Origin of the sequence: Neoaquamicrobium microcysteis (assembly GCF_008180155.1) — a bacterium.
GTDB lineage: Bacteria > Pseudomonadota > Alphaproteobacteria > Rhizobiales > Rhizobiaceae > Aerobium > Aerobium microcysteis.
In genome coordinates this window covers 282,522-337,695 of record NZ_VSZS01000065.1, presented here as the reverse complement: position 1 = coordinate 337,695, position 55,174 = coordinate 282,522, and the positions used below count along the sequence as shown (strand labels likewise).

General features: G+C 63.1%; 61 protein-coding genes and 2 tRNA genes (2 of these 63 only partly in view). 27 read left to right on the top strand and 36 right to left on the bottom strand.

The window, feature by feature from the left end:
* Positions 1-79, bottom strand: the 5' end (the start) of a protein-coding gene (gene mazG, locus FY036_RS17010; protein ID WP_148915926.1) for a nucleoside triphosphate pyrophosphohydrolase. The gene continues 746 nt to the left of window position 1, outside the view; only the first 79 of its 825 coding nucleotides appear in the window; it begins with the start codon at positions 77-79; its stop codon lies beyond the left edge, outside the window.
* 151 nt (positions 80-230) lie between these two features.
* Between mazG and metH the strand changes: the two genes are divergently transcribed.
* Together metH and FY036_RS17000 are read left to right on the top strand one after the other, a co-directional pair.
* Positions 231-4,019 (top strand): methionine synthase, encoded by a 3,789-nt coding sequence (gene metH, locus FY036_RS17005; RefSeq protein ID WP_201744789.1) that lies wholly within the window; start codon positions 231-233, stop codon positions 4,017-4,019.
* A gap of 14 nt (positions 4,020-4,033) precedes the next feature.
* The gene (locus tag FY036_RS17000; protein ID WP_148915924.1) at positions 4,034-4,639 is read left to right on the top strand and encodes an HD domain-containing protein; all 606 of its coding nucleotides are present in this window, start codon (positions 4,034-4,036) and stop codon (positions 4,637-4,639) included.
* 122 nt (positions 4,640-4,761) lie between these two features.
* Here FY036_RS17000 and FY036_RS16995 read toward each other — a convergent pair whose 3' ends face one another.
* The 7 genes from FY036_RS16995 to FY036_RS16965 form a co-directional block, all read right to left on the bottom strand.
* Positions 4,762-5,580, bottom strand: a complete 819-nt coding sequence (locus FY036_RS16995) for an MBL fold metallo-hydrolase (protein WP_148915923.1) — start codon at positions 5,578-5,580, stop codon at positions 4,762-4,764.
* Between the two features lie 4 nt (positions 5,581-5,584).
* Positions 5,585-6,364 (bottom strand): TatD family hydrolase, encoded by a 780-nt coding sequence (locus FY036_RS16990; protein WP_148915922.1) that lies wholly within the window; start codon positions 6,362-6,364, stop codon positions 5,585-5,587.
* 10 nt (positions 6,365-6,374) lie between these two features.
* On the bottom strand, positions 6,375-7,925 hold the full coding sequence (gene metG, locus FY036_RS16985) for a methionine--tRNA ligase (protein WP_148915921.1): 1,551 nt from the start codon (positions 7,923-7,925) through the stop codon (positions 6,375-6,377).
* A 72-nt stretch (positions 7,926-7,997) separates the two neighbouring features.
* Complete coding sequence (locus tag FY036_RS16980) at positions 7,998-9,053, bottom strand: DNA polymerase III subunit delta' (RefSeq protein WP_148915920.1); 1,056 nt, start codon at positions 9,051-9,053, stop codon at positions 7,998-8,000.
* Positions 9,050-9,718, bottom strand: coding sequence for a dTMP kinase (tmk, locus tag FY036_RS16975; protein ID WP_148915919.1), 669 nt, complete (start codon positions 9,716-9,718; stop codon positions 9,050-9,052). Before tmk ends, FY036_RS16980 begins: the two co-directional genes overlap by 4 nt.
* A gap of 98 nt (positions 9,719-9,816) precedes the next feature.
* The gene (locus FY036_RS16970) at positions 9,817-10,980 is read right to left on the bottom strand and encodes a D-alanyl-D-alanine carboxypeptidase family protein (protein WP_148915918.1); all 1,164 of its coding nucleotides are present in this window, start codon (positions 10,978-10,980) and stop codon (positions 9,817-9,819) included.
* 90 nt (positions 10,981-11,070) lie between these two features.
* Positions 11,071-12,297: a septal ring lytic transglycosylase RlpA family protein gene (locus FY036_RS16965; protein ID WP_148915917.1), complete on the bottom strand. Its 1,227-nt coding sequence runs from the start codon at positions 12,295-12,297 to the stop codon at positions 11,071-11,073.
* A gap of 272 nt (positions 12,298-12,569) precedes the next feature.
* On the opposite strand from FY036_RS16965, the gene FY036_RS16960 reads away from it, so the two are divergent.
* Positions 12,570-12,659, top strand: a tRNA-Ser gene (locus FY036_RS16960).
* A 162-nt stretch (positions 12,660-12,821) separates the two neighbouring features.
* Here FY036_RS16960 and FY036_RS16955 read toward each other — a convergent pair.
* Positions 12,822-12,906, bottom strand: a tRNA-Leu gene (locus tag FY036_RS16955).
* A 176-nt stretch (positions 12,907-13,082) separates the two neighbouring features.
* Between FY036_RS16955 and lipB the strand changes: the two genes are divergently transcribed.
* Entirely contained in the window at positions 13,083-13,874 is a 792-nt protein-coding gene (gene lipB, locus FY036_RS16950) for a lipoyl(octanoyl) transferase LipB (RefSeq protein ID WP_148915916.1), read from the top strand.
* 149 nt (positions 13,875-14,023) lie between these two features.
* On the opposite strand, the gene FY036_RS16945 is transcribed toward lipB, so the two are convergent.
* Positions 14,024-14,551, bottom strand: a complete 528-nt coding sequence (locus tag FY036_RS16945; protein ID WP_148915915.1) for a gamma carbonic anhydrase family protein — start codon at positions 14,549-14,551, stop codon at positions 14,024-14,026.
* Between the two features lie 33 nt (positions 14,552-14,584).
* The gene (locus FY036_RS16940; protein WP_148915914.1) at positions 14,585-14,911 is read right to left on the bottom strand and encodes a DUF6949 family protein; all 327 of its coding nucleotides are present in this window, start codon (positions 14,909-14,911) and stop codon (positions 14,585-14,587) included.
* Between the two features lie 188 nt (positions 14,912-15,099).
* Here FY036_RS16940 and FY036_RS16935 point away from each other — a divergent pair, with 188 nt between their 5' ends.
* Positions 15,100-15,774: a hypothetical protein gene (locus FY036_RS16935; protein WP_235897698.1), complete on the top strand. Its 675-nt coding sequence runs from the start codon at positions 15,100-15,102 to the stop codon at positions 15,772-15,774.
* 5 nt (positions 15,775-15,779) lie between these two features.
* Here the strand turns inward: FY036_RS16935 and FY036_RS16930 are convergent, their stop codons facing one another.
* Both FY036_RS16930 and cysE read right to left on the bottom strand, forming a co-directional pair.
* Positions 15,780-15,989, bottom strand: coding sequence for a DUF3126 family protein (locus FY036_RS16930; protein WP_148915912.1), 210 nt, complete (start codon positions 15,987-15,989; stop codon positions 15,780-15,782).
* A 108-nt stretch (positions 15,990-16,097) separates the two neighbouring features.
* Positions 16,098-16,916: a serine O-acetyltransferase gene (cysE, locus tag FY036_RS16925; RefSeq protein ID WP_148915911.1), complete on the bottom strand. Its 819-nt coding sequence runs from the start codon at positions 16,914-16,916 to the stop codon at positions 16,098-16,100.
* 110 nt (positions 16,917-17,026) lie between these two features.
* On the opposite strand from cysE, the gene FY036_RS16920 reads away from it, so the two are divergent.
* Both FY036_RS16920 and FY036_RS16915 read left to right on the top strand, forming a co-directional pair.
* Positions 17,027-17,827, top strand: coding sequence for an enoyl-CoA hydratase/isomerase family protein (locus FY036_RS16920; RefSeq protein ID WP_148915910.1), 801 nt, complete (start codon positions 17,027-17,029; stop codon positions 17,825-17,827).
* Between the two features lie 97 nt (positions 17,828-17,924).
* Positions 17,925-19,118: a winged helix-turn-helix domain-containing protein gene (locus tag FY036_RS16915; protein WP_148915909.1), complete on the top strand. Its 1,194-nt coding sequence runs from the start codon at positions 17,925-17,927 to the stop codon at positions 19,116-19,118.
* Here the strand turns inward: FY036_RS16915 and FY036_RS16910 are convergent.
* From FY036_RS16910 to FY036_RS16895, 4 genes are read right to left on the bottom strand one after another with little or no spacing between them, the layout of a single operon-like run.
* Positions 19,115-19,981 carry an alpha/beta fold hydrolase gene (locus FY036_RS16910; RefSeq protein ID WP_148915908.1) on the bottom strand — a complete coding sequence of 289 codons (867 nt, stop codon included), beginning with the start codon at positions 19,979-19,981 and terminating at the stop codon, positions 19,115-19,117. The two genes, FY036_RS16915 and FY036_RS16910, sit on opposite strands and share 4 nt — an antisense overlap.
* Positions 19,978-20,748: an alpha/beta fold hydrolase gene (locus FY036_RS16905; protein ID WP_148915907.1), complete on the bottom strand. Its 771-nt coding sequence runs from the start codon at positions 20,746-20,748 to the stop codon at positions 19,978-19,980. Before FY036_RS16905 ends, FY036_RS16910 begins: the two co-directional genes overlap by 4 nt.
* 26 nt (positions 20,749-20,774) lie before the next feature.
* Positions 20,775-21,281, bottom strand: coding sequence for a DUF192 domain-containing protein (locus FY036_RS16900; RefSeq protein WP_148915906.1), 507 nt, complete (start codon positions 21,279-21,281; stop codon positions 20,775-20,777).
* 38 nt (positions 21,282-21,319) lie between these two features.
* Complete coding sequence (locus tag FY036_RS16895; RefSeq protein ID WP_148915905.1) at positions 21,320-21,913, bottom strand: cold-shock protein; 594 nt, start codon at positions 21,911-21,913, stop codon at positions 21,320-21,322.
* Between the two features lie 222 nt (positions 21,914-22,135).
* On the opposite strand from FY036_RS16895, the gene FY036_RS16890 reads away from it, so the two are divergent.
* Complete coding sequence (locus FY036_RS16890; protein ID WP_148915904.1) at positions 22,136-22,576, top strand: VOC family protein; 441 nt, start codon at positions 22,136-22,138, stop codon at positions 22,574-22,576.
* Between the two features lie 35 nt (positions 22,577-22,611).
* Here FY036_RS16890 and FY036_RS16885 read toward each other — a convergent pair whose 3' ends face one another.
* Together FY036_RS16885 and FY036_RS16880 are read right to left on the bottom strand one after the other, a co-directional pair.
* Positions 22,612-23,130 (bottom strand): hypothetical protein, encoded by a 519-nt coding sequence (locus FY036_RS16885; protein WP_148915903.1) that lies wholly within the window; start codon positions 23,128-23,130, stop codon positions 22,612-22,614.
* A 146-nt stretch (positions 23,131-23,276) separates the two neighbouring features.
* Positions 23,277-23,753 carry a hypothetical protein gene (locus tag FY036_RS16880; protein WP_148915902.1) on the bottom strand — a complete coding sequence of 159 codons (477 nt, stop codon included), beginning with the start codon at positions 23,751-23,753 and terminating at the stop codon, positions 23,277-23,279.
* A 219-nt stretch (positions 23,754-23,972) separates the two neighbouring features.
* On the opposite strand from FY036_RS16880, the gene FY036_RS23960 reads away from it, so the two are divergent.
* Together FY036_RS23960 and FY036_RS16875 are read left to right on the top strand one after the other, a co-directional pair.
* Entirely contained in the window at positions 23,973-24,146 is a 174-nt protein-coding gene (locus FY036_RS23960; RefSeq protein ID WP_201744788.1) for a hypothetical protein, read from the top strand.
* Positions 24,147-24,208: 62 nt separating this feature from the next.
* A complete protein-coding gene (locus FY036_RS16875; protein WP_148915901.1) occupies positions 24,209-25,237 on the top strand; it encodes a DUF1176 domain-containing protein in 1,029 nt (342 codons plus the stop codon).
* A 4-nt stretch (positions 25,238-25,241) separates the two neighbouring features.
* Here the strand turns inward: FY036_RS16875 and FY036_RS16870 are convergent, their stop codons facing one another.
* The 7 genes from FY036_RS16870 to FY036_RS16840 form a co-directional block, all read right to left on the bottom strand.
* On the bottom strand, positions 25,242-26,048 hold the full coding sequence (locus FY036_RS16870; protein WP_235897697.1) for an alpha/beta hydrolase: 807 nt from the start codon (positions 26,046-26,048) through the stop codon (positions 25,242-25,244).
* Between the two features lie 142 nt (positions 26,049-26,190).
* Complete coding sequence (locus FY036_RS16865; protein ID WP_148915899.1) at positions 26,191-27,798, bottom strand: NTP transferase domain-containing protein; 1,608 nt, start codon at positions 27,796-27,798, stop codon at positions 26,191-26,193.
* Complete coding sequence (locus FY036_RS16860; RefSeq protein ID WP_148915898.1) at positions 27,795-28,502, bottom strand: XdhC family protein; 708 nt, start codon at positions 28,500-28,502, stop codon at positions 27,795-27,797. The genes FY036_RS16865 and FY036_RS16860 overlap by 4 nt, the downstream gene beginning before the upstream one ends.
* Before the next feature lie 2 nt (positions 28,503-28,504).
* Positions 28,505-28,834 carry an XdhC family protein gene (locus tag FY036_RS16855; protein WP_148915897.1) on the bottom strand — a complete coding sequence of 110 codons (330 nt, stop codon included), beginning with the start codon at positions 28,832-28,834 and terminating at the stop codon, positions 28,505-28,507.
* Between the two features lie 42 nt (positions 28,835-28,876).
* Positions 28,877-30,127, bottom strand: coding sequence for a vWA domain-containing protein (locus FY036_RS16850; RefSeq protein ID WP_148915896.1), 1,251 nt, complete (start codon positions 30,125-30,127; stop codon positions 28,877-28,879).
* Between the two features lie 4 nt (positions 30,128-30,131).
* A complete protein-coding gene (locus FY036_RS16845) occupies positions 30,132-31,061 on the bottom strand; it encodes an AAA family ATPase (protein WP_148915895.1) in 930 nt (309 codons plus the stop codon).
* 18 nt (positions 31,062-31,079) lie between these two features.
* Positions 31,080-31,577, bottom strand: a complete 498-nt coding sequence (locus tag FY036_RS16840) for a flavin reductase (RefSeq protein WP_148915894.1) — start codon at positions 31,575-31,577, stop codon at positions 31,080-31,082.
* Positions 31,578-31,735: 158 nt separating this feature from the next.
* On the opposite strand from FY036_RS16840, the gene FY036_RS16835 reads away from it, so the two are divergent.
* The 4 genes from FY036_RS16835 to purB all read left to right on the top strand — a co-directional run bounded on the left by FY036_RS16835 (position 31,736) and on the right by purB (position 36,012).
* Positions 31,736-32,797: a branched-chain amino acid ABC transporter substrate-binding protein gene (locus FY036_RS16835; protein ID WP_148915893.1), complete on the top strand. Its 1,062-nt coding sequence runs from the start codon at positions 31,736-31,738 to the stop codon at positions 32,795-32,797.
* Positions 32,798-32,805: 8 nt separating this feature from the next.
* On the top strand, positions 32,806-33,825 hold the full coding sequence (locus FY036_RS16830) for a P1 family peptidase (protein WP_148915892.1): 1,020 nt from the start codon (positions 32,806-32,808) through the stop codon (positions 33,823-33,825).
* Positions 33,826-33,895: 70 nt separating this feature from the next.
* Positions 33,896-34,621, top strand: coding sequence for a DUF2259 domain-containing protein (locus tag FY036_RS16825; RefSeq protein WP_148915891.1), 726 nt, complete (start codon positions 33,896-33,898; stop codon positions 34,619-34,621).
* 83 nt (positions 34,622-34,704) lie between these two features.
* Entirely contained in the window at positions 34,705-36,012 is a 1,308-nt protein-coding gene (gene purB / locus FY036_RS16820) for an adenylosuccinate lyase (RefSeq protein ID WP_148915890.1), read from the top strand.
* 18 nt (positions 36,013-36,030) lie between these two features.
* Here the strand turns inward: purB and FY036_RS16815 are convergent, their stop codons facing one another.
* On the bottom strand, positions 36,031-36,840 hold the full coding sequence (locus FY036_RS16815) for a VOC family protein (protein ID WP_148915970.1): 810 nt from the start codon (positions 36,838-36,840) through the stop codon (positions 36,031-36,033).
* Positions 36,841-37,071: 231 nt separating this feature from the next.
* Between FY036_RS16815 and FY036_RS16810 the strand changes: the two genes are divergently transcribed.
* Entirely contained in the window at positions 37,072-37,641 is a 570-nt protein-coding gene (locus FY036_RS16810; protein WP_148915889.1) for an RBBP9/YdeN family alpha/beta hydrolase, read from the top strand.
* Here FY036_RS16810 and FY036_RS16805 read toward each other — a convergent pair.
* Positions 37,617-38,396 carry an HpcH/HpaI aldolase family protein gene (locus FY036_RS16805; RefSeq protein WP_148915969.1) on the bottom strand — a complete coding sequence of 260 codons (780 nt, stop codon included), beginning with the start codon at positions 38,394-38,396 and terminating at the stop codon, positions 37,617-37,619. The genes FY036_RS16810 and FY036_RS16805 overlap by 25 nt on opposite strands.
* A gap of 113 nt (positions 38,397-38,509) precedes the next feature.
* Positions 38,510-38,830: a DUF1476 domain-containing protein gene (locus tag FY036_RS16800; protein ID WP_148915888.1), complete on the bottom strand. Its 321-nt coding sequence runs from the start codon at positions 38,828-38,830 to the stop codon at positions 38,510-38,512.
* 258 nt (positions 38,831-39,088) lie between these two features.
* Here FY036_RS16800 and purC point away from each other — a divergent pair, with 258 nt between their 5' ends.
* From purC to FY036_RS16760, 8 genes are all read left to right on the top strand, one after another.
* On the top strand, positions 39,089-39,880 hold the full coding sequence (gene purC / locus FY036_RS16795) for a phosphoribosylaminoimidazolesuccinocarboxamide synthase (protein WP_148915887.1): 792 nt from the start codon (positions 39,089-39,091) through the stop codon (positions 39,878-39,880).
* Between the two features lie 18 nt (positions 39,881-39,898).
* Positions 39,899-40,141: a phosphoribosylformylglycinamidine synthase subunit PurS gene (gene purS, locus FY036_RS16790; RefSeq protein ID WP_148915886.1), complete on the top strand. Its 243-nt coding sequence runs from the start codon at positions 39,899-39,901 to the stop codon at positions 40,139-40,141.
* A gap of 1 nt (position 40,142) precedes the next feature.
* Positions 40,143-40,811: a phosphoribosylformylglycinamidine synthase subunit PurQ gene (gene purQ / locus FY036_RS16785; RefSeq protein ID WP_148915885.1), complete on the top strand. Its 669-nt coding sequence runs from the start codon at positions 40,143-40,145 to the stop codon at positions 40,809-40,811.
* Positions 40,808-41,215 carry a hypothetical protein gene (locus FY036_RS16780; protein WP_148915884.1) on the top strand — a complete coding sequence of 136 codons (408 nt, stop codon included), beginning with the start codon at positions 40,808-40,810 and terminating at the stop codon, positions 41,213-41,215. Before purQ ends, FY036_RS16780 begins: the two co-directional genes overlap by 4 nt.
* Positions 41,216-41,231: 16 nt before the next feature.
* Positions 41,232-43,427, top strand: a complete 2,196-nt coding sequence (purL, locus tag FY036_RS16775; protein ID WP_148915883.1) for a phosphoribosylformylglycinamidine synthase subunit PurL — start codon at positions 41,232-41,234, stop codon at positions 43,425-43,427.
* 17 nt (positions 43,428-43,444) lie between these two features.
* Complete coding sequence (locus FY036_RS16770; RefSeq protein ID WP_148915882.1) at positions 43,445-43,678, top strand: BolA/IbaG family iron-sulfur metabolism protein; 234 nt, start codon at positions 43,445-43,447, stop codon at positions 43,676-43,678.
* Positions 43,679-43,766: 88 nt separating this feature from the next.
* Entirely contained in the window at positions 43,767-44,102 is a 336-nt protein-coding gene (gene grxD / locus FY036_RS16765; RefSeq protein WP_148915881.1) for a Grx4 family monothiol glutaredoxin, read from the top strand.
* 98 nt (positions 44,103-44,200) lie between these two features.
* Positions 44,201-45,442 (top strand): multidrug effflux MFS transporter, encoded by a 1,242-nt coding sequence (locus FY036_RS16760; RefSeq protein WP_148915880.1) that lies wholly within the window; start codon positions 44,201-44,203, stop codon positions 45,440-45,442.
* Here the strand turns inward: FY036_RS16760 and ttcA are convergent.
* On the bottom strand, positions 45,417-46,292 hold the full coding sequence (ttcA, locus tag FY036_RS16755) for a tRNA 2-thiocytidine(32) synthetase TtcA (protein ID WP_148915879.1): 876 nt from the start codon (positions 46,290-46,292) through the stop codon (positions 45,417-45,419). The two genes, FY036_RS16760 and ttcA, sit on opposite strands and share 26 nt — an antisense overlap.
* 125 nt (positions 46,293-46,417) lie before the next feature.
* Here ttcA and FY036_RS16750 point away from each other — a divergent pair, with 125 nt between their 5' ends.
* Complete coding sequence (locus FY036_RS16750; protein WP_148915878.1) at positions 46,418-47,452, top strand: glycosyltransferase family 2 protein; 1,035 nt, start codon at positions 46,418-46,420, stop codon at positions 47,450-47,452.
* Between the two features lie 8 nt (positions 47,453-47,460).
* Here the strand turns inward: FY036_RS16750 and FY036_RS16745 are convergent, their stop codons facing one another.
* The 6 genes from FY036_RS16745 to FY036_RS16720 all read right to left on the bottom strand — a co-directional run bounded on the left by FY036_RS16745 (position 47,461) and on the right by FY036_RS16720 (position 52,954).
* Positions 47,461-49,029 carry a glycosyltransferase family 39 protein gene (locus FY036_RS16745; RefSeq protein ID WP_148915877.1) on the bottom strand — a complete coding sequence of 523 codons (1,569 nt, stop codon included), beginning with the start codon at positions 49,027-49,029 and terminating at the stop codon, positions 47,461-47,463.
* Positions 49,030-49,053: 24 nt separating this feature from the next.
* On the bottom strand, positions 49,054-49,671 hold the full coding sequence (gene rpsD / locus FY036_RS16740) for a 30S ribosomal protein S4 (protein ID WP_148915876.1): 618 nt from the start codon (positions 49,669-49,671) through the stop codon (positions 49,054-49,056).
* 228 nt (positions 49,672-49,899) lie between these two features.
* Positions 49,900-50,205 carry a flagellin gene (locus FY036_RS16735; RefSeq protein ID WP_148915875.1) on the bottom strand — a complete coding sequence of 102 codons (306 nt, stop codon included), beginning with the start codon at positions 50,203-50,205 and terminating at the stop codon, positions 49,900-49,902.
* Between the two features lie 149 nt (positions 50,206-50,354).
* Positions 50,355-51,164, bottom strand: a complete 810-nt coding sequence (murI, locus tag FY036_RS16730; protein WP_148915874.1) for a glutamate racemase — start codon at positions 51,162-51,164, stop codon at positions 50,355-50,357.
* Positions 51,157-52,002 (bottom strand): RNA methyltransferase, encoded by an 846-nt coding sequence (locus FY036_RS16725; protein WP_148915873.1) that lies wholly within the window; start codon positions 52,000-52,002, stop codon positions 51,157-51,159. Before FY036_RS16725 ends, murI begins: the two co-directional genes overlap by 8 nt.
* Positions 52,003-52,060: 58 nt before the next feature.
* Entirely contained in the window at positions 52,061-52,954 is an 894-nt protein-coding gene (locus FY036_RS16720; RefSeq protein WP_148915872.1) for an alpha/beta fold hydrolase, read from the bottom strand.
* A 141-nt stretch (positions 52,955-53,095) separates the two neighbouring features.
* Between FY036_RS16720 and FY036_RS16715 the strand changes: the two genes are divergently transcribed.
* From FY036_RS16715 to FY036_RS16705, 3 genes are all read left to right on the top strand, one after another.
* A complete protein-coding gene (locus FY036_RS16715) occupies positions 53,096-54,310 on the top strand; it encodes an NADP-dependent isocitrate dehydrogenase (protein WP_148915871.1) in 1,215 nt (404 codons plus the stop codon).
* Positions 54,311-54,315: 5 nt separating this feature from the next.
* Positions 54,316-54,957 carry a glutathione S-transferase family protein gene (locus FY036_RS16710; RefSeq protein ID WP_148915870.1) on the top strand — a complete coding sequence of 214 codons (642 nt, stop codon included), beginning with the start codon at positions 54,316-54,318 and terminating at the stop codon, positions 54,955-54,957.
* Between the two features lie 101 nt (positions 54,958-55,058).
* Positions 55,059-55,174: the start of a PRC-barrel domain-containing protein gene (locus FY036_RS16705; protein ID WP_161601156.1), read on the top strand. 250 nt of this gene lie beyond the right edge of the window; only the first 116 of its 366 coding nucleotides appear in the window; the start codon lies at positions 55,059-55,061; its stop codon lies beyond the right edge, outside the window.

The following is a 55,174-nucleotide window of genomic DNA, read 5'->3' as shown; positions in this document are numbered from 1 at the left end:
CCCAAGGGCAGCCTGTTTCGCGATGGCGCAAGGCCGCCATGATCTCGATCAAGCGGGCGATATCTTTCGAAGGTTCCATGATGATTCCGGCGACGACAGGCAAGCTGCGTCGAGAGTTAGACCGGCGGGGCAGGGTTGTCCATCGCACACACATGCCAGGCTGCATGTTGACATAAAGATGTCTTTATGTGATTTGTGGCGTGTCGTGCCAAGAATGAGAAGTGTCGCATATGTCCTCACCGCTTGACGCCCTGCTCGGACCTGTAGGCCGCAAGCCGGACGGTTCGGAGATTTTCCAGGCTCTCGCGCAAGCAGCGCGCGAGCGCATTCTGGTGCTCGATGGCGCGATGGGCACCCAGATCCAGGAACTGGGGTTTCATGAAGACCACTTTCGCGGCGACCGTTTCGGCGGCTGCGCCTGCCATCAGCAGGGCAACAACGATCTCCTGATCCTGACGCAGCCCTGGGCGATCGAGGAAATTCACTACCGCTACGCCAAGGCGGGCGCCGACATCGTCGAGACCAACACCTTCTCCTCCACAACCATCGCGCAGGCCGATTACGGCATGGAGGACATGGTCTACGAGCTGAACCGCGATGGAGCGCGTCTTGCCAAACGGGCGCTGCTCCGTGCGCAGCAAGAGGATGGGAAGCGCCGCTTCGTCGCCGGCGCGCTAGGGCCTACCAACCGCACAGCCTCGATCTCACCGGATGTGAACAACCCCGGCTATCGCGCTGTAACATTTGATGATTTGCGGGTCGCGTATGGCGAACAGCTGCGCGGACTGATCGATGGCGGCTCGGATATCATCCTTATCGAGACGATCTTCGATACGCTGAACGCGAAGGCGGCAATCTTTGCGGTGGAGGAAGTGTTTGCCGAAAAGGGCGTCCACCTCCCGGTGATGATCTCGGGTACGATCACCGACCTCTCGGGCCGTACACTTTCCGGCCAGACGCCCACCGCTTTCTGGCACTCGATCCGCCATGCGAGGCCGTTTACAGTGGGTCTGAACTGCGCGCTTGGTGCCGCAGCCATGCGCCCACATCTGGCGGAATTGTCGGGTGTCGCTGACACCTTTACCTGCGCCTATCCCAATGCCGGCCTGCCCAACGCCTTCGGAAAATATGACGAGAGCCCGGAGTTCATGGCCGGGCAGGTCGAGGAGTTCGCGCGGGAGGGGCTTGTCAACGTGGTCGGCGGCTGCTGCGGCTCGACGCCTGAGCATATTGCGGCCATCGCGGATGCCGTCGCGCGTCATACGCCGCGGGCGGTGCACAAGATGAAGCCGCAGATGCGGCTTTCAGGGCTAGAGCCGTTCACGCTAACCGACGACATACCTTTCGTGAATGTCGGCGAGCGTACAAATGTCACGGGTTCAGCCAAGTTCAGGAAGCTGATTACCGCCGGCGACTATGCATCGGCGCTGGATGTTGCCCGCGACCAGGTGGAAAACGGCGCACAGATCATCGATGTCAATATGGATGAAGGCCTCATCGACTCGACGAAGGCAATGCAGGAGTATCTGAACCTCATCGCTGCCGAACCCGACATCGCCCGCGTGCCTGTGATGATCGACTCCTCCAAATGGGAGGTGATCGAGGCCGGTCTCAAATGCGTTCAGGGCAAACCGGTCGTGAACTCCATATCCATGAAGGAGGGTGAGGAGGCTTTCCTCCATCATGCGCGGCTGTGCCGAATGTATGGCGCGGCAGTGGTGGTCATGGCGTTCGACGAGGTCGGGCAGGCAGACACCATGGCGCGTAAGGTCGAGATTTGCACGCGCGCCTACAAGCTTTTGACCGAGCAGGCGGGATTCGCTCCGGAAGACATCATCTTCGACCCGAACATCTTCGCCGTCGCAACCGGCATCGAGGAGCACGACAATTACGGGGTCGATTTCATCGAGGCGACCCGCAAGATTATCGAAACGCTGCCGCATGTGCATGTGTCGGGTGGCGTGTCGAACCTGTCGTTCTCCTTCCGCGGCAACGAGCCGGTGCGCGAGGCGATGCACGCCGTGTTCCTCTACCACGCCATTCAGGCCGGCATGGATATGGGCATCGTCAATGCCGGACAGTTGGCGGTCTACGAAACGATCGACGCCGAGCTTCGCGAGGCCTGCGAAGACGTGGTGCTTAACCGCGCGCCCGCCAGTGGTGGAACAGCCACCGAGCGCATGCTGGAGATTGCCGAACGCTTCAAGGGAGCAGGGGGCAAGGAAGCCCGGGAAAAGGACCTCGCGTGGCGCGACTGGCCTGTCGAAAAACGGCTGGAGCATGCGCTCGTCAACGGCATCACCGAGTTCATCGACGCGGATACGGAAGAAGCGAGGCAGAATGCCGAACGTCCGCTACACGTGATCGAGGGGCCGCTGATGGCCGGCATGAACGTGGTGGGCGACCTTTTCGGTGCCGGCAAGATGTTCCTTCCGCAGGTAGTGAAGTCTGCCCGCGTGATGAAGCAGGCCGTCGCCGTGCTGCTCCCATACATGGAAGCCGAGAAGCTGGCGAACGGCGGCAGCGGAGAGCGCCAGAGTGCCGGCAAAGTGCTCATGGCGACGGTGAAGGGGGATGTTCACGACATCGGCAAGAACATCGTCGGCGTCGTGCTGGCCTGCAACAATTACGAGATTATCGACCTCGGCGTCATGGTGCCGGCCACGAAAATCCTCGAGACGGCGCGCAAGGAGAAGGTCGACATCATCGGTCTATCCGGCCTGATCACGCCTTCGTTGGACGAAATGGCGCATGTGGCGGCCGAGATGGAGCGCGAGGGCTTCGATATACCGCTGCTCATAGGCGGCGCCACCACTAGCCGCGTCCACACCGCGGTGAAGATCCATCCGCGTTATGAACGCGGGCAGGCGGTGTATGTGACCGATGCCAGCCGCGCGGTTGGCGTCGTCTCCAGCCTGCTGTCCGCCGAGCAGAAGCCCGGCTACGTCGAGACGCTGCGGGCCGAATACCGCAAGGTCTCGGATGCGCATCATCGCTCGGAGGCGGAAAAACAGCGGCTGCCGCTCGCGCGCGCTCGTGCGAACGCTCATCGGATCGACTGGGCCAACTACCAGCCCCCGCACCCGTCCTTTACCGGCACGCGCACTTTCGAGACGTGGGATCTCGCCGAACTGGCCCGCTACATCGACTGGACGCCGTTCTTCCAGACCTGGGAGCTGAAGGGTCGCTATCCGAAGATACTCGAAGACGAGAAGCAGGGTGCTGCGGCACGCCAGCTTTTCGATGATGCGCAGGCAATGCTTGCGAAGATCATCGACGAGAAATGGTTCGCGCCGCGCGCGGTGATCGGCTTTTGGCCTGCAAGCGCGGTGGGAGACGACATCAGGCTTTATGCGGATGAGGGCAGGGAGCGCGAACTGGCCACGTTCTTCACGCTTCGCCAGCAGCTCGCAAAACGCGACGGCAAATCCAACGTGGCCTTGTCCGACTTTGTCGCGCCGGCAGACAGCGGCAAGCCTGATTGGCTCGGCGGCTTCGTTGTGACGGCAGGCATCGAGGAGGTGGCTATTGCCGAGCGCTTCGAACGTGCCAACGACGATTATTCCTCGATCATGGTCAAGGCGCTGGCCGACCGCTTCGCTGAAGCCTTCGCCGAGCGCATGCATGAGAAGGTGCGCAAGGAATTCTGGGGCTACGCCGGCGATGAAACGTTCGCACCCGACGACCTCATCGGCGAGCCTTACCAGGGCATCAGGCCGGCACCTGGCTATCCGGCCCAGCCGGACCACACCGAAAAGGCAACGCTGTTCCGGCTTCTCGATGCCGAGAACCAGGCCGGTGTGAGCCTTACCGAGAGCTACGCGATGTGGCCGGGCTCGTCCGTGTCGGGCATCTACCTCTCGCATCCGGAGAGCTACTATTTTGGCGTCGCCAAAGTCGAGCGCGACCAGGTGGAGGACTATGCGAGGCGCAAGCGCATGGCAGTCGGGGAGGTCGAACGCTGGCTCGGACCGATCCTCAACTACACGCCCGGCGCGTTCAAGGAAGCTGCGGAGTAGGGGGCAAAGCGGTCATGTTCGCCCGCCTCGCTACGATCGAAACCGAGCTTCGGCGCAGGTTGGCCGAACCTCACCGTCACTACCATACCCAGCAGCACATCGACACGCTGCTGGCGATGTTGGAGGCGAAGCTACCCGATCTCCATCACCCCGAAGCCAGCGAATTGGCAATCTGGTTTCATGACGCGGTGTACGACCCAGCCGCGCGGGACAATGAGCGAAAGAGCGCGTCACTGATGCGCGAGATGTTAAGCGGCATCATAGACCCGGAATTGATCGATATTGCGGAGATCATGATCCTCGCAACCGAAACACATAGGGTGCCGCCGGCGCTTCCGATCGACATAGCCACAGACACAGCTCTGTTCCTCGACCTCGACATGGCGATCTTGGCGGCAGCGGCATCAACGTACGACGTCTACGCCGATGGCGTACGTCGCGAGTTTGTTCCAGTTGTCGGCGAAACGGCTTACGTGACCGGACGGCTAGATTTCCTCACCAAGACGCTCGGCTCGGGAAGGCCGCTGTTTTGCACGGAGTGGGGGCGTTCGATGGAGGCTGCAGCAAGAGAGAATGTGGAGCGCGAACGAGCCGCGCTTTCCAGCGAATTGTCCCCGTAGGTTGCCTGCATCGCCATACGTCAGAAAGTCGCATAAGATGGATTATGGAACTTATACGGGTGCCCGATAGTGCAAGCAATTGCGGATGCGCCGTGCCCTACGCACTGCAAAATATCCCCAAATCAACGGCTTGGCGCAGATATCTCCACTACCATGCCATCATAGGCCGGCTCCACGTGTTGCGGTGTCTCCGCCAGCACCGTCTCGTAATCCAGCGGTATGTGCATGTGCGTCAGCACCGCGCGCCGCGGCTTAAGACGAGTAATCCAATCCAGCGCTTGCCCAAGCGAAAGATGGCTTGGATGCGGCCGATACTGCAAGGCATCGACGACGAGCACTTCGAGGCCCTGCAACTGGGCGACCGTATCCTGCGGGAAATCGCTGACGTCGGAACAATAAGCCATGTCGCCGACCCGGAAGCCAAGCGAAAGAATGTCGCCATGCACCAGTGTCAATGGCGTCAAGGTTATGGGACCGCCGGGGCCGTCGATCGTGAATGGTATGTCGTGGGCGATCAGGCGCGGTGTCACGATCGGCGGATAGGAGCTTCCTGGCGGGGTTTCGAAGCAATAGGCGAATGCGCTGCGAAGCCGGTCCATCGTCGGGCGGTCGGCATAGACGTCGATCCGCTTGCGATCAGCGAGATAATAGCCGCGCAGATCATCCACGCCATGGATGTGATCTGCATGCGCGTGCGTGTAGACGACGGCATCCAGACGAGTGATGCCGGCATCCAGCATCTGCTCGCGAAAATCCGGGCCGGTGTCTATTGCCACTCGCGTTATTTCACCAGTTCCTGAAATACGCTCGATCACGGCTGCGGTTCGCCGGCGACGGTTCTTCGGGTTGTTCGGGTCGCAATTGCCCCAGTCGCCGATGACACGCGGCACACCCGGCGACGAGCCGCAGCCGGTAATGATGAGGCGCAGTCGGTCAGCCATGCGGCTAAGGCCTTGGCATCTTGGCGAATAGCCGGAAGAAATTCGCCGTCGTGATTTCTGCGATTTCGCCCTCGGAAACGCCAACAGTGTCGGCGAGCACCTTCGCGGTTTCCTTCACGTAGGCCGGCTCGTTGCGCTTGCCGCGAAACGGCTGTGGCGCCAGAAACGGTGCGTCCGTCTCTACCAGCAGGCGATCTAGCGGAACATCCCTTGCGATATCCCGCAATTCGTCCGACCGCCGGAAGGTCAGGATGCCGGAAAACGACACATAGCCACCCAAGGATACACCGACTTCCGCCAGCGATCGGCCGGACGAAAAACAGTGCAAAATGAAGGGGAAGGCCCCCTTCCCTGTCTCGTCTTCGAGGATGGCAGCCATGTCGGCGTCGGCGTCACGCGCATGGATCACCAAAGGCAGGCCCGTAATCCGTGCCGCCGCAATGTGCGTGCGAAGCCCTTGTGCCTGCGCCTCGCGCGGAGCGCGGTCGTAGAAATAGTCGAGCCCGGCTTCGCCGATGGCTACGACCTTGGGATGTTGCGCCAGATTGACCAGTTCGTCGGTGGTGACGTCGAGTTCCTCCGCAGCGTTGTGCGGATGGGTGCCGACCGAGCAGTAAACTTCCGGATACGCCTCGGCGATGGCAAGAATCTCCGCGAAACGCCTCACGCGCGTGGATATGGTCACCATGCGCGAGACGCCGCCAGCAATCGCTCGCGCCACGATGGCGTCACGCTCATCGGCGAAGTCCGGAAAATCCAGATGGCAATGACTGTCGACGAGCATGTCGGTTCCGTTAGCTGGCCGCTTCCTGCTCGACATAGCGCGGGAACACCGCCTGCGGGGCAGGCAGCGCGTCGCCGGATGTCAGCGCGAACGCATCGGCCACGTGGATAAACTCGCGCCTGTCGGCCGGCACTGCCAGCAGGTCGAGCAGCTTGCCGGACGAAACCGGCACATATGGCTGGCACAGGATCGCTACCCGCCGGACGGTCTCGGCCGTCGTCCACAGCACCGTTTCCATGCGGGCTGGGTCGGTCTTGCGCAGCGCCCATGGCTCCTGCCCGGCGAAATACCGGTTTGCCTCGGCGACCACAGCGAAGACGGCCGCCAGCGCCTGATGGATAGCCTGGACGCCAATCGCCTTGCGGGCCGTCGCGAGTGCATCTTCAGCCATGGCGAGGATCGCCCTATCGACCTCCTGCAGTTCCCCCTTCGCAGGCACCAGGCCGCCGCAGTTCTTCGCGATCATCGACAGCGAACGCTGAGCCAAATTGCCGAGGTCGTTGGCAAGGTCTGCGTTGGTGCGATTGACGATCGCGTCGTGGCTGTAGTTTCCATCCTGGCCAAAGGGCACTTCGCGCAGCAGGAAGTAGCGAACCTGATCCAGCCCATAGTGATCGACCAGGGCGAACGGATCAATCACGTTGCCAACCGATTTCGACATCTTCTCCCCGCGATTGAAGACGAAACCGTGGCCGAATACGCGCTTCGGCAGGGCGATGCCCGCCGACATCAGGAAGGCTGGCCAATAGACCGTGTGAAAGCGTGTAATGTCCTTGCCGATAACGTGAAGGTCGGCCGGCCAGAAAGGCCAAAGCTGTGCATTTTCATCTGGATACCCGACAGCTGTGATGTAGTTTGTGAGCGCGTCTACCCAGACATACATCACGTGCTTTTCGTCACCGGGCACCGGAATACCCCAGTCGAAGGTGGTGCGGGAGATCGACAGATCCTTCAGGCCTGATTTCACGAAGCTGACGATCTCGTTGCGTCGCTCGGCCGGCCCGATGAAGTCGGGCTGCTCTTCGTAGAGCTTCAGCAGGCGATCTCCATAGGCCGACAGGCGGAAGAAATAGCTCTCCTCCTCCACCCACTCGACCGGCGTGCCCTGGGGGCCATAGCGCACGCCGTCATCACGCAGCTCGGTCTCCTCTTCGTCGTAATAGGCCTCGTCGCGCACCGAATACCAGCCGGCATAGCCGCCCTTGTAGATGTCGCCATTGTCGGCCATCGCGCGCCAGATCGCCTGCGAGGAACGGTAGTGCCGCTCCTCGGTCGTACGGATAAAATCGTCGTTGGAGGCGCCGAGCGCTTCCGCCATACGCTTGAACTCGGCCGCGTTGCGGTCGGCCAGTTCGCGTGGGCTCACACCTTCCTTGCGCGCGGTCTGATACATCTTGATGCCGTGCTCATCCGTGCCGGTCAGAAAGAATACCTGCTTTCCGTCGTGCCGCTGAAAGCGCGCCAGCGCGTCCGTGGCGATCAGTTCGTAGGCATGGCCGATATGCGGCTTGCCGTTCGGATAGGAAATGGCAGTGGTGATGTAATAGCGTTCGCTTGGCATGGGGGAGGCTGTCCGGAGGTCGGTTTCTGGCGGTCAGATAGCGCATCGGGCCAGCAATGGCTATCCCGGTGTTTAGTCGCGCAGCGCCTGCCACATTCGTCGCAAGAGGCTGGTGACATGCTGCTTCTTGTCGAGATTATAGGTCTCGGTCTCCGCGATGGTGCGTTCGGTGCCTTGCCAGAGGTCGGAGAGGCGTGCCGCCGTTGCGACGTCGCCAGAGGCCGCCGCGTTGCGGGCATGATCGGAAATCATGTCCAGCGCGGTCTGGTTGAATATCGCGAACTGGACGGCTGCATCGCGCCCGCTGACGGCTTCGGCCACCCGCCACGCATCGCCGAAGACGAAGGACTGCCCGCGCAGCACGTTTTCCATGGCCTGCGTTATGTCGAGCCCGCCATACTGGGTCAGCAGCAACGCGTCACGCACGCTGCCCCCCGCCCTATCGGCCAAAGCCGCGCTCGCGTCCTCGTCTTCCGGCACGGGGGCCTCGAGTGCGCGCAATACGCCCAGCAGCGCCGAAGGCTCGAGCGGCTTCAGCTTGATGGTCTGGCAGCGCGAGCGGATCGTTGGCAGCAGGCTCCCCAGCGAATGGGCTACGAGCACGAACAGCGTCCTTGGAGGCGGTTCTTCCAGGTTCTTCAAAAGCGCATTCGCGGCGTTTGTGTTCATGTCGTCAGCCGGATCGACGATGACCACCCGCCAGCCGCCGTCGTGCGATGTCATGGAAAGGAACCGGTTGATGCGGCGTATCTCGTCGACCGTCACCACCGATTTGAACGCTTTCGTCTTCTCGTTCATCGGCCGGGTCAGATGCAGAACCGCTGGATGCGAACCCTGCGCAATCTGCCTGAACAGCGCAGACGACGGATCGCGAGGCGTGAACGTGCCCGGCGCATCCTCCGCAACCGGATTGGCCAGCAGATGCTGCGCCAGATGAAAGGCGAATGTAGCCTTTCCGATACCGGTAGGGCCAGCCAACAGCAGCGCATGATGCATCTTGCCGCTGCGATAGGCGGTCGCGCACTGCGCCATCGCCTCGTCGTGGCCGACGAGAAGCGGGTTTTCGGCCGGCTCCGCAATCTCGGGGATGCTGTCGAACTGTTCGGGTGCAAGCCGCACGAAACTCATGCCGCGCCAGCCTTTTCCGTCACTGCCCGCCGTCGGTCGAGCAACTGGTAAACTGCTTCGGCTATCGCTTCGGCCACATCATCGCGGCCCCGGGTTGCATCGACGACGACGCAGCGATCTGGCTCCGCGCGCGCTATGGACAGAAACGCCTCGCGCCGGCGACGGTGGACGGCCAGCGTCTCCTTTTCGTAGCGATCCGCGCCATCTGTCCCACGCCGCGCGGTCGCGCGCCGCAGGCCTTCCTTGGCATCGAGGTCGAGAACGAGCGTCAGGTCGGGCACCATGCCGTTGATGGCCACCGCCTCCAGAGCCTCCATGAATCGGGGGTCCAGATCTCCGGTTACGCCCTGATAGACGCGGCTGGAATCCATGAAGCGATCGCACAGGACGATCGCGCCGCGTTCCACGGCCGGCCTGATGAGCTGTTCGACATGGTCCGAGCGTGCAGCCGCAAACAAAAGTGCTTCCATGCCCGGACCGAACGGCTCCGCCGCACCGGATAGCAGCACATGACGAACGGCTTCCGCTCCGGCCGAGCCACCCGGCTCGCGCGTCACCAGAACTTCGTGCCCCAGGCCGCGCAAGGCCTCGGCCAGCGCCAGTATCTGGGTCGACTTGCCGGCCCCTTCCCCGCCTTCAAATGTGATGAAGATGCCGCGTGCCAAGTAAGCTTCCGTTGGTCAGACCCTATCGACCATGCAGGCCGACAGACCTCACATAGTTGAGCTGCTCGCCAATATCCATGCGCAATCACGCTGGCCGGTCAGCGCATCCAGCCGATCGCCAGTTCCTCGACCGCGTCCAGAGCGCGCTGGTGGATCCTGCCCTGTCCGACGCTCTCAGCGGCATAGAGCGGCGTCTCCTGGCTCATCATGTCGCCAATCCACACCTTGAGGGCGCCGATGCGGGCGCCCTCCTCTACCGGCGCAATGATCGGCCCGTCATAGACGATGCGCGCAGCCAGCCGGTCCCGGTTGGTGATCGGCACGAAAATCGAGATCGGCCCTTCGGCCTTCAGCGCCACGCTGCGCTTCTCGCCGCCGTAAGTCTTGGCCTCGCCGACGACTTCGCCAGCCTGAAACAGCTCGATACGGTCGAAAGCGCGCATGCCCCAGTCAAGGATGCGACGGGCCTCCTCCGCGCGCTGGTTCTCGCTTTCCAGCCCGCTCAACGCCACAAAAAGCCGTTTGCCGTCCCGTTGAGCTGACCCCGCGATGGCATAGCCCGATTCTTCCGTGAAACCCGTCTTGAGCCCGTCCGCGCCGATGTTCATGCCCAGCAGCGGGTTTCGATTGCGCTGCGTGATCTTGTTCCAGGTAAAGTCCGGCTGCGAATAGTACTTGTAGAACTCGGGATACTCGCTCCAGATGTGGCGAGCGAGTTCGACGAGTTCGCGGGCGGTAACCACCTGCCCCTCCGCCGGCAGACCGGTAGAATTCTTGAAGACGGACTTTTCCAGCCCGAGTTCGCGGGCACGCTCGGTCATCAGCTGCGCGAAATTCTCTTCCGACCCAGCCATGCCTTCGGCAATTACGATGCAGCCGTCATTGGCCGACTGCACGATCACGCCCTGTATCAGGTCTTCGAGGCGGATGGATGAGCCCAAAGCAGCAAACATCGTCGAGGTGCGCGACGGCGCGCCACCGGTCCGCCAAGCGTTTTCAGATACGTAGAATTGCTCATCCAGGGTCAGGCGGCCCGTCTTGACGGCGTTGAACACGACTTCCATCGTCATCAGCTTGGCCAGCGAAGCTGGCGGAAACGGGGTGTCTGCATCCTTGGCGAAGAGGACCGTGCCCGTCTCCGCGTCTATCATGAAGGCCTGCTTGGCACGGCTTTCGAAAAGCTGAGCCTGCGCCGCCGCGGCAGTCGTCACAAGAAGCAGCAGCGCCGCTGCCACGCGCCTTGCACTATTGATGATAGACATCGGCAACCCCGAACCAAGCATATGTCCCTGCCCTGCAAGGCTAGCAAGGGCAGCGTCGGTCGATCAAGTCGAAGAAAAGTGTTCGGCGCTTTACTGCCGGACAGTCATCGCGTCGGCGGCGCCGGCAGCCCAGGCGGCCCTGAGCATATCGTCTACGCCGAGCCGACCGTCCGAATGCAGCGCGACTGCGAAGCTATCCCCACGCCAGTCGCTCTCGATTGTAACCTGCCCCACACGCTCCAGCGACTTTGCCATGGCCTGTGCCGATTGCCGATCCGCATAGGTTCCAACAGCAACGTACTCGCTCGAGCCCGGGACGCCAGCGGAATAGCGTTGATTGAGAGCTGCAACGAATTTCTGCGTCGCTTCCGCCTCGCCGGCGAAGACGGTAACCGCCCGCGCTGCCCCTTTCACGCGTTCGTCGGCATAGGCCAACAGGTCCGAATGCACGCCCACGCCCAACCTGTTTGCCAGGCCGATGCCCGGCCGCTCGGGCGCGATCGGACCCAGTTCGGGCAAAACCGGGTCGCCTGCTGCCGGCATGCCGGTCATCGCCGCCGTCGCGGGAGCCGTTGAGCGCAACTGGCCCGGGAAGGACGGCGTTGCGCTAGCCGACGCGGTGGGCGTGGGCCCTGCCATGGCGATCATAACACCCGTTGGCAGTCCATCCGACGGATCGGGCGCACGGTTTCCAGGGCGGTATGACGCCATCAAGAACGCGTCGTCCTGACCATCGAGCGGCGCACGTCCCAGATATTCGACATTCACCTTCGCCACGCCGTGGTGGGTGTAATCGAGCAGTTCAGCGGCCCTGCGCGACAGATCGATAATGCGCCCGTGAGCATAGGGGCCACGGTCGTTTACGCGCACGATCACCGAGGAGCCATTGCTGCTGTTGGTAACGCGCGCGTAGCTCGGAAGCGGCATCGTGGGATGCGCCGCCGTCAAATGCGTCATGTCGTAGATTTCGCCGTTGGCCGTGAGGCGGCCGTGAAACGCGTCTCCGTACCACGAGGCCATGCCCGCATTGCGGTAATCGGCCACTTCCTTGGGGTGGTACCACTTGCCCTTGACCTTGTAGGGCCTACCGACCTGATCGCGCCCGCCGCCGCGCGGTAGCCCGCTGCGCAGGTTGCTGACGCGCGGGCTCGCCTTCACGCCATATTCCGACTCCGCAAAGTATTCCTTGCTTCGCTTAGGCTTCGTTGAAGCTGTCTCGGGACCTGATGTGGAACAGGCTGCGAGAGCGAACGCGGAAGCCGCAAGCACCAGAAGCCCGGAAGCGCGTGCAAAAGACCTGCAAGGCGCAACGTTCATGCGTCTCAAATCCCCGAAACCCCTCTTGGACCGGCATCGCGACCATGCCGATCAATCTTCGCCCGACCGACTTTGCCAGTCAATCGGGCCAACCCACGCGATACGTGCGCAGGAAATGCTTGTTACGAGGTTAAGCGATTGTGACGGGATACGGGCAATATTATGACCATCGTCGCCACGCTAGTGGCTTTGGCAGGATGAGAGCGATGCCGAAGCGGCCGCGTTAGTGCTTGAATTGGATATCCAGCTGGCGCATACAGCCGGCGCTGCACGGAGGGATGGCCGAGCGGTTTAAGGCACCGGTCTTGAAAACCGGCGAGGCAGCAATGTCTCCGTGGGTTCGAATCCCACTCCCTCCGCCAGGCTATCGGGCAGCAGAGCCTGTTTCCAAAACTGTAAGTGCCTTGGAGCCGTTCTTGTGCGGTACAATTGGGCCGATCCAGCTCGCCAGACTGTGCGCCGATCCAATATAGACAAGGGGGTAGTGCCAAAGGCGTATCGGCTCGAGCGAGCCGAGAGGGTGATGGTGCGGTCGAGAAGACTCGAACTTCCACGGGTTGCCCCACAGCGACCTCAACGCTGCGCGTCTACCAATTCCGCCACGACCGCACGTCACGAAGGGCCGGGTTCGACCGGCCCGGCGCATGTAGCAAATCGGTTTGGGGGACACAAGTGCGTCGGCGACGATTTGCATACAAATGCAGCGTCTATCGCACGCCCTTCCAAACTGGACGTTTCAGCGCCGATCGCCCATATGAAAAGGGTGCAATAAACGCGACGATTTCATGATTGAACGCAACCTGCTGGAAGCCTCCTTCCTCCCCAAGGCCGACACTCGGCCCGTGGAATGGAGCATCACCCCCGGCCTGACCGATTACGCAACCGCGCTGGCCGTTATGGATGCTCGCGCCGTCGCGATCCGGGATGAAGGCGCGCCCGAACTCGTCTGGCTGGTCGAGCACCCTCCCCTCTATACGGCCGGCACCAGCGCCGACCCGAAGGATCTCATCGACACGGAACGGTTCCCGGTATTCGCCACCGGACGCGGCGGCGAATATACCTATCATGGGCCAGGACAGCGCGTGGCCTACCTGATGCTCGATTTGAAGCGTCGCCGCGAAGATGTGCGCGCCTTTGTTGCCGCGCTCGAGGCATGGATCATCGGCTCGCTCGATCGTTTCAACGTAAAGGGTGAACGCCGTGAAGACCGCGTGGGCGTATGGGTGGCGCGACCGGATCGCCCGCCCCTGCCCGACGGCAGTCCTGCAGAAGACAAGATCGCGGCGATCGGCATTCGCCTGCGTCGATGGGTCAGCCTCCACGGCATCGCGGTCAACGTGGAACCCGACCTGTCGCATTTCGGTGGCATCGTCCCGTGCGGCATCACCGGCTACGGAGTCACCAGCCTTGTCGATCTCGGCCTGCCAGTCAGCATGACGGATTACGACTCAGCACTACGCGCTGCCTTTGAAGACATTTTCGGTCAAACGGAAGGGGCCGGCGCCTACATCGAACCGATCAGCAGCGCCATGGCGACGACAAACGCGCTCATCGAGACAAGCGAGACGACATCCTGAAAGAACTCAGCCATTTCCCTCTCCTGTATTTCCTATGATCCTTTTATGTTCTCTTTTTGTTCGTTCGTCAAGTCGCATTACGACGTGCCGGTGTCGCGTGTCTACGCCCGTTTAGGCCTCGCTTAATCCGTATTGGGGACGTTCCGCTATCAGATGGGCTTGAGACCTGCCTTGAAGCGCTTGGCATTGGCTACATAGCTCTCGGCAGACAGCCGCAGGCGGTCCGCCGCTGCGTCGTCGATCTGGCGCACTGCCTTGGCCGGCGAACCGACGATCAGCGAGTTGTCCGGAAACTCCTTGCCTTCGGTAACCAGCGCACCGGCCCCGACAAGACAGTTCCGGCCGATGCGCGCGCCGTTGAGCACGATGGCGCCCATGCCGACAAGGGTGTTGTCACCTATCGTGCAGCCATGCAGGATCGCGCGATGTCCTATGGTGCACCCGGCTCCCACGGTCAGCGGATAGCCCATGTCGGTGTGCAGCATGCAGTGTTCCTGCAGGTTCGACCCCTCTCCTATCGCGATCAGCTCGTTGTCGCCGCGCAGTACAGCGCCGAACCATACGCCTACCTGCGGGCCCAGCCGCACCTTGCCGATGAGGGTCGCGTCGGGCGCGATCCAGATGGTTTCCTCGTCGTCAAGCTGCGGCGCGACGCCGTCGAGCGAATAGGTCGGCATGTGAACTCACCTCGAAGCGGCCCGCAGAGGGCCTCAACCTAGGAGCACAGGCGCGAGGAGTGCAAGCTCCACGGCCACAATCCCCAGGGCGGTTGCCCAGATAATGGCCGCGACGCCGCAGAGCAGGAATGCCGAGCGGTCGATCGCCCCTGCCCGTCGGGCCGCGATCGCCTCGTTGGTCAGCATGAAGGGGCCGGCTGCCATCGTCAGCGCGAGCGACGAGCCGAATCGCCCCGGCATGACGAAGGGGGGTCGAAATCCCAGCCTCTGCCCGACAATCAGCTCGATAGTGCTGCCGGCAAGGCCACAAAAGGTCAGGCCAACGGCAAAAGCGTAGGCAAGCAAGGAGAACGACTGCATCGTTTACGCTCCATTTACCATGGAAAGGTGATCTTTCCCGGCACAGGTCGCAAGGCAGGCAGCAAGAAGCGTGCCGCCTTGCTGTCCCGTTTGGGGACGGGCGCAGACAAGTCGAGAGCAGCAGGGTGCAAACCGAAATGACGCAAGCATCGCACGGAGCCCGGCCAGTTCCGGTCCGCTCAGGGTTCATGCTGCGGGTTTTCTTCGTATTTCTGGGGCTCGCGCTGCTTTCCGGCGTCATCAGCCTCGGTGGAAAGTGGGCGGGACGGTCGATTGCGATGGCGGGCCACACCGACGACACGACGGTTCATGAGATCGTCATCGGCAACGACGTGCTGGCCGTGCCGGCCAATGCGATCCGCTTTGAGGCGGCGCGGCGCAGCGGGGTTGCGGCCCGGCTCGACCTCTATCTGCGCTGGCCGCAGATGGACGGGTACAGCCACGAGGCGCGGGACGCCTTCAACCATGCCGATGGCGCGCGCAACATCCTGTTTCTCACCTTCGACGTGCCGATGATGTCGCGTGACATGACCGGGCGGTTCGAACCGATCTACCGGGCGCTGGTCGAGGGGCCCGGTCGTGCGGGCCCCGCGGGTCTGACGGTCTATCCGTTTACGGAAAAGTCGGGCTACGTGGATGAGGTGCTGGTGGTGGGCGACGAGGGCGGAAACCACCCGTTCGTGGCGCGCTGCCTTGCGGGAGATGCAGCGCGCGAATCGCTCGCTCCATGCGAGCGCGATATCCACATCGGCGACGGCCTCAACCTCACTTATCGTATGCCGGCCGAGCTGGCCGGCTCATGGCGTGAGGTAGACGAGGCCGTGCGAGAGGCTGCCGGCCGCTTCCTGCAAACCGGCAAATAGGCCGGTTATTCCAGGTCGATGTCGAGAATGGCCATCGAGAAGTTATAGGACAGGTCGCCGTCATCATCGTCCTTGAAGATGATGCCGAGAAACTCCTCACCGAGATAAAGCTCGCACGAATCGTCCTTGCGCGGGCGCGCCTTCACCTGCAATTGCGGGTTCTGGAACGTACGCTTGAAATAGGCGTCGAGCTTCCTGATCTCTTCGGGTTTCAAATCCTGTCTCCGGTGGCTGTTGATAGGAGGCGCTTCTGGCACGCTGGATACAGCCATGTAAAGTCCGCGCCCAACCTTTCAAGCCGACGTTGCGGGAGAAGCCGTGCCTTACTCGTCGCCAGAGAGAAGCTGATCCATCGCGCGCGACGGCTCGTCACAGCCGGCTTCGCCCACGATACGCGCCGGCACGCCGGCCACCGTCTTGTTGTTAGGGATCGAGTTCAGCAGAACCGACCCCGCCGCCACCTTCGAGCAGTGCCCAACCTCGATGTTGCCGAGAATCTTCGCGCCGGCCCCGATGAGAACGCCGTGCCTGATCTTGGGATGACGGTCACCCCCGGTCTTGCCGGTGCCTCCCAGCGTTACGCCGTGCAACATGGAGACGTTGTCCTCGACGACAGCAGTCTCGCCCACGACCAGTCCGGTCGCATGGTCGATGAAGATGCCCTTGCCGATACGCGAGGCAGGATGAATGTCGGTCTGGAACACGGCAGAAGATCGGCTCTGCAGATAGAGCGCGAAGTCCCTGCGCCCCTTGTTCCACAGCCAGTGTGCAAGCCGATGCGTCTGGATCGCGTGAAATCCCTTGAAGTACAGGACCGGCATCAGGAAGCGGTCGCAGGCTGGGTCGCGATCGTAATAGGCTTGGATATCGACGCGCACCGTCGCGCTCCACTCCGGCACCTCGCGCAGCATGGCGTGGTAGGTCTGCCTTATCAGGTCTGCCCCGAGGTCGGCATGGTCGAGCCGCTCCGAAAGCCGATGGATGACCGCAGCTTCGAGGCTGTCATGGTTAAGGACGGTCGAATAGAGGAACGCCGCAAGCAGCGGGTCGTTTTCCACCGCTTCGGACGCCTCGCGCCGCACGCTCGTCCAGATCGGATCCACGGGCTGGATGGCTTCATGCCGTACCGCGCTGGTGCTCATCGGGCTCTCCCGTATCAAACGCTTGCTTTGGCCTGTCGCGAACCATAATCCCTTTGCGAAGTCAAATGAACCGCATTTTCCTTAATGCAGCATCAAGCGGATTGGTTCTCATGCAGACCGGCCCTCAGGTGAAAACAGGTTTCCTTCGAACCGGCCACTCAAACGGCGTCGTCACCATCACGATCGACCGGCCTGAGCGCAAGAACGCGATGACGCAGGCGATGTGGCGGGAGATGGCCGCGCTGTTCGCAGACATTGCGGAAGACGCATCCGTCCGTGTCGTCGTGCTGGCCGGCGCGGGCGAAGATTTCTGTGCGGGAGCGGACATAACCGAGTTCGATACAGCTCGTGGCTCCACCGACAATGCGCGATCCTACGAGGCGGACAACTCGGCAACGTTCGCCGCCATTCGCAACTGCCCTGTTCCCACCATCGCAGCCATCCGGGGCATATGCTTCGGTGGCGGGTTCGGCATGGCTGCAGCCTGTGATTTGAGGGTGTCGTCGTCCACCGCGCTGTTCAGCGTGCCGGCGGCCCGACTGGGCCTTGCCTATCCCGTCGACGCGATGGCCGACATCGTCAATGCCCTGGGGCCACAGATGGCGAAATACCTCGCCTTCTCCGCTGCCCGGCTGGATGCTCGGTCGGCTCTCGATGCCGGGTTCCTTCTGGAAATCGTCGAGCCCGGCGGTCTGAGCCTACGCACGGCGGAGTTGGCCAGGACGATTGCGGATAACGCGCCGCTGTCGATCCTCGCCTCGAAAGCGTCAATTCGGGCTTCGCTATCCGGCGACCGAGACGATGCCTCACATGCGATTGTTCTTGGCAACAGAACTTTCGAAAGCACGGATTACCTCGAAGGACGCAGCGCGTTTCGCGAAAAGCGGCCGCCAGCTTTCACCGGCCGATGAACTCCTGCCATGCCGCTGTCAGGAGCAATAGGCTTCATGCTTGATTGCCCCGCGTGTTTCAGGTGGATGAAGCAATCTCCAAGCTTAAGTTCCTGTCATGACGATTCTCGTTTCAAACCGCCAGGCCCGCCACCACCTGATGAGCCTTGCCGGTCTCGTTGGATTACCGGCTGGTCCGATGCGCCGCGAAGGTCTCGCCGAGACCGTCGCGAGCCTTGGGTTTGTGCAGGTTGACAGCGTCAATGTCCTCGAACGTGCCCACCATCACATCCTCTTTTCGCGCAGCCAGACGTATCGCCGCCGTGACTTGCAGCATTTGTTGGAAAAGGACGGGGCGTTTTTCGAGAACTGGACCCACGACGCCTCGATCATTCCGAGTTCCTTCTTCCCCTACTGGCGGCACCGCTTCGCCCGAGAGAAGATTCGCCTTCGCGCCCGTTGGAAGGATCATTTCGGGTCGGAAGGATTCGATGACGATCTTGCACGTGTGCTCGACCACGTCGCGGTCAACGGGCCAGCGATGGCGCGCGACTTCGAGGGAGACAAGCCGTCGACGGGTTGGTGGGACTGGCACCCTTCCAAGGCGGCACTGGAATTTCTCTGGCGAACCGGCGATCTCGCGATCGCACGGCGCGAAGGTTTTCAGAAGGTCTATGACCTCACCGAACGGGTCATTCCGCAACCCCATCGCGAACATGAGGTCGATCATGACGCGTTTGTCGATTGGGCCTGCCGGCAGGCGCTTACGCGACTGGGGTTTGCCACACGCGGCGAGATCGCAGCTTTCTGGGCGTTGCTCACGCCCGGCGAGGTCGATGAATGGCTTGTGCGCAATCGCGACGAACTCGTGAAAGTTCAGGTCGAAACCGTAGGTGGTGGAAAGCCGCGACCCTGCTTTGCCCTTCCCGAAACCGTGGAAAGCGCGAAAGAGACGCCGGAGCCGCAAGACAAGGTGCGCATACTGAGCCCGTTCGATCCACTGTTGCGCGACCGCGCCCGCACGGAGCGCCTTTTCGGCTTCTTCTATCGGATCGAGATATTCGTGCCGGAAGCCAAACGACAATACGGCTACTATGTGTATCCGGTGCTACGTGGCGACCGCGCGATCGGGCGCATCGATGTCAAGGCGGAGCGTGATCGCGACGCGCTCGTCGTGCGCGCATTCTGGCCCGAGGCGGGCATCAGACCCTCGCGTGCCCTCGTCTCGAAGCTGGAAGCCGAACTTGAGAGGTTGCGTCGCTTCGCAGGCGTCGGCAGCGTTGCTTTCGTCGATGGCTGGCTGAAAGGCTAAGCCGCTTCCCGATCCGTCAGAAAATCCAGGATAGCCGCGCAGAACACGTCGTTCTTGTCGCCGGCCACCATGTGCCCTGCTCCGCCTACATCGACATAGCTGGCCGACGGCGCCAGTTCCACGAACTCGCGGGCGAAATCCTCATGCACCAGCTCCGACTGCATGCCCCGCACCAGAAGTGCCGGCACATGCAGGTTGGGAAGGTTCGCAATCAATTCTTCCATCGTCTCGCGCGCGGCCAGATTGATGTTGCGCTCGCTCCGCATGAAGGCTGGGTCCCAATGCCAGCGATAGCGGCCGTCATCGCCAAGCCGCAGGTTCTTCTTCAGCCCTTCGAGAGAGCGCGGGCGTTTGCGGTTCGGCAGATATTCGGCAATGGCGTCGGCCGCTTCATCGAGCGTTGCGAAGCCCTCTTCCATCCGTTCGCCCATGAAGCCCTGGATTTTTGCAACGCCATCCGGGTCCATACGCGGCGTGATATCGACCAGAACCAGCGAATCGAGCAGCGGTCCGAACCGCGTTTCCGCTATCAGCGACGACAGGCCTCCGAGCGAAGCGCCTACGGCCGACGGGGCGGCGTGAAACCGCGATGCCGTCTGACGGATGATTGCGGCTGCATCCGCGCCGAAATCGGCGAACGTATAGTTGCCGCTGTCGACCCAGTCGCTTTCGCCGTGCCCTCGCAGGTCAACGGTGATCGCACGCATGCCGTTGTCTGCCACGCGCCTGGCTGTCGCGTCCCATGCACGGCGGGTCTGGCCACCGCCATGGAGGAACAGGACAGGATGGCCGCGCCCGTCCCAAAGGTCACCTGCGAGCCGATTGCCTTCCGCCCCGGCAAATTCGATCGGGGTCGGCGTCATTTGATCGGATGGTCCTTGAGGAACTGCAGAACGCGGGCCTTGAAGGTGCGGTCGCCCACCGCCAGCATGTGGTCGCGTCCCTCGATATCGAACGCCTCGGCATTCGGCATCAGCGCCGCCAGCTTTCGTGCGGAGCCGGCTATGTCGTCTGTAGTGCCCACCCCGACCAGTACAGGCTGGGTGACACGCGCCATGTCGGCCTCGCTCAGCAGTTCGCGCGAGGTCGAAATGCAGGCGGCCAAGGCAGCGCGGTCGCTCTTCGTCTGGTCGGCAAAGGCGCGGAACATCTTGCCGCGCGGATGCATGATGCTCGAGGCATCCGGCGCGACGAGCGCTTCGGCAATCGGGTCCCAGTCACCGACGCCGTCGACCATGCCGTAACCGAGCCCGCCGAGGATGAGCGTTGCCACCTTCTCCGGGTGCTCGAGGGCGAGAAACGTGGATACGCGCGCGCCCATCGAATAGCCGAACACGTGCGCCTTGCCGATGCCGAGATGATCGAGCAGTGCGGCGGCGTCCGAAGCCATCAGCGTCGGCGTGTAGTCGGCCTTGTCGTAGCTCTTGGTCGAACGCCCATGCCCGCGATTGTCGAGCGCGATGGCGCGGTAGCCCGCTTCCGTCAGCGTCTTGACCCAGCCGGGCGCGACCCAGTTGACGTGATGGCTGGATGCGAAACCATGGACCATCAGCACCGGTTCGCCGTCGCCGCTTTCCGGCTGGCGGTCGATATAGGCGATCTCGAAATCGTCGTTGAAGAATGTCTGCATGCGCCGCGATGTCCCCGGAAGCGGCGTCAGTCTGCGCCTGCAACCCTGTCGATGAGCGGATGGCGTATCCGGTCGCCATCGGCAATGCCGCTCTTTTGCGCGGTTCCAGCCTTCAGTTCAAGCACAAAGCGCGCCGGTTCTTCCGGGCCGATGGAGGCCGTGGAGAAAGGCTCTCCGGGCAGCGTCGCCACCACCCGTCCGTCCTCTCCTACGAAGATCAGATCCAGCGGCATCGGTGTGTTCTTCATCCAGAAAGAGAGCCTGCGGGTCTGATCGAAGACGAACAGCATGCCGTGGTCGTCCGCCATTGCCGTACGGAACATCAGTCCCGCCGAGCGCTTCATGTCGGTATCCGCAACTTCGATCGAAAACTGGACGCTGCCGCCCGCCGTCTCGACCACCAGCGGCGCACGATCGGTCGGCAACAGCATCGGCTGCCCCTCGGCGACGGGAACGTCACCGAGCGACGGCTGTACGAACCCCGCAAATATCAGGGTGAAGGCAATCAAGATTGTCCGGAGGTGGCGCAGCATGGAGCATCCCGCCTGCCGGGCTGTGGAATACCGTGGGGTCAATGCGAAACCGGCAGGGTTCCCATATCCGGGTGAATTTCGGCAGCCATAAGGCCCTTGTCACCCCGGCCGAAGCGCACCAGCACCACCTGCCCGGGCCGCAGCTCGGCCAGTCCGTAGCGACGCAGCGTCTCCATGTGGACGAAGATGTCCTCGGTGCCCTCGCCCCGCGTCAGGAAGCCGAAGCCCTTGGTGCGGTTGAACCACTTGACCAGCGCACGTTCCAGCCCGCTCTCCGCGGTTACAGCCACATGGGTGCGCTGTAGCGGCTGCTCGGCGGGATGGATCGCATTCGAGTTGTCCATCGAAACGACCTTGAAAGCCTGCAGGCCGCGATCTCCGCGCCGCACGAGACAGACTACGCGCGCGCCTTCGAGCGCGGTCTGGAAGCCGTCTTTGCGCAACGACGTAACGTGGAGAAGCACATCGCCGATGCCCGGCTGGTCGGGCAGAATGAACCCGTAGCCCTTGGCGACATCGAACCATTTGATCGCTCCCGAGATTTCGGTCAGCGCAGCCTCGTCTCCGTCGTCCGGATTCAGGGCTTCATCAACGGCCGCATAACGCCTCTCTGAAGAGGCCTTGTCCCCCATCCCGACACACCTTTCTTCAATCCGCCAAGTGATTCTGATCTGCAGGATAACACTGTGCGTTCATGGGTTAGCAAGAGCCGCGCCACATTTTTCAACATTTCCCCGACTGACAATACTGCCGTTCGACTTAGAGCCATGGACCGATGGATGACGCGAGGTTGCCGCAGGCCGTGGCCTGCGCCATATCAGGCACGCAAACGCAGCCACGAAACAGGAAACATCATGCGCTATCTGCACACCATGGTCCGCGTGAAGGATATCGACGAGTCGCTCGATTTCTACTGTCGCAAGCTGGGCCTGAAAGAGGTTCGCCGCATCGAGAATGAGCAGGGCCGCTTCACGCTTATCTTCCTCGCCGCGCCGGAGGATGAGGAGACCGGCATCGGCAAAAAAGCGCCGCTGGTCGAGCTGACCTACAACTGGGACCCGGAAGACTATCAGGGCGGGCGCAATTTCGGCCATCTCGCCTACGAGGTCTACGACATTTACGCGACCTGCCAGTTCCTCATGGACAACGGCGTGACGATCAACCGCCCGCCTCGCGACGGCAACATGGCCTTCATCCGCTCGCCCGACGGCATCTCTATCGAGCTGCTGCAGAAGGGCCCAGCCAAGCCCAAGGCCGAGCCATGGGCCTCGATGGCCAATACCGGCAGTTGGTAGGGAAAAGGCGGGCGACATCGTCGCCCGCCGATCCATCAGGCGTCGCGCTTGGCCTGCGCGCGCTTGTTCTGTTGCGAGACGCTCCCGACTTTCTTGGGCGCCGTTATCTTTCGGGCGCGCGTGCTCTCGGATGCTCGCATGCCCTTGCCGGCACTGCGGGTCGCCCGACGCTCCTTGCCGCCCTCCGCGGCCTGCCGCATCGAAAGCGCGTTCTGAGCGTTCTCCACCAGTTCCGCCCGCGCGGCCATCCGGTTGCGCCTGTCGCGCTCGCCATTCAGCCGTCGGACCGCCATTGCGAGAACCTCGGTCTTGCGGCGCGTGCCGCTGTCGTCGGCCGATGCCCGCACGCCTTTCGCCTCAGTCTTCCTGCGCATTTCGCGGCGCTGCCGATTCGCGGTCGACTGCGCCTTGTCGCGACGCTCGCGAAGATGTTTCGTCAGGTCTGAGAGTTCCGCGTCGGAGAGATCCTGTATGGCCGGATGATGCGACTTTTCAACGAGTTCGAGCTCCGCGGCATCCAGTGCGCGTGCTTCGTCCTTGCGGGAGTGAGCCATATTCGATTTCTCCTGTCTGTTGTCTTTCCTCGCGAACGCACGTCGGCAAGCCGACGGCTATAGTTCAACCGCCACGACGACGATTGGTTTCAGTCTGACGCGAGGTATGGCCTTTCGAAGGCCAGGGACGAAAAAGGACTGGAGTGTCAGCGCTTGCCGCGTTTGGCTTCGTCTATCAGCATATTCGCGATCTGCATGCGAAGAGCTGCACGGTCGCGCAGTTCTTCTGGCATCCGGTCGGGATGGTAGCGCATGGCGAATGCCCGCCTTGCCCTGTCAAGTTCGTCCGGCTTGCTCTTCGGCTTGATGCCCAGTTCCCGCGAAATGCTTTCGGGGTCGAGGAAGAAGAGGTCTTCGAGCGCCGGCTGGAGATGCGCAGGGGTTGCGGTTGCCGGCTTGACCGGCGGTGCCTCGCCCGATCCGGCGTTCTCGCCGTATTCCTGCGCTGCGCGATCGCGGAACAATTCTATGTTTTCAGCTTGCAACCGTTCGATCTGGTCGAGCATGTCGACCCGCAGGGACGGAGACAGCGTCGCAAGGCCCTCATCCGACTCGACCTCGTCGGCCGCGGCTATGAGCTGGTCCAGCAAGGACCCGAAATCAAGTTCCGCATTTGCGCCCACCGGAAGCCTCCTGTCCCAGGCGATTGCGACTGCCCGTCACCGTAAGGCCATCTGGTTAAAAAGGTTCCCTCAGAGTCCCCCTCGATTTTGAGCGTTCAACGTTCCTTCCCAGCGCAAGATAGCCTTACCGCGCATGGCAGCCATGCAGATGCTGCACTGCACAAAATTCAGGAATCTCCTTATCTTTGCTCGTGGGAGGAACAGCCAAAGGAACCTGACATGGCGTTCTTCACCGAGTTCTTCTCCCGCCCCCGCCCGGCAGCGGCCGAGCGGTATCGGGCCGTGCTCGCGATGCTCGAATCGATGAGCCCTGCCGACCGGGCCGACATCGGCATCAAGCCATCCGATTTTCCCCGCATCGCCCGCGAGGCGGCGTTGCGCCGCCCGGCATGACGCAAGGCGTCTTTTTCATGCCGCAAAGGAAGGCGTAGTCTCCGTCATCCACGGAGGAAACAATGCTGCGCCTTTTCCTGACCTGCCTTTTCGTCGGCTCGGCGGTTACCGCCAACGCGCAGGAGCAGGACTATCTCGACGACCGCTCTACCCCGTCCGCGCTGGTACGCTCGTTATACAACGCTATCGACCGCGCGGAATATGCACGCGCGTGGAGCTACTTCTCGGAGCCGCCTGCATCAGACGTCGACAGCTACGCCGAGGGCTACGCGCAAACCGAGCGAATCGAACTGATTACCGGCACACCCCACGAGGAAGGCGCTGCCGGCAGCATCTACTTCCAGCTTCCGGTGGCCTTTCTGTCCCACGGCACCGACGGTTCGCAGCAGGTCTATGCCGGTTGCTACACGTTGCGTATGGCTGATCCGACGATCGGCGAAGAGTTCGAGCCGCTGCATATCGAGCGAGGATCGCTAAATGCATCCGATTCGCCTTTCGGCGAGGCGCTGCCGCGTAGCTGCAACGGCACGGAACTGCCCGAACACGATGCGTTGCTGGAGCGCGCCAAGGCGATCTTCGCATCCTCTGCCCCGGCGGCCTGCCTTGCGGAACCTGCACTCGGCGATGCCGATCGCACTCCCGAAAGCTACACCATCAGTTTCCGCTACCGGCACGACGATGCCGGCCAACCCGAGCGAACGGCAAGGCTGTTTCGCTTCTTCTGCATGCGCGGGGCGTATAACGAGACCCACCTCTATTACATCTCGAACGACGACGGTGATGTGGAGCCGCTTCATTTCGCACGGCCGCAACTCGACATCGCCTATGCCGACGAAGACACGAACGAGGAGGTCGATTCGATCACGGTCACCGGCTTCAGCACGGCCGCGCAGCTGGTCAATTCGTCATTCGATCCCCAGGCTCAGACGATCAGCGAGTTCTCACGCTGGCGGGGTATGGGCGATGCGTCCTCGGCTGGCGTATGGGCATTTTACGAAGGCGGCTTCCGCCTCGTGCACTATGAGGTAGACGCGTCCTATGACGGCGAGGTGAACCCGGAGGTGCTGGTCGATTACGGAACGACGCCCTGAAAGCCTATCGCGCCGTCGCCATCCAGTTGAGCGTGCCGCGCCAGTCCGACATGCGGATGGGCGTTCCGTGGCTACCCGTTTCGAAGCGGACGAAGCGGGCGGGGTAGTTGGGAGCCTTGCTCAGGATGGAACGGAAGAATTTCTCCTGATTCTCGACCGGAAAGACCTTGTCGTCGCCGCCATGGCCGAAAAAGACCGGCACCCGCCGCTGAAACGCCCGGCTCGACAGAAACTTCTCGTCCCAGTGCGAGCCGAATAGCAACAGACCGCCGAGCTTCGGCGCAACCTGGGCGTCGTCGGCCAGCCGCCAGCATATGCCGCCCCCCATCGAGCCGCACGCGACGTAGACCGCCGCGCCGGGTGAGTGGGCGGCGTAAAGCGCGATCAGGCTTGCGACCTGCTTAGCGCCGGCGGCTGCGAAATCGGAAAAGTCTGTGGTGAGGTACAGGCCCCCGTTGCGCACGGCTAGGTTCTTGATGCGGTTGAAATTTCCGCCGAATGTGAAGTCGTCCATTCCCTGCCGGCGATTGCCGCCCTGGCCATAGAGATAGACGACGATGAACCGCGCGTTCTGCTGTTTGCCGACGGCGATATGCGGTATTCGGGCAACTTCAGTGGTCGCGAGCAGATCCTGCTGGTCCCGCCTTACGCCGACGTCGATATATTGTTGGTTCACGCGCCGCTCGGGCACGGCGTCTCGCGCGTTGATGTCGCGCTTGGACTGATAGTCGACCGTGAAATGGCGGCCGCCATCCGCCTCCGCCAGCAGGCGTGGATAAGCAAAGAGGTCGTCCTTGTATGGCGCCAGCATGTCGGCCGTTGCCGCTACCGACGATGCGGATGCGCAGAAAATCGCAAGTACAAGAGTTCGAAGCGGGTTATAGATACAGCGCATCCGGCGAGATTAACCGAGCGGCGTCAGGCTGCGCTAGCCTTCTACACCCGAAAATCGCTCAGTCGGCCAGTTCCCCCCCGGCAATCGCCAAAGCCTCCGGCGTATCGACATCGAGGCTGGCCGCTTCGCCGATCTCGACATCCGAGACCCGCATCTCGCTGGCCTCGACCAAATGCCGCGCGCCGGTGTCGCCCTGAAGATTGGTCACGGCGGTGAAGAGGCGGCGCGGCAGGATGACTGGATTGCCGCGTTTGCCGGCGTGGGTCGCCCGCACGATCGCATTGCCGCCCTCGGATGCGAATGCTTCAACAAGGCGGTCGATGTCCAGCGTCGTCACGCCGGGCATGTCCCCCAGCACGACGAGCGCACCAGTAGCATTTGGCGGCAGGGCCGCGATACCTGCCTTCAGCGACGACGCCAGCCCTGTCGCATAGTCGGCGTTGTGTACGATCCGCGCTCTGGTGCCCGTAAGCACATCGGCGATCCGATCGGCCTGATGGCCCGTGACAGCGACGGTACCGCTCACTTTCGACGAGGTGAGCATGTCGGCTACGCGCCGCACCAACGGCTTTCCGTCAAATCGCGACAAAAGCTTGTTCGGCCCACCCATCCGCTGACCTCGCCCCGCAGCCAGCAGCACGGCATGAACCACCGGCGGTCGTCGTGCCTTGGGCTCGCGCGGCTGCGGCCTCGTCTCGATTTCCATCAGCAGGCCGCCTACGCCCAGGGCCGCAATCTCGCGGTCGCCGGCTGGCAATCCCGCCAAAAGACGGTCCAGCACCCAGTCGAAACCGTTCAGCTTGGGGCTACGCGCGCATCCCGGTGCGCCGATGACGTTGACGCTCCCGATCTTCCCGATCACAAGCAGATTGCCCGGATCGACGGGCATGCCGACGCGCTCGACTGCGCCTCCAGCCAGGCGTATGGCGGCCGGGATCACATCCTCGTCGTCGGAAACGGCCGACGCTCCGAAGACGATCAGCAGGCCGTTGTCCTCGCGCTGCGCGCCCAGCGCCTTTGCAACTTCCGACGCATTGTGTCCCGTGCGCAGTTCGCCGGTCACGATGCTGCCGGAGCGCGCCAGCCGTTCGGCCGTCAGACGCGCCGTTTTGTCGAGCACGGTTTCCTTTACCGTGGGCAGCACCGTCTGTATCAGCCCCACGCGCTGCGGCGCGAATGCGTTGAGCCCGATCACTGTCCCCGCCCCTGCAATGGCGACCGCGCGCTCGACGAGCCCGCCCGCCACTGCAAATGGGATGATCTTCACCGTGGCGAGCATCTGCCGCGCCTCGACGGTTGCGAACTCCGGTAACGTGGCCAGCGTAATCGAGGGATCGATGGCGTTGATCGCGTCCACCGCCGCCCGATCGACGGTGAGCACTCCCGCATCCATCGCATGCAGGTTGACGCGCCCGGTGGCGGCGTCGCGCACCTCTATGCCCTGTGTGCCCAGCGCTGCGGCGATGCGCCGAGCCGCTTCGTTCTCGTCTAGATCGTCCGGCCCCAGGCGGGCGGCGACGATTTCGCCAAGCCCGGCCTGTTTCATCGCAGCGACGTCGTCGGCGCTCAGCAGTGTCGCCTTGCGCCATGTCCGCCCGCCGGCGCTTACGGCATGGGCGAGTATCGCGCCCTCCGCCTCCTCCAGCCGCGTCGGGCCGAATTTCACGCCGCCACCCCGTCCTGCCGCGCGAGACCGCGCGTGCGCAGTGCCTGGATGATCTGGGCCAGCACGGCGACCGCGATCTCGGCAGGGCTCGAAGCAGAGATATCCATGCCGATGGGTGCCTCGATGCGGTCGATCTGGGCCTGCGTCAGACCGTCCGCCAACAGGCGCTCGATTCGCTTGCCATGCGTTTTGCGGCTACCCAGCGCGCCGACGTAGAAGCACCCTGCCCGCAGCGCGGCCGCGAGTGGAAAATCATCGATCTTCGGGTCGTGCGTCAGCGCGGCCAACGCCGTGAACGCATCTAGCGGCCTGCGCGCCAGCATGTCCTGCGGCCATTCAGCATAGAGCGGCACATCGCCGAAGCGTTCGGGGGTGGCGAAGGCCGTGCGCGGGTCCACGATCTCGATGTCGAAGCCCGCGATACGCGCCATGGGCGCCAGCGCCTGGCTGATGTGAACCGCCCCGATCGCGACGATGCGCGGGGGCGGCAGATGCACATTCAGGAAAAAGCTGCGCCCCTCGGCCTCCGCCGTTTGGGATTTGCCGGTGCGAAACGCCTTGTCGAGGGCCTCGCCCAGCGTCCCGGCCACCGCATCGCCCTCGCGCACCACCCGGTCGCGCCCGTCGCCAAGATCGGTGACGAGTATTGCGGCGCGCCGGGCACGGCGCTCTGCATTCAGGGACTTGAGCACATGCGGGTCCATCGTCAGCCCAGCCGCTCGACATAGACCTTGATGCGGCCGCCGCACGACAGTCCGACCTGCCAGGCTGTCTCGTCGGCGACGCCGAATTCCAGCATGCGCGGCTCGCCGGTATCGATCACGTCAATCGCCTCCGCCACGACCGCGCCTTCGACACAGCCGCCCGAGACCGAGCCGTGGAAATTGCCTTCGGCGTCGATGACCAGATGGCTGCCGGCCGGGCGCGGCGCCGAACCCCACGTCTCGACCACGGTTGCGATGGCTACGTCGCGGCCGCCATTCATCCACTCTTCCGCGATCGTCAGCGGGTCGCGGGTCTCGTCTGGTGCGCTCATCTGCCTTTCCTCCGGCCGAAAAACGTTACCACTTGAATATGGTCATGCAGGCAGCCGCCTGCCAAGCCCCAGCCATTGCCTGGGGTCTGCTTCGCGTGAGCGCGTGGCCGATAGCGATTCCACCAGGTCGGAGAGCGCGTCGAGCGTATGGACGGCGCGAAACTCGTCGACATGCGGCAGCATGGCGCGCACGCCACGCGCTTTCGCCTCGAACCCGTCGAACCGCAGCAGCGGGTTGAGCCAGATCAGCCGCCGGCATGATTTTCGCAGCCGTTCCATCTCCTTGGACAAGCCGGTCACGTCGTCGCGCTCAAGCCCGTCGGTGATGAGCAGCACCACCGCGCCCTGCCCCAGCACCCTGCGCGACCACAGCATGTTGAACTCGCGCAGCGTCTCGCCGATACGGGTTCCGCCCGACCAGTCCTTCACGGCTGCCGTGCATTCGGCCAGCGCCTCGTCGGGGTCGCGCCGCCGCATCTGGCGGGTCAGGTTGGTAAGCCGCGTGCCGAACACGAATGTGTGCACGCGCCCCCGATGCTCCGACAGCCCGTGCAGGAAATGCAGGAAGATGCGCGTGTACTGGCTCATCGAACCCGAAATGTCTGCCAGAACGACGAGAGGGGGATGAATCTCGCGCACCGAGCGAAATTTCGGCAGAATGAGGTCGCCGCCGGTGCGCAGCGCGACGCGCATCATCGCGCGCGGGTCGGTCCGTGAGCCATGCGGGTCCGGACGGAAGCGCCTTGTCGGTATACGGTCATGCGGCAGCCGCAGCGCGGCGATCGCCCTCTTGGCCTCGGCCAGTTCGGCGGCCGTCATCTGCGCGAAATCCTTGCCGCGCAGCACCTCGTTGCCAGAGACCGTCAGCCGCGCATCCACCTCGATCTCCGGTCTTTCCTCCGCCGGCTGGTTCTTGCGGTGGCCCTCGAACATCGCGTCGGCAACACGCGTTTCCGCCGCACGGCTCTTGCGGCGTTCGGCCGTGTTCGGCGCGACGGGTGAGAACATCGCGATCATCTTCTCAATCAGCTCGCGCGATTTCCAGAACAGCCGGAACGCCTCGTCGAAGGTCGCGTGGTCCTCCCGGCGGTTCACCAGCACTGCGTGAAGCGTCCAGTAGAAATCGTCCCGTCCGCCTATGCCTGCCGCCAGCACGGCCTCGATGGCGTCCTTCACGGCGGCCGGTCCCACACGCATGCCGGCCTTGCGCAGCGCGCGGGCGAAATAGACGATGTTGTCGGCGATGCGGCCCTGAGGGTCGGCCTCGACACGAAAATCGGCATCGCCGTCCATCGGCCTATTCCGCCGCAGCCAGCTCGGCTTTCACCTCATCGAGGATACGCCGGCCCTCGCCCTGCCCGAGTCGGGCAATGTCGTCCTGATATTTCAGCAACACGCCGATCGTGTCAGATACGGTCTCGGGATCGAGCGCAACTTTGTCCAGTTCGGTCAGGGCACCGGCCCAGTCCAGCGTTTCCGCGACGCCCGGCGACTTGAAAAGATCGAGCTTGCGAAGCCTCTGGATGAAGGCCACCACCTCAGCAGAAAGCCGCGCATTCGCCTGGGGCACCTTGCGGTGCACGATTTCAAGCTCGCGCGCGGCGTCGGGATAGTCGACCCAGTGATAGAGGCAGCGCCGCTTCAGAGCGTCGTGGATTTCGCGCGTCCGGTTGGTGGTTATGACGACCAGCGGCGGCTCGGCCGCCCGGATCGTGCCCAGTTCAGGCACTGTCACCTGCCAGTCGGAAAGGATTTCGAGCAGGAAGGCCTCGAACGCCTCGTCGGTGCGGTCGAGCTCGTCGATCAGGAAGACCGGAGCCGCGCCCTTCTCGCCCGTCAGCGCGTCCAGCACCGGCCGGCGGATCAGGTATTTTTCGGAGAAGACATTGCGCTCCATCGCGGTCCGACTGGTCTCGCCGGTGGCTTCTTCCATGCGTATCTCGATCATCTGGGCGGCGTAGTTCCACTCATAGACCGCAGACGACACGTCGAGACCTTCATAGCATTGCAGCCTTATCAGCCGCCTGCCCAGCGCGGATGAAAGCACCTTGGCGATTTCGGTCTTGCCGACGCCTGCCTCGCCTTCGAGGAACAGCGGCCGCTGCATGCGCAGGCTCAGGAACAGAACTGTCGCAAGCGCACGGTCGGCGACGTAGTCGGCCCCGGCGAGCATTTCGACCGTTTCGTCGATCGACGCGGGTACCGGGCGCGGTCCTGTTTCTGCCATGTTCTCTCCGAGAGCGCCCTACCCGAGCAGGCGGTATGCGCGATGGTGGTAGATCAGCGGGTCAAGGCTAGCGCCGATCCTGATGCCTGTCACCTTGCCGAACATCACGCGGTGAGTGGCGAAGTCCTTGGTCTCGACGATATGGCAATCGAACGTCGCCAGCGCGCCTACCAGTACCGGCGCGCCGGAACTTTCAGTCTCCCACTGGGCCAGGGCAAAGCGCTGGTTCTGCGACAGGCCGGTCAGGCCGGAAAACGCGTCGGCTATCGACTGCTGTTCGGCGGCCAGCGTATTCAGCGCGAAGACGCCGTTCTGCGCGAAGCAGTCGTTGTCGGCCTTCATTCTGTTGAGGCAAACGAGAATGCTGGGAGGGTCGTCCGACACCGAGCATGCGGCGATCACGGTCACGCCCCGCCTGCCATGCTCGCCATCGGTGGTCACCACATGTACAGCACCTGCAAAACGGCTCATCGCTTCGCGATAGAGGCGCGGCTCGACAGCATTCTTCTTCAGCACCGGGTTTCCCGCATTTGTGATCCTGCCCGCATATAGGTTGGGCGCAAAGCGCCGCCAAGCACCGCTACCGTCACCGCCGCTCTAGCCTGTTGCGCCCGCTCCCGCCAGCCTTTACCAGTTGACGCACTTTCCACCAAACCGGGTGTCGGCAAAGTTTCATGCGTCTTCTCCTAAAAGCTTTGGCTCTGGGCTGCGCGCTTTCGCTCGCAGGCGCAAGCCATGCGGCGGAGAAACGCATTGGCGTGACTGCGCCGCTGGACGGCCCACTGAGCGTGCTGGCGCAGCAGATGCGCGACGGCGCTGCGCTTGCTACGCAGGCGTCGAACGCCGAACTGGTGGTCATTGACGACGGATGCAGCGAAGAAGGGGGCTTGAGCGCTGCTCGCCAGCTCGTCGCCCGGCAGGTCCAGGCAGTCGTAGGCTTTCTGTGCACAGAAGCCATCGAGGCTGCCCTCCCCGTACTCACCGAAGCCGGCATCCCGGTCATCACGTCGGGCGTGCGCAGCAATGGGCTTACGGACCGCCACACTCGCACCGGCTGGCTGGTCTGGCGCATCGCGCCGAGCGCGGATGCCGAGTTGGCGGCCGTGGGAAACATCCTCATCCCGCTGTGGCGTGGCGAGCTGTTCGCCATAGTGGATGACGGCACGATTCATGGCCGCGAACTGGCGGAATCGCTGCGACTTGCCGCCGAACTTGCCGGGCTGCAACCCGTCTTCATCGACACCTTCCGCCCCCAGTCAGACAATCAGGTAGGCCTCGTCGGCCGCTTGCGTCGTTCGGGCGCGACACACGTCTTCGTCGGCGGCGACCGTGACGATATCGCCATCATCGCGCGCGACGCCGAAGGCCTGGACTACGGCCTTACCATCGCCGGTGGCGAGACGTTGCGCTCGGCAGGCGATTTGCCGCTCGCTCCGGGCACTCTGATGATTGCCGTGCCCGAATGGGCCGACATGCTGGACGAGGACGCGATGGAGCGCTTCACCGCCGCCGAGATCGTGCCGGAGGGCTATGTCGTGCCGACCTACGCGGCGACCGAGGTCGCTCTGAAGGCGCTGGGCACGGCCGAGGCGGGCGGAACCGTGAGCGACGCGCTCGCCCGCGGCAGGTTCGAGACCATGCTCGGCCCCATTGCTTTCGACGAAAAGGGCGATCTGACCGAAAACCCTTTCAGGCTTCTCCGCTTCGACGGCGAGCGCTTCCTACCATTCGAGTGACCGGCCGCATGCCTTTCGTTTCAGGTTCCAGAAATCTCATCACAGACGTTGCCGGCCTGCGGGTCGGCAATGCCGAAGATGTGCGCCTCAAGAGCGGTGTCACGGTCGTCGTGCCTGACAAGCCCGCCGTCGCCGCCGTGCAGGTGCTCGGCGGCGCGCCAGGCACGCGGGAGACGGATCTGCTGGAGCCCCACAACTCGCTTCAGGCGATCCACGCGATCGCACTGGCGGGCGGCTCGGCCTTCGGGCTCGACGCGGCCTCCGGCGTACAGGCGGCGCTACGGGAAGACGGCGTGGGCATCGAGGTCTGGGGCAAGCACGTCCCGGTCGTCCCTGCTGCGATCCTTTTCGATCTCTTCAACGGGGGCGACAAGGATTGGGGCCGCTACCCGCCCTACCGCGAGTTAGGGTACGACGCTGTGCGCAATGCTGCGCTCGAATTCGCTCTCGGTTCCGTTGGAGCCGGCGCCGGCGCGCTGACGGCCGGCCTGAAGGGTGGTTTGGGTTCGGCCTCGACCGTGCTGGACGGCGGCATTACGGTCGGCGCGCTGGTAGCGGCCAATCCCGTAGGTTCGGTCACGGTGGCGCGCACGCGGCATTTCTGGGCGGCACCTTTCGAGATAGGGGACGAATTTGGCGGGCTTGGCCTGCCCTCGCCCATACCGGACGACGCCACCGACCTTCACTGGAAATTCGAGGAAAAGCGTACGCCGCAGCCGGGCGCGAACACCACCATCGCGGTCATCGCAACCGATGCGGTGTTGACCAAGGCGGCGGCCAAAAGGCTGGCCATCGCTGCACATGACGGTTTTGCGCGCGCGATCTGGCCCACCCATACGCCGGCGGACGGCGATCTCGTATTCGCCATGGCCACCGGAGCGAGCGGCATCGAGCTCGACATGCACGCAGCAACCCGGATTTACGCTGCTGCCGGGGCGACCATGGCGCGTGCCATAGCGCGCGGCGTTCATGCGGCGACGCCTGCCGAAAACGATCCTTACCCGGTCTGGTCGTCGCGGACAGGATAGACTTCGACGGCTTGTCCGCACGAGCCGGCTGCGTCATCATCGCACGTAGTCGACATGGAGGGTCGCTCAAATGAGATCGCTTGCAGCGCTGTCCGCCATCGCCGCCATCCAGTGTTCCGCCACCGCCGCTCTTGCGGGCGATGCCGCCGAGCTGAACATACTGGGCTTCTCCGCCGATGGAGGCGTTTTCGCCTTCGAGGAGTACGGCATCCAGGACGGCTCCGGTTTCCCCTATGCCAACCGTTTCTACATCGACACCGCCAGCGACAGCTTCCTGCCCGGTACACCCATCCGGGTGCGTCTGGATGATGAAAGCGCGTCTCTGGATGAGGCCCGCAACCAGGCCCGCACGCAGGGCGAAGCCATCATCGAGGAAGCGGTTCTTGCCGCCAATCGCGGCGTAACCGCCGGCTTCAACCCGATCACTGAACTTTCGGTCGAGCCACACCGAATGGCCGTGAATCCGCGCCCGGTCTTTCCGCCGATCGACCAACCTCTGGAACTGCGTCTGGAGGAAATCGCGCTGGAACAGCCCGCAAATTGCCATGACCTCGGCACCGCCGTCGGCTATCGCCTCACGCGCCTCGGGGTCTCGCCGGGCGAGACGGCGCAGTTGCTGCATGAGGACACATCTATCCCCGCCAGCCGCAATTGCCCGCTGGGCTACTCTTTCGGGGCGGTGCAGACGTTCTTTCCCGATGGCGGCGAGCCGGTCTATGCCGCTGTGATCGCCGTGCGGTCGGTCGGCTTTGAAGGACCGAACCACCGCTGGATCGCCGTGCCCGGCAAGCTTTGAGTAAAGAGCCGCCTGCGCGTTGAGGAATCCGCCGCGCTCTGTTAGTGAGCGCGCATCCTTCCCATGCAGTCAGGACGAGCCTCATGATCCCGCGCTATTCGCGACCCGAAATGGTTTCCATCTGGTCGCAGGAAACCAAGTTCCGGATCTGGTTTGAGATCGAGGCCCATGCCTGCGACGCGCTGGCCGAATTGGGCGTCATCCCGAAGGAAGCCGCCAAGACCATCTGGGGAAAGGGAGGCGCGGCGACCTTCGACGCCGAACGCATCGACGAGATCGAGCGCGAGACCAAGCACGACGTCATCGCCTTTCTCACCCATCTTGCCGAGTTCGTCGGCCCCGATTCCCGCTTCATCCATCAGGGCATGACTTCGTCGGATGTACTCGATACCTGCTTTTCGGTGCAGCTCGCGCGCGCATCCGATCTACTGCTGGCTGACATCGATGCCCTTCTCGCAGCGCTGAAGAAGCGTGCCTTCGAGCACAAGGACACCGTTACGATCGGCCGGAGCCACGGCATACATGCAGAGCCGACGACCTTCGGTGTGAAGCTGGCGCAGGCCTATGCCGAGTTCGAGCGCTGCCGCGAGCGTCTGGTTCATGCGCGCGCCGAGATCGCAACCTGCGCGATCTCCGGTGCCGTCGGCACTTTCGCAAACATCGATCCGCGCGTCGAGGAACATGTCGCCGAGAAGCTAGGCCTGAAGCCGGAGCCGGTTTCCACGCAAGTCATCCCGCGCGACCGCCACGCCATGTTCTTCGCCACGCTGGGCGTCATCGCATCGTGCATCGAGAGGCTGGCGACGGAAATCCGCCACCTCCAGCGGACCGAAGTGCTGGAGGCGGAGGAATACTTCTCGCCTGGCCAGAAGGGCTCGTCGGCCATGCCGCACAAGCGCAATCCTGTCCTTACCGAAAACCTTACCGGGCTCGCGCGCCTCGTTCGCGGCATGGCGGTGCCGGCCATGGAAAACGTCCCACTATGGCATGAAAGGGATATATCCCATTCTTCGGTCGAGCGGATGATAGGACCTGACGCGACGGTGACGCTGGATTTTGCGCTGGCGCGGCTCACCGGCGTGATCGAAAAGCTGGTCGTCTATCCGGATAACATGTTGGCGAACATGAACAAATTCCGGGGCCTCATCCACTCGCAGCGGGTGCTGCTGGCACTTACCCAGGCAGGGGTGTCCCGAGAGGATTCCTACCGTCTGGTGCAGCGAAACGCCATGAAAGTCTGGGAGCAAGGTGCTGATTTTCTTGAGGAACTGCTCGCGGACAAGGACGTTCGCGCGGTAATCTCGGATGAAGCGCTTCGCGAGAAGTTCGATCTGGGCTATCACACCAAGCATGTAGATACGATTTTCCGGCGCGTTTTCGGCGAGGCCTGAACGGACCCGCCGCCGGCTTCAAGCGGCCGGAATCACGCGGATTTCGCTGCCCCACGGATCGCGCGAAGCGCTTTCGGCGCTCGCGTTCTTCGATAGAAGCTCGACAAAGCCCAGCCCCGTACGGTCGGCCTCGCGCGGGCCTGCCCCGCTGCTGCGCCAGGAATTGGCGCCGATGTGGTGGTGGTATCCGCCCGAAGACAGGAAAACGGCCTGCCCGCCATAGTGCAGCATGGTGTCGAAGCGCTGTGCGTCGTTCCACCAGCGTTCGGCATCGGCTACGTCGCCCACTCGGAGGTGGACGTGCCCGATCACCGTGTTGTCCGGCGCTCCCTTCCATTCCGGATCGCCGACGATCAACTCGTCTAGCAAATTGGGTATGTTGAGGGCTTCGGTACCCATTCGTACCGAGCCGCCGTCGAACGTCCAGTTTTCCCGCGGCCTGTCTGCGTAGATTTCGACGCCGTTGCCCTCGGGGTCGGTCAGGTAGACGGCCTCGCTGACCGAATGGTCCGACGCGCCGTCCACCGGGATGCGGTTGTCGATCGCAAACCGTGTCCAGCGGGCAAGGTCTGCGCGGGCCGGCAGCAGGAACGCCGTGTGAAAAAGGCCTGCCGAGCGGGGATCGTCCTCCCGCAACGCCGCGGAGCCCTCGATCTCGAGGATTTCGCGCTCACCGACGCCCAATGCGATGACGTTGCCGCTGCGGCGTAGCTCGGTCAGCCCCAGCAAGGCCTTGTAGTAGTCGGCTACGCGATTGCCGTCGCGCGCCATGAGCCCGACACGCCCAACGCTGACGGGCGTCTGTGCGGCAAAGGGAAGGTTCTTCATGGTGGTCTCCGTCCGGGCCGGCAAGGCGCCCGCACCAATTGCGAACGCGGCCATGCCGCCCGTCATCTGGCGTCTCGTCAGTTTCACTCAAAGCTCTCCGGCGAAGGCGCATTTCTTCGCTCTGAAGATCATGCGCCACAGGCCCAACCGCAAGTCACGCTTTCGGCGACATGCCGTTCACAGGAGCTTCACCGGTTGCAAGCGCGAGACTCCCTCGCTACATGGCCCGCCATGAAGGTCAAAGACGCAGATATTCTCATCATCCCCGGCTACACCAATTCCGGCCCTGACCATTGGCAGACTCGTTGGGAAAACAAGCTGTCCACCGCGCGCCGGGTCGAGCAGGCCGAATGGTCCAAGCCCGTGCGCGACGACTGGGTGGCCAACGTCGTGCGCGCCATGAGGCAGGCGGAGCGGCCGGTCGTGCTGGTCGCGCATTCGCTGGGTATTCCCACCGCGATCCACGCTGCGCTCGAAACCGGGCATCCTGTCGCCGGCGCATTCTTCGTAGCGCCTCCCGATGTGGCGAACCCGGCCGTGAGGCCCAAGCACCTTATGACGTTCGGGCCCTACCCCCGCGACCCGCTGCCTTTTCCGTCGATAACGGTAGCCAGCCGCAACGATCCATTCTGCGCGTTCGAGGTGGCAGAGGACATCGCCGGCGCATGGGGATCGATGTTCATCGACGCTGGGGAGGCCGGTCATCTGAACGCAGAATCCGGGCACGGCCCGTGGCCGGAAGGCTCCATGACCTTCGCGAGCTTCCTGTCCAAGCTTCAGCCGGCGACGTCGAGCGACTGACGCGCGGTTTCCAGCAGTCTCGACGCGCCCAGCGCCATGTATCGCGCCTCGCTGCCCATGGCGATCAGCCGGTAGCCCATGCCCACGAACCGGCCCACCAGCTTCGGGTCGACGACGTAGATTGCCGCGTGCTTGCCGGCAGCGCGGGTGCGCCCCCCGATGTCGGCGACCGCTTCCATCATGTCTTCCAGAGCCGGGTTCATGGTCGAGCCGCCGCTCCAGGCAATCGAAAAGTCCGACGGCCCCACAAGAATGCCGTCGATACCCGGCACGGCCAGAATGTCGTCGAGGATCGCCAGCGCCTCGCGCGTCTCAATCATGGCGAAGGCGAGCGTGTCGGCGTTGGCGTTGGCCAGCCATGCACCGGTATCGCCGGTCTTGCGCCGCGTCATGGCGAAGTTCGCGCCCCAGGAACGCTCGCCCAAAGGCGGATATTTCATCGAGGCGGCAAAGCGGCGCGCGTCTTCAACCGTATTGACCATCGGCGCAATGATGGCGTCGGCGCCGAAATCGAGCGCGCGGCTTGCCATGTCGAAGCGCCCCACCGGGATGCGCACGATCGCCGGCTTCTGCGCGGCGACGATCGGCAACAGGCCGCGCAGAACGCTGTCTTCGTGATGCCCGCCATGCTGCATGTCCAGAGTGACCGCATCGAAAGGCGTCGCCGCCAGCAGCTCGACGGTGAAGGCGTCGGGCACGCCCGACCAGGCGGTGAAGACAGTTTCGCCGGCGGCCAGCCGCGCTGCAAGGCTCATGTCGGAAATGTCCCTCGTGGAAAGTCGGGGCATTCAACCAGATCGCCGGCAACCCGGCAAAGAAAAACCGCCCGGAAAGCCGGGCGGTCTCAACATCTGGCCTGCCAATCGGATCAGGCGTTGCGGATCTGCTCGACCGCCTCTGCCAGCAATTCGTCCATGGTGCGGCGGATCTGGTGGTCGGACTGCGTCACGCCGGCCGCATCGAAGTCTCCGCGCACCTTGCGGAACACGTCTTCGTCGCCCGCTTCCTCGAAATCGGCCTTCACGACCTCCTTGGCATAGGCGTCGGCCTCCTCGCCGGATTTGCCAAGCTTCTCGGCGGCCCAAAGGCCAAGCAGCTTGTTTCGGCGGGCCATGGCGCGGAACTTCAGTTCCTCGTCATGGGCAAACTTGTTCTCGAATGCTTTTTCGCGGTCGTCCATGCTCGCCATGGGGAGTATCCTCCGGCTGGGCGTCGAATCCACGACGCTTGGTTTGCGTTCGGTTTCTCAAACCAAATGGCCGGCCTGCGGTCAATACGCGTGTCTCAACGAAGACCTGCGGCATTTGGCGTTGGATTGGCCACGGGCGCTCCTTATTGCGCATTGAGCTAGACGCCCTATTGCGCTAGAGAGCCGCTGAGAATCCAGTCGCCGGCATTGCCGCAACAGGAGGCGCGTGCTGTACCGCCTCCCAGACCAGAGATAGCCATGAACCGTCGCCGCCGCATTTACGAAGGCAAGGCCAAGATCCTTTACGAGGGACCCGAGCCTGGCACCCTGATCCAGTTCTTCAAGGACGACGCCACCGCCTTCAACAAGAAGAAGCACGAAGTGGTGGATGGCAAGGGCGTGCTCAACAACCGAATTTCCGAGCACATCTTCACCCATCTGAACCGCATCGGCATCCCAACCCACTTCATCAAGCGGCTCAACATGCGTGAGCAGCTTATCAAGGAAGTGGAGATCATCCCGCTCGAGGTGGTCGTGCGAAACATCGCCGCCGGCTCGCTGGCGAAGCGCCTCGGCATCGAGGAAGGCACGGTCCTGCCGCGCTCGATCATCGAATTCTACTACAAGGCGGACGCGCTGGACGACCCGATGGTGTCGGAAGAGCACATTACCGCCTTCGGCTGGGCGAGCCCTCAGGAGATCGACGACATCATGGCGCTGGCCATACGCGTCAACGACTTCCTTTCCGGCCTGTTCTTGGGCGTCGGCATCCAGCTCGTCGACTTCAAGGTCGAGTTCGGCCGCCTCTACGAAGGCGACATGATGCGCATCATCCTCGCCGACGAGATATCGCCCGATTCATGCCGGCTGTGGGACACGGCAACCAACGACAAGCTCGACAAGGACCGCTTCCGTCGCGACATGGGCGGGCTCGTCGAGGCCTATCAGGAGGTAGCGCGGCGTCTCGGCATCATGAACGAAAACGAACCGCCGCGGCCTACCGGCCCCGTCCTCGTCGCGTCCAAGCCCGACAAGGGCAGCGTCCACTAGCACCGGAACCACGCACAGATGATCAAGGCACGCGTCACCGTAACGCTCAAGAACGGCGTTCTAGACCCGCAGGGCAAGGCCATCGAAGGCGCGCTTTCCGCGCTGGACTTTTCGGGCGTCGGCTCGGTCAGGCAGGGCAAGGTGTTCGACATAGAGGTCGAGGGCTCGGACCGGGAGGCCGCCGAAGCCGACATCAAGGCGATGTGCGAGAAGCTTCTGGCAAACACCGTGATCGAGAACTATCAGGTGGAGATCGGCTGACGTGAAATCCGCGGTCGTTCTTCTCCCCGGCCTCAATCGCGACCGCGACATGATCGCGGCGCTGACCAAGATCGGCGGCCAGGCACCCGCCACCGTCTGGCAGACGGACACCGAAATCCCGGACGTGGATCTGATCGTCATTCCGGGAGGTTTCTCCTACGGCGATTATCTGCGTTGCGGGGCCATCGCTGCCCGAATGCCGGTCATGCGCGCTGTAGCCGAGAAGGCTGCCAAGGGCGTCATGGTGATGGGCGTCTGCAACGGCTTCCAGATTCTGCTGGAGGCCGGCCTGCTGCCGGGCGCGCTGATGCGCAACGCCTCGCTCAATTTTGTCTGTCGCGAGGTGAAGCTGGAAGTCGCAAACGCCAACACGGCGTTCACGCGGGGCTATACGCCCGGCCAGATCATCCGCTGCCCCGTCGCGCATCATGACGGCAACTTCTTCGCCGACGCCGAGACGCTGGCGCGTATCGAAGGAGAGAGCCAGGTCGTGTTCCGCTATGCCGATGGGACCAATCCCAACGGCTCGCTCAACGATATCGCCGGCGTCATCAGCGACGGAGGCAACGTTCTGGGGTTGATGCCACACCCCGAAAATCTGATCGAGGCCGCGCATGGCGGTACCGACGGCCGCGCGCTGTTCGAGGGACTGCTGGGGAAAGCCGCGTGAGGGCGCTGGCGGGTGCTGCCTGTCTGGTGGCGCTTACGCTGCTTGCCGGCTGCCAGTCGGGCACCACGCCCGCCGCTGAGGTGTCGCAGGGCAAGAGTGCGGCCCTGCGCAACATGGAACAGGTGGCAATTGCCGCTCATCGGTGCTGGTTCGCCTCGCGCGATCCTGCCTTCAGCGACTACAGCTTCGCTAACGAGCTCAACTCATTTACCGGTCGGCCGCGCTTTCTGCTCGTGCCGCGGGGCAATTTCGGCGGCAGACCGCTTCTGGTGGTGCAGGCCGAAGGTGCCGCCGGCAATGTCACCACCTTCGGCCCGCTGATGGATCAGCCGGCTGGCGCACGCATCTCGGCGGACATCCGCCGCTGGTCTTCAGGCGACGGCAACTGCGCCGGCGCCGCCTGAATTTTCGGACGACGAAATGACGATTCGCAACGATATCCCCATTACCGACGACCTGATCGCCTCGCACGGCCTCAAGCCCGACGAGTATCAACGCATCCTCGACCTGATCGGGCGCGAGCCGACCTTCACCGAGCTCGGCATATTTTCGGCGATGTGGAACGAGCACTGCTCCTACAAGTCTTCCAGGAAGTGGCTGCGCACCTTGCCTACGTCGGGTCCGCGCGTGATCCAGGGGCCGGGCGAGAATGCCGGTGTGGTCGATATCGGCGACGGCCAGGCAGTGGTCTTCAAGATGGAGAGCCACAACCACCCATCCTACATCGAGCCTTACCAGGGGGCGGCGACCGGTATGGGCGGCATCCTGCGCGACGTGTTCACCATGGGCGCGCGGCCCATCGCGGCGATGAACGCGCTGCGTTTCGGCGAGCCGGACCATCCCAAAACCCGTCACCTCGTATCGGGCGTGGTGGCAGGTGTTGGCGGGTACGGCAATTCCTTCGGCGTCCCGACCGTTGGCGGCGAGGTGCAGTTCGACGCGCGCTACAACGGCAACTGCCTCGTCAACGCCTTTGCCGCCGGTCTCGCCGACACGGATGCGATCTTCTATTCCAAGGCGTCGGGCGTCGGCCTTCCAGTCGTCTACCTCGGCGCGAAGACAGGCCGCGACGGCGTGGGCGGTGCCACCATGGCGTCGGCCGAGTTCGACGAATCGATCGAAGAAAAGCGTCCGACCGTGCAGGTGGGCGACCCCTTCACCGAAAAGTGCCTGCTGGAGGCCTGCCTCGAGCTCATGGCGTCGGGCGCGGTCATCGCCATCCAGGACATGGGCGCGGCCGGCCTGACGTGTTCCGCGGTGGAAATGGGCGCGAAGGGCGACCTCGGCATCCGGCTCGATCTCGACCGTGTGCCTGTGCGCGAACAACACATGTCGGCTTACGAGATGATGCTGTCGGAGAGCCAGGAGCGCATGCTCATGGTGCTGCGCCCCGAGCAGGAAGAAGAGGCCGAGGCCATCTTCCGCAAGTGGGGGCTGGATTTCGCAATCGTCGGCGAAACGACAGACGATTTGCGCTTCCGCGTCTTCCATCAGGGCGAGGAAGTGGCCAACCTGCCGATCAAGGAGCTGGGCGACGAGGCTCCCGAATACGACCGCCCGTGGGTGGAGCCCAAGGCCCCTGCCCCGCTCGGCCCCGTCCCGCAGGTCGATGTCGCTGACGCGCTGCTGAAGCTGCTCGGCTCGCCCGACCTGTCTTCGCGCCGCTGGGTGTGGGAACAGTACGACACGCTCATTCAGGGCAACTCGCTGCAGATCCCAGGCGGCGATGCCGGTGTGGCGCGCGTTGAGGGCCACGAGACCAAGGCTCTGGCCTTCTCGTCCGACGTGAATCCACGGTATTGCGAAGCCGACGCCTATGAAGGCGGCAAACAGGCCGTCGCTGAGTGCTGGCGCAACCTGACGGCCACCGGAGCCCTTCCCTTGGCCGCTACCGACAACCTCAATTTCGGCAATCCAGAGCGGCCGGAGATCATGGGGCAGCTCGTCCATGCGATCAAAGGTATCGGCGAAGCCTGCCGCGCGCTCGACTTCCCGATCGTCTCCGGCAACGTGTCGCTCTACAACGAGACAAGCGGCCAGGGCATCCTGCCGACGCCCACCATCGGCGGCGTCGGGCTCATCGACGACTGGTCGAAGATGGCCCGCATCGGCTTTGCCGCGGCGGATGAAATCGTCGTTCTGATCGGCCCGAAAGGTGCTTGGGGGTGGCACCTGGGCCAGTCGGCGCTGCTGCGCGAAGTCTTCGGGCGCAGCGAAGGCGCGCCGCCGCCGGTCGATCTGGCGCACGAGAAGCGCGCCGGCGACTATGTGCGCCAGCTGATTCGCGATGGCGTCGCCACCGCAGCGCACGACCTCTCGGACGGCGGGCTCGCGGTCGCACTCGCCGAGATGGCGATGGCTTCGGGTATCGGCGCGACCGTGGACACATGGGGCGCGGACGAAGCCGCGGCATTCTTCGGCGAGGATCAGGGCCGTTACCTGGTCACCGTCTCGCGCGAGAATTTTGGCAAGCTCCACGGCGATCCCGCCCTTGCCGTCTCGCAGATCGGGACAACGGGCGGCTCATCCTTGAAGCTCGGAAACGCGCGTGCCATATCAGTCGAAGAATTGAAGGCGGCGCATGAAGGCTGGTTTCCGGCCTACATGGGGCAGTAGAAGACGGGGCACCTGCAATGGCGATGGACGCGCGCGAGATCGAACGGCTGATCAAGGAAGGTATTCCGGACGCCGTCGTCACGATTCGCGATCTGGCCGGCGATGGCGACCACTATGCCGCGGAAGTCGTGGCCGAAAGCTTTCGCGGCAAGAGCCGGGTGCAGCAGCACCAGATGGTCTATCAGGCGCTCCAGGGCAACATGGGCGGGGTGCTTCACGCGCTGGCTCTCCAGACCAGCGTCCCCGACTGACGTTGCACGCTGCCCGCATGTGCAATACATAGGGGGCAAGCCATAAATTTCGCCGGGCCTTGAACCCGGCCGCGAAAGGACGAGCCAGATGAGCGAGATCGCCGGATTCATCGACAACGAGGTCAAGGGCAGCGACGTAGTGCTCTTCATGAAGGGCACGCCGGGCTTTCCGCAGTGCGGCTTCTCCGGGCAGGTGGTGCAGATTCTCGATTATCTCGGGGTGGACTACAAGGGCATCAACGTGCTCACCTCCGACGAGCTTCGCCAGGGCATCAAGGAATATTCCAACTGGCCGACCATCCCCCAGCTCTACGTGAAGGGTGAATTCGTCGGCGGGTGCGACATCATCCGTGAGATGTTCCAGGCCGGCGAACTGCAGGAATTCTTCACCGAAAAGGGTGTGAGCGTACGCGGCGCGGCCTGACCGCTTCCCGCGCCTTCTTCTTCCGGAAGAAATTGAGATAGCGATGCGCCGGCTCCCCCGGCGCATTTTCGTCTTCCATCATCACAGGAGCACCGGTCATGCAGAAATCGACCGGAGAGCAGCCGACCGCCGGGTTGGCCTTGCCGCGTTTCGAGTTCATCGCGCTTGCCGCGGCACTCATGGCGCTCAACGCGCTGGCGATCGACATCATGCTGCCGGGCCTGCAGGAGATCGGGGCTGACCTCGGCGTCGCCGACGAGAACGCGCGCCAGTTCGTCATCACCGCATACGTCACCGGCTTCGGCCTGACCCAGCTCTTCTTCGGCCCTATATCGGATCGCTATGGGCGAAGAGTGCCGCTGCTGGCGGGCATGGTCGTCTATGTAGCGGCTGCGTTTGCGTGCGCCTTCGCACCAAGTTTCGGTGCGCTTCTAGCTCTGCGTTTCGTGCAGGGGCTCGGCGCTGCTGCCACGCGCGTCATCGCCGTTTCCATCGTCCGCGACACATTCGGCGGCCGCGCGATGGCCGAGGTCATGTCGCTGGTCTTTATGGTCTTCATGATCATCCCTGTCATCGCGCCCGGCGCGGGACAGGTGCTTATGTTGGCCTTCGACTGGCCGTCGATCTTTATCTTCATGGGATTGGTCGGTCTGGCGTTCACGGTGTGGACCTGGATGCGGCTGCCCGAAACGCTGAAGGACGAGTACCGGCGTCCGCTTCGGGCGGCCGTTATCATCGACGGCTTCCGCATCGTCGCCACCAACCGCATGTCGGTCTGCTACACGGTGGCAATGACCAGCATCTTCGGTGCGCTGTTCGGCTTCATCAATTCCGCCCAGCAGGTCTATGTCGGCATCTACGAGGTCGGAACGATGTTTCCCGTCTTCTTCGCCGTCGTTGCAGGCCTCATGGCGGTGTCGTCCTTCGCCAATTCGCGGCTTGTCGGCAGGCTCGGCATGCGACGGCTGGCCCACGGCGCGCTTCTGGCCTTCATCGTGCTGACGGGCACGGTCTTCGCCCTTTCCCTGCAAGGCCCGGTGCCGCTATGGCTGTTCACTGGCCTGTTTGCCCTCGCCATGATGACGTTCTCCTGGATCGGCGCGAACTTCAATTCGCTGGCCATGGAGCCGCTCGGCCACGTCGCCGGCACTGCGTCCTCGGTGCAGGGCTTCGTCCAGACGATCGGCGGCGGGCTCGTCGGTGCGGCCATCGGGCAGGCGTTCGACGGCACGGTAATGCCTTTGTCGGCAGGCTATTTCTTCTCGGGCTTGCTGGCGCTTGTGATGGTGCTCATCGCTGAAAAGGGTAAGCTCTTCAGGCAGCAGAACCCGGAAGTCTGAGCGCGTCGGCCTCTTCGCCGAGCAACGAAAAATCAAAGAGGTTGCGGTCGAGCAGATGGCTCGGGCGCACGTGGCCCAGCGCGCGGATCATCGTATCCTTGCGCCCCGGCATCCTGCGCTCGATATCCTCAAGCATGGCCTTCATGGCGTTGCGCTGAAGTCCGTCCTGGCTGCCGCAGAGGTCGCAGGGGATGATCGGAAAGGACATCGCGTCGGCGAATTTCGCGAGGTCTGCCTCGGCACAATAGGCAAGCGGCCGCAGCACCATCGTGTCGCCATCGTCGTTCATGAGCTTCGGCGGCATCGCCGCCAGCCGCCCGCCGAAGAAGAGATTCAGGAAGAAGGTCTCGAGGATATCTTCGCGATGGTGGCCGAGGACCAGCGCCGCACAGCCTTCCTCGCGCGCGATCCGATAAAGGTGGCCGCGCCGCAGGCGCGAGCACAACGAGCAGTATGTGCGATTTTCCGGGATCTTTTCGGTAACGATCGAATAGGTGTCCTGATACTCGATGCGGTGCTCGACGCCGACCGACTTGAGGTATTCCGGCAGGATGTGCTTCGGGAAACTGGGCTGCCCCTGATCGAGATTGCAGGCCAGCAGTTCCACTGGCAGGAGGCCGCGCCATTTCAGATCGAGCAGAAGCGCCAGCAACCCGTAGGAATCCTTGCCGCCCGAGAGCGCCACCAGCCAGCGCTGGCCGGGCGTCACCATGGTGAAGTCTTCCAACGCCTGGCGCGTATCGCGCAGCAGCCGCTTGCGCAGCTTGTTGAACTCGACCGAGGACGGCGCATCTCGGAACAGCGAGAAATCCGCGATCGGCTCGTCCTCCAGCGTTTGTTGCGCCTGCATATCTTAAACCGCTCTGCCTATATCGAGATCGGCCACTAAGCATACGGCCCCTCACCGCGCAACGTTGTTGCCGCGCATGATCCACGCTGTTAAGAGCCGCTCACGAAGCGACGGAACCCTATCGAATGCCCAGATCAAAGCAGCCCCCCGCCCTGTCCGTGGTGGTGCCGGTTCTCAATGAGGAAGACGCGATTCCTGCATTTCTCGAGCGGACTGCTCCCGTTCTGGAGACGATTTGTCGAGAGCAGCTCGACGGGCGGACGTACGAAATTCTGTTCGTCGACGATGGCAGCAGCGATCGCACCGCGCAGATCGTGGTGGAAGCCGGTGAGCGCAACCCATCCATCAAGCTGGTGCGGTTGTCGCGCGCGTTCGGCAAGGAGGCCGCGCTCGCGGCGGGCCTTACCTATGTCGAAGGCGACGCCGTGGTGCCGATGGATGTCGACCTTCAGGACCCCCCGGAAGTCCTGCCGGCGATGGTCGATGCCTGGCTCGAAGGGGCTGAGATCGTCAACGGGGTTCGCACAAGCCGTCGCGAAGACACATGGCTGAAGCGATCGACGGCGAGGCTGTTCTACCGCCTCTACAACGCCGCTTCCGACATTCCAATCAAGCGCAATGTGGGGGACTTCCGGCTGCTTGATCGTGCCGTCGTGGATGCGCTCAACAGCCTGGCCGAAGGTTCACGCTTCACCAAGGGTCTCTACTCGTGGGTCGGCTACCGCAATGTGGACGTCGAGTACGAGCGCCCTGCGCGCCTCCACGGCGAAACCAAGTGGTCCTATCGCAGGCTGGTGCGGTTCGCGCTCGACGGGCTCATCGCGTCGACCACTGCGCCTCTACGCATCTGGAGCGTGGCAGGCCTGCTGATCGGTCTGTTCGCTCTGGCCTTCGCCATCTATCTCGTGGTGCGAACCCTCGTCTGGGGTGTGGACGTTCCAGGTTACGCCTCGACCATGGTGGTGATCCTTTTCCTCGGGGGCCTCAACCTGCTGTCGCTCGGCATCATGGGCGAATATGTTGGCCGCATCTCGCAGGAAGTGCGCGGCAGGCCGCTCTATGTGGTCCGCGAGGTATACGGCATTCCGCCTGCAGCCGTGCCGAAGCCACACAGCCGCCGCAGCGTTGGCCGCAAAAACCCGATCGAAAACAAGCTGTAGGGCGGCGCTCAGTTGCTCGCCTGTTGCCGCAGAGCGGCAGGATAGCGCATGTAGAGTGTGTAGTCCCACTCGCGCGGACCGCCTGCGCCTTCAACGGCAGGGATGCTCAGCTCGACCGTGTCATCGATGGCACCCAGCAGCGTCGCAGCGTCGTCGTCGCAACCCGGCACCTTGGTGCTGGCAAGGCAGATGAAGACCGCGCCGAGACGCTCGACATCCTGCACGCTGACCCAGGGTGAAACCGCGAAGCTGCCCTGGACGGCCTGCGGCGTATCCGGCGCATAGAACGAAACGCCGTTGGCGAGGAAATCGTCACGCGAGGCGACGATCGCAAGCGGCGTCGCGGTGCGCTCGTGCCAGCTTTCCTGCACAAGCTGCGCCAGCACGGAAACGGGCACGACGGTGTTGGACGAGGCGCGCTGCATGTGGCTGCTCCTCAGCCAGGGCGTCATCGCCAGCACGATGGCGCAGAACACGACGACGGCCGCCGGCGCAGCGTACCAATAATGTGCGGCATTTGCCGGGGAGACCGCCAGCGCAAGCAGGATAGGCACGGTGAAGAAAAACGGCATCACCCACAGCGACGACAATTGGGCGCTCAGCGCCAGCGCGATAATCATTGTCAGCAGCGCCGAACCGGGGCCGACGAAAAGCAGTGCCCTGCCCTGCGCGTTCGCCGTCAGATCGCGCCAGCCAGCCGGGATGAGCGTTGCCGCGCCAGCCTTCGGCTTGCGCCAGTAAAGCAAAGCTATGACCACGCCTGGCAACGAATACAGCAGAAAAGCCACAAGGAAGGAGCCGACACTGGACAGCGCGGTCGCAAAGGTGCCGTCACCCTGCTCGGCGGCGTAGGTCACGGTCGTGAAGCCGGACTGGACGATCCACCACGCGTGCGGCGCCACGACGATCGCACCGGTGATCGCAGCTGCCCAAGGGAGTGCGGACCGCAGCAGCGGACGCGTCTCGCGATCCCAGATAAAGTGCGCGCTCAGCGCGATGATAAGCACCAGCGAATGATACTTCACCAGCATCGCGAGGCCGCAGAAAAGACCTACCAGGCATGCATCCAAGAGGCTGCGTCGTTCGATCGCGCGCAGATAAAACAGGAATGCGAGCGCCCAGAACGGAAGCATGCCCGCGTTGGCGTTGTAGTCCATCGCGTGAAAGCTGAGCGGCGGAAGCACGAAGATCATCGCCACGGCGACGACCTGCTGCCATTCCGTCAGGAAGCGCCGTGAAATCAGCCACATGACGATGGCGGCGGCTGCGACGTTGACGCTGGAAAGAAGATAATAGGCCGCGTTGGTGCGCGGAAAAACGGAGAACCAGGCCGCCGTTATCCAGCCGAAGAGCGGCGGATGCTTGTCATAGCCGAGTTGCCAGGCAATGCCCCAGGCAAAATTCTCGACCATGTCGCCATGGCGATCTAGATTGTACTGGGCGAAATCGCGGTGAACGACCCAGAAGCCGACATAGAGGGCCAGCAGGCCCAGAACCCATACGAGGGCGCCGCCGGGAGGCCCAGAGCGGTACCGATGATCGATGGCGGAAACCAGTCCGTTGCGGGTATCCGCCATCGTATCCTCTTGCAGGCGTGGTGATTAGCGCGAGTAGAACTCGACCACCAGGTTCGGCTCCATCTGCACCGCGAACGGCACGTCGGCCAGGCCGGGAACGCGATTGAAGGTGGCGACCATCTTGTTGTGATCGGCCTCGATGTAGTCCGGCACATCGCGCTCGGCAAGCTGCACCGACTCCAGAACCAGCACCATCTGCTTGGACTTTTCGCGCACTTCGATGACGTCGCCCGGCTTGCAGCGGTAGGAGCCGATGTTCACGCGGCGGCCGTTGACGTTCACGTGGCCGTGGTTGACGAACTGGCGGGCTGCGAAGATCGTCGGCACGAACTTGGCGCGGTAGACGACCGCATCCAGACGCGACTCGAGCAGGCCGATGAGGTTGTCCGGCGTATCGCCCTTGCGGCGGTTGGCCTCCTCATAGGTCTTGCGGAACTGCTTTTCGGAAATATCGCCGTAGTGGCCCTTCAGCTTCTGCTTGGCGCGGAGCTGCAGACCGAAATCCGACAGCTTGCCCTTGCGGCGCTGGCCGTGCTGGCCGGGGCCGTATTCACGGCGATTGACCGGGGACTTCGGGCGACCCCAGATATTCTCGCCCATACGGCGATCGAGTTTGTACTTCGCGGATTCGCGCTTGCTCATCGCATTTCCTTTCAATGCATTGCGCCCGAAACCTCGTGTTTCGAGCGAAGGAAACGCGCCCTCCTCTGGCCTCCTTTTTCGAGACCTGACAGGACATCCCACGCACGCTTTGCGAAGATGTCCACGGGACACGTCAATAAGACGCCGGCCATTTCGAGCCAGCGATGGCGGTCAGATATGGGAAAGCAGGCGATTTGTCAACGCGCGAAACCGCAGGCATATCACCGGTCAGGTGAGCAAATTCAAAAGGGCCTGCGGGGCGGCGTTGACGATGTTCATCGTCTCCATGGCAAGCTGCTTTTGTATCTGCATTGCAGACATGCGCGCGGAGTTCGCATTCAGGTCCATCGACGATATCGCCCCAACGCCCGCCGCTTCGCCTGCAGCGTCGCCTAAGGCTGTGAGTTCGCCCTTCAGCCCGAACGAAAAATCGACATGCTCTTTCACATCGAGCGAGTGCTGCCGTTCTTCGGCAGCGTCGTCGATGGCAGCGGCTGCTCTCGTCAGCAAGTGGCCCAGGAACGACGTCGCCATGGTTCAAGCCTTCGCAAGGTCGGGACAAGAAACATGCCGCGGCTAGGCTTCGGCCGACGTCAGCATCATGCCATCCTTGGGCATCACAATGCCGGGACCGTCATTGCCCACACTGACACAGGTGTTTTGCCAGATTGCTTCGGCAAATGCTAAAATGCCTGCGATTCAGCCGACAAACCGAACCCTTTCACGAGCCTCAGCATGTTCGCGGACGGCTTCTGCGACGAGAACACCGCGATGTCCGGCTTCTCCGCTACCGGCAAGCCTCCACTTTGCCCCCCTTGCGGGAGCAACGACAGGGCACGGCGCGCGATGGCTTCGGCGGGGTCGATCCAGTCTACCGGCCAGGGCGCCGTCTTGCGCATGCGGTTGACCAGAAACGGATAGTGGGTGCACGCCAGCACGACTATATCCGTGCGCCGCCCGTCTTCCTCCATGAAGCACGGGGCGATCTCGGCCCGCACCGCGTCCTCTTCAACGAACCCGTCACGCATGTAGGTTTCGGCCAGCGCGGCCAGCCGGGTGCTGCCAACGAGGCGCACATGGCATCGCGAGGCCCACTCGTGGATGAGGTCGCGCGTGTACTGCCGTTTCACCGTCCCGGGCGTAGCCAGCACGGACACGAGGCCCGAGCGCGTGCGCTCCGCCGCTGGCTTGATCGCAGGCACCGTGCCGACGAACGGCGTGCCGGGAAACGCCGCGCGTAGTTCTGAAAGAACCAGCGTGGAGGCCGTGTTGCAGGCGATGACGGCGATTTCCGGGTCATGCTCTTCTATCAACCCTGAAAAGAGGCCGACGATACGCGCGCGCAACGCCCCCTCCTCCCAGTCGCCATAGGGAAACCCGGCATCGTCGGCCACGTAGACGAAACGGCGATCGGGCATCACCACGCGTGCCTCGCGCAATACTGTCAGCCCGCCGACTCCAGAATCGAACAGCAGGATCGGACGGTCACTCACCGTCGGGCTCCTGCGCGCTGTGAGCCTTGGCGTCCGCCTTGGCCTTGCGATCGGGATAGGCGGCGCCCCGCGGTTCCTTGGGCGAGAAATAGTCGAGTGAGGCGACGATGCCGCGCAGCACCTTGATCTCGGCTTCCGCAAAAGCGGGGCGTGTCAGAACCGCACGCAGATTATCCACCATCTTGGGCTTCTTGGCCGGAGGCCGGAAATAGCCGCGTGCGGACAGCGCCTGCTCCAGATGATCGAACAGCCCCTGCAGCGCCGCCTTGGGGGCCGGCTTCATTTGCGGGCCTGAAAACGGCGTCGCCGTCTCGCTTTCCAGTCCCGATTTCATCCACTCATACGACATCAGCAGCACGGCCTGCGCAATGTTGAGCGACGCGAAGGCTGGATTGACGGGAAAGGTGACGATCTCATCGGCCAGCCCGACCTCTTCATTGTAGAGGCCGAAACGCTCGCGCCCGAACAGGATGGCCGTCTTCTGGCCGGAAGCGAAGCGGTCTCGCAGTATGCGGCCGGCCTCCACTGGCCCGCGCACGGGCTTGAAACCGTCCCTTTCACGGGCCGTCGTCGCGATCACGTAGTTCATGTCGGCAATGGCTTCCGGCAACGTATCGAACACGGCCACGCCGTCTATCACATGATCGGCCTTCGAGGCGGCCGCCCTCGCCTTTTCGCTTGGCCAGCCATCGCGCGGGTTTACAAGGCGCAACTCCGCAAGCCCGAAATTGGCCATGGCGCGCGCAACCATGCCGATATTCTCGCCAAGCTGAGGCTCGACCAGCACGATCGCCGGCCCTTCCTTTATCATCCGTCGCACGTGGTCCGTGCCTGCCATTCCTGTCTCCGCATCGCAAAGCCGCTCACTCGCACAGTTTGCGCAAAAACGGAACGGCTCACCGCGCGGCGAAGTCGCGGATCGCCTGCGCCACCCGTTTCGGCTGTTCGTGCAATATCCAGTGCCCGGCATCGGAAACGCGCTCGACGGTCAGATCGGGCGCAAAACGGTCCAGCCCTTCCAGGCACGAAGAACGAAGCGCCTGATCGGCCTCGCCCCATATCACCAGATGCGGCATCCTGATGGCGAAATGCTCCTCTGGCATATCGAGGATCATCGCGCTTTTCCCCTTCCCGCCCACTGCGGGGACCACCAGCGGGGAGGCGCGATACCAGTTCAGCATGCCGGTGAGCACGCCCTCTTTCGACCAGGCTTCGCGGTATGCGCAGCGCATCGCTTCGTCCATGAAGCCGGCGCTGGAGAAACCTTCGATCATGCGCAGCAGCCTGCGGTTGTCATCCTGCGACAACAGCGTTTCCGCATCGTCTGCGCGCAACCGGTTTATGTACTGGCTTGCCTGTCGCTGGCCCTCGTCTTCGAGGATTGCGCGCTGGAAGCAGACGGGGTGCACACCGTTAGCAATGACCAGATGCGACAGCCGGTTCGGATGCGCCATGGCGTATGCATAGGCGACCGACGCACCCCAGTCGTGGCCCGCCAGAACGAACGGCCTTGCCGGCGACAACCTGTCGGCGAGCGAAGCCAGATCCGCGACCATATGCCTGACGCGATAGTTCTCCACTCCGGCGGGGCAGGAAGAAAGGTTGAAGCCGCGCTGATCCGGCGCGACAAGAAAAAAATCTGCCGCGAGCTCTTTCATAACGCCGGCCCAAGCCGCCCAGTATTCGGGAAAGCCATGCAGGCAGATGACTAGCGGTTTGTCGTGGTCGCCGAGCATCGCGACGTGGAGCGAAACGTCGCCGGCGTCGTGCCTCTCGAACCGGAATCTCATTTCGGCGCCAGCCTTCCCTGCCTGCGGATTTCGGCTCGCCGCATGGCTTTGCCTTCCCCGCACACGATGCTATAGGGGCCGCAAATCCAAGTCGAACCCAGCGGGACGGTTCGTCCCAACTCCAGAAACGAGGCATTTCTCATGGCGAAGATCAAGGTGGAAAATCCAGTCGTCGAGCTCGACGGCGACGAGATGACCCGCATCATCTGGCAGTTCATCAAGGACAAGCTGATCCACCCCTACCTTGATATCGACCTGAAATATTACGACCTCGGCATGGAGAGCCGCGACGCGACGGACGATCAGATCACGATCGACGCTGCGGAGGCGATCAAGAAGTATGGCGTCGGCGTCAAATGTGCCACCATCACGCCTGACGAGGCACGCGTCGAGGAGTTTGGCCTCAAGAAGATGTGGCGGTCGCCCAACGGTACGATCCGCAACATTCTGGGCGGCACCATCTTCCGCGAGCCGATCATCATGAAGAACGTGCCACGTCTCGTGCCCGGCTGGACCAAGCCGATCGTCGTCGGCCGCCACGCCTATGGCGACCAGTATCGCGCGACCGACTTCAAGTTCCCCGGCAAGGGCAAGTTGTCGATGAAGTTTGTCGGCGAGGACGGTCAGGTGATCGAGCACGAGGTGTTCGACGCACCGGCAGCTGGCGTCGCCATGGGCATGTACAATCTGGACGAATCGATCCGCGATTTCGCGCGCGCCTCGCTCAACTACGGCCTGCTGCGCGGATGGCCCGTGTATCTGTCCACGAAGAACACCATCCTCAAGGTCTATGACGGCCGCTTCAAGGACATCTTCCAGCAGGTCTACGAGGCCGAGTTCGAGGCCGCCTTCAAGGAAAAGAAGATCTGGTACGAGCACCGCCTCATCGACGACATGGTCGCTGCCAGCCTCAAGTGGTCGGGTGGCTATGTCTGGGCGTGCAAGAACTATGACGGCGACGTGCAGTCCGACACCGTGGCGCAGGGCTTCGGCTCGCTCGGCCTGATGACATCCGTGCTGATGACGCCGGATGGCCAGACTGTCGAGGCCGAGGCCGCGCATGGCACCGTCACCCGCCACTACCGCCAGCACCAGAAGGGCGAGGAAACCTCGACCAACTCAATCGCGTCGATCTTTGCCTGGACCCGTGGCCTGGCGCACCGCGCCAAGCTCGACAACAACAACGAACTCAAGCGCTTTGCAGATACGCTCGAGCGGGTCTGCATCCAGACCGTCGAATCGGGCTTCATGACCAAGGATCTGGCGCTGCTTATCGGCGCTGACCAGCCCTGGCTCTCGACCACCGGCTTCCTCGACAAGATCGACGAGAACCTCAAGAAGGCCATGGCCGCCTGACGGCCATGGACGGCAAGCCGAGGCTCTACGGCGCGGACTACAGTGTCTATGTGCGCATCGCCCGGCTTGCCCTCATCGAAAAGGGCGTCGACCACGAACTCGTTCCGGTCGACGTCTTCGCACCCGGCGGCCCGCCGGCGTGGTATCGGGATCTGCACTCGTTCGGCAAAATCCCGACCTTCGAGCACGACGCCCTGCGGCTTTACGAAACCGCGGCCATCACCCGGTACATAGACGATGCCTTCGACGGCCCTCGCCTGCAACCGGCGCTTGCGCGCGAGCGCGCGACGATGAACCAGATCGTCGGTCTTATCGACGCATATGCCTACCGCACGCTGGTCTGGGATATCTATGTCGAGCGTGTCAGCAAGCCACGCGACGGCAAGCCTTCCGACGAGGCGGCTATTGCAGCCGCCCTGCCCCGCGCTCGGACATGCCTCGCCGCATTGTCGGCATCGCTCCAGCCGGGGAGTTGGCTGTGCGACGGAGATTTGACGCTCGCCGATCTCCATGCCGCGCCGGTGATGGCCTATTTCGTCAAGGCGCCTGAAGGCCGCGCCATGCTGGCTGACTTCACGCTTCTGTGCGAATGGTGGGAGCGGATATCCACGCGTCCATCGTTCATCGCGACGCAGCCGACTGCCTGACGCAGGCCTGCGGCGTTACACAAGGGCGTTATCGGCGAAGCCGGGCGAACTTTTGGCGCTTTCGCGCATTTCGACCATGCAATTCGAAACGGAGCGATGACATGTTTTCAAGAAGAATCCCGATTGCCCTGGCAGCCACCGGCCTCATGGCCGGAGCCGCGTTCGCGCAAAGCACCTGGGTCGAGATCGACGATCGCGTGCAGGTGCCCGCCTTCAG

Coding starts and splice junctions, on each gene's coding strand:
- metH (WP_201744789.1), top strand. CDS start 231: ATGTCCTCACCGCTTGACGCCCTGCTCGGACCTGTAGGCCGCAAGCCG.
- FY036_RS17000 (WP_148915924.1), top strand. CDS start 4,034: ATGTTCGCCCGCCTCGCTACGATCGAAACCGAGCTTCGGCGCAGGTTG.
- FY036_RS16995 (WP_148915923.1), bottom strand. CDS start 5,580: ATGGCTGACCGACTGCGCCTCATCATTACCGGCTGCGGCTCGTCGCCG.
- FY036_RS16990 (WP_148915922.1), bottom strand. CDS start 6,364: ATGCTCGTCGACAGTCATTGCCATCTGGATTTTCCGGACTTCGCCGAT.
- metG (WP_148915921.1), bottom strand. CDS start 7,925: ATGCCAAGCGAACGCTATTACATCACCACTGCCATTTCCTATCCGAAC.
- FY036_RS16980 (WP_148915920.1), bottom strand. CDS start 9,053: ATGAGTTTCGTGCGGCTTGCACCCGAACAGTTCGACAGCATCCCCGAG.
- FY036_RS16970 (WP_148915918.1), bottom strand. CDS start 10,980: ATGTCTATCATCAATAGTGCAAGGCGCGTGGCAGCGGCGCTGCTGCTT.
- FY036_RS16965 (WP_148915917.1), bottom strand. CDS start 12,297: ATGAACGTTGCGCCTTGCAGGTCTTTTGCACGCGCTTCCGGGCTTCTG.
- lipB (WP_148915916.1), top strand. CDS start 13,083: ATGATTGAACGCAACCTGCTGGAAGCCTCCTTCCTCCCCAAGGCCGAC.
- FY036_RS16945 (WP_148915915.1), bottom strand. CDS start 14,551: ATGCCGACCTATTCGCTCGACGGCGTCGCGCCGCAGCTTGACGACGAG.
- FY036_RS16940 (WP_148915914.1), bottom strand. CDS start 14,911: ATGCAGTCGTTCTCCTTGCTTGCCTACGCTTTTGCCGTTGGCCTGACC.
- FY036_RS16935 (WP_235897698.1), top strand. CDS start 15,100: ATGCTGCGGGTTTTCTTCGTATTTCTGGGGCTCGCGCTGCTTTCCGGC.
- cysE (WP_148915911.1), bottom strand. CDS start 16,916: ATGAGCACCAGCGCGGTACGGCATGAAGCCATCCAGCCCGTGGATCCG.
- FY036_RS16920 (WP_148915910.1), top strand. CDS start 17,027: ATGCAGACCGGCCCTCAGGTGAAAACAGGTTTCCTTCGAACCGGCCAC.
- FY036_RS16915 (WP_148915909.1), top strand. CDS start 17,925: ATGACGATTCTCGTTTCAAACCGCCAGGCCCGCCACCACCTGATGAGC.
- FY036_RS16910 (WP_148915908.1), bottom strand. CDS start 19,981: ATGACGCCGACCCCGATCGAATTTGCCGGGGCGGAAGGCAATCGGCTC.
- FY036_RS16905 (WP_148915907.1), bottom strand. CDS start 20,748: ATGCAGACATTCTTCAACGACGATTTCGAGATCGCCTATATCGACCGC.
- FY036_RS16900 (WP_148915906.1), bottom strand. CDS start 21,281: ATGCTGCGCCACCTCCGGACAATCTTGATTGCCTTCACCCTGATATTT.
- FY036_RS16895 (WP_148915905.1), bottom strand. CDS start 21,913: ATGGGGGACAAGGCCTCTTCAGAGAGGCGTTATGCGGCCGTTGATGAA.
- FY036_RS16890 (WP_148915904.1), top strand. CDS start 22,136: ATGCGCTATCTGCACACCATGGTCCGCGTGAAGGATATCGACGAGTCG.
- FY036_RS16885 (WP_148915903.1), bottom strand. CDS start 23,130: ATGGCTCACTCCCGCAAGGACGAAGCACGCGCACTGGATGCCGCGGAG.
- FY036_RS23960 (WP_201744788.1), top strand. CDS start 23,973: ATGGCGTTCTTCACCGAGTTCTTCTCCCGCCCCCGCCCGGCAGCGGCC.
- FY036_RS16875 (WP_148915901.1), top strand. CDS start 24,209: ATGCTGCGCCTTTTCCTGACCTGCCTTTTCGTCGGCTCGGCGGTTACC.
- FY036_RS16870 (WP_235897697.1), bottom strand. CDS start 26,048: ATGCTGGCGCCATACAAGGACGACCTCTTTGCTTATCCACGCCTGCTG.
- FY036_RS16860 (WP_148915898.1), bottom strand. CDS start 28,502: ATGGACCCGCATGTGCTCAAGTCCCTGAATGCAGAGCGCCGTGCCCGG.
- FY036_RS16855 (WP_148915897.1), bottom strand. CDS start 28,834: ATGAGCGCACCAGACGAGACCCGCGACCCGCTGACGATCGCGGAAGAG.
- FY036_RS16850 (WP_148915896.1), bottom strand. CDS start 30,127: ATGGACGGCGATGCCGATTTTCGTGTCGAGGCCGACCCTCAGGGCCGC.
- FY036_RS16845 (WP_148915895.1), bottom strand. CDS start 31,061: ATGGCAGAAACAGGACCGCGCCCGGTACCCGCGTCGATCGACGAAACG.
- FY036_RS16835 (WP_148915893.1), top strand. CDS start 31,736: ATGCGTCTTCTCCTAAAAGCTTTGGCTCTGGGCTGCGCGCTTTCGCTC.
- FY036_RS16830 (WP_148915892.1), top strand. CDS start 32,806: ATGCCTTTCGTTTCAGGTTCCAGAAATCTCATCACAGACGTTGCCGGC.
- FY036_RS16825 (WP_148915891.1), top strand. CDS start 33,896: ATGAGATCGCTTGCAGCGCTGTCCGCCATCGCCGCCATCCAGTGTTCC.
- purB (WP_148915890.1), top strand. CDS start 34,705: ATGATCCCGCGCTATTCGCGACCCGAAATGGTTTCCATCTGGTCGCAG.
- FY036_RS16815 (WP_148915970.1), bottom strand. CDS start 36,840: ATGAAGAACCTTCCCTTTGCCGCACAGACGCCCGTCAGCGTTGGGCGT.
- FY036_RS16810 (WP_148915889.1), top strand. CDS start 37,072: ATGAAGGTCAAAGACGCAGATATTCTCATCATCCCCGGCTACACCAAT.
- FY036_RS16805 (WP_148915969.1), bottom strand. CDS start 38,396: ATGAGCCTTGCAGCGCGGCTGGCCGCCGGCGAAACTGTCTTCACCGCC.
- FY036_RS16800 (WP_148915888.1), bottom strand. CDS start 38,830: ATGGCGAGCATGGACGACCGCGAAAAAGCATTCGAGAACAAGTTTGCC.
- purC (WP_148915887.1), top strand. CDS start 39,089: ATGAACCGTCGCCGCCGCATTTACGAAGGCAAGGCCAAGATCCTTTAC.
- purS (WP_148915886.1), top strand. CDS start 39,899: ATGATCAAGGCACGCGTCACCGTAACGCTCAAGAACGGCGTTCTAGAC.
- purL (WP_148915883.1), top strand. CDS start 41,232: ATGACGATTCGCAACGATATCCCCATTACCGACGACCTGATCGCCTCG.
- FY036_RS16770 (WP_148915882.1), top strand. CDS start 43,445: ATGGCGATGGACGCGCGCGAGATCGAACGGCTGATCAAGGAAGGTATT.
- grxD (WP_148915881.1), top strand. CDS start 43,767: ATGAGCGAGATCGCCGGATTCATCGACAACGAGGTCAAGGGCAGCGAC.
- FY036_RS16760 (WP_148915880.1), top strand. CDS start 44,201: ATGCAGAAATCGACCGGAGAGCAGCCGACCGCCGGGTTGGCCTTGCCG.
- ttcA (WP_148915879.1), bottom strand. CDS start 46,292: ATGCAGGCGCAACAAACGCTGGAGGACGAGCCGATCGCGGATTTCTCG.
- FY036_RS16750 (WP_148915878.1), top strand. CDS start 46,418: ATGCCCAGATCAAAGCAGCCCCCCGCCCTGTCCGTGGTGGTGCCGGTT.
- FY036_RS16745 (WP_148915877.1), bottom strand. CDS start 49,029: ATGGCGGATACCCGCAACGGACTGGTTTCCGCCATCGATCATCGGTAC.
- rpsD (WP_148915876.1), bottom strand. CDS start 49,671: ATGAGCAAGCGCGAATCCGCGAAGTACAAACTCGATCGCCGTATGGGC.
- FY036_RS16735 (WP_148915875.1), bottom strand. CDS start 50,205: ATGGCGACGTCGTTCCTGGGCCACTTGCTGACGAGAGCAGCCGCTGCC.
- FY036_RS16725 (WP_148915873.1), bottom strand. CDS start 52,002: ATGGCAGGCACGGACCACGTGCGACGGATGATAAAGGAAGGGCCGGCG.
- FY036_RS16720 (WP_148915872.1), bottom strand. CDS start 52,954: ATGAGATTCCGGTTCGAGAGGCACGACGCCGGCGACGTTTCGCTCCAC.
- FY036_RS16715 (WP_148915871.1), top strand. CDS start 53,096: ATGGCGAAGATCAAGGTGGAAAATCCAGTCGTCGAGCTCGACGGCGAC.
- FY036_RS16710 (WP_148915870.1), top strand. CDS start 54,316: ATGGACGGCAAGCCGAGGCTCTACGGCGCGGACTACAGTGTCTATGTG.